This window comes from Streptomyces sp. NPDC005799 (genome assembly GCF_040630525.1).
Lineage (GTDB): Bacteria > Actinomycetota > Actinomycetes > Streptomycetales > Streptomycetaceae > Streptomyces > Streptomyces griseorubiginosus_B.
Map to the genome: position 1 here is coordinate 1 of NZ_JBEXXQ010000025.1, position 56,562 is coordinate 56,562.

Annotated in this window: 49 protein-coding genes (1 of these 49 only partly in view); 20 read left to right on the plus strand and 29 right to left on the minus strand. The window is 71.3% G+C overall.

The window, feature by feature from the left end:
* The first annotated feature begins 173 nt into the window (after positions 1-173).
* The gene (locus tag ABZ453_RS24225; RefSeq protein ID WP_359017578.1) at positions 174-1,376 is read left to right on the plus strand and encodes a histidine kinase; all 1,203 of its coding nucleotides are present in this window, start codon (positions 174-176) and stop codon (positions 1,374-1,376) included.
* Positions 1,373-2,044, plus strand: coding sequence for a response regulator transcription factor (locus tag ABZ453_RS24230; RefSeq protein WP_359017580.1), 672 nt, complete (start codon positions 1,373-1,375; stop codon positions 2,042-2,044). The genes ABZ453_RS24225 and ABZ453_RS24230 overlap by 4 nt, the downstream gene beginning before the upstream one ends.
* 28 nt (positions 2,045-2,072) lie before the next feature.
* On the opposite strand, the gene ABZ453_RS24235 is transcribed toward ABZ453_RS24230, so the two are convergent.
* From ABZ453_RS24235 to ABZ453_RS24245, 3 genes are all read right to left on the minus strand, one after another.
* A complete protein-coding gene (locus ABZ453_RS24235; protein WP_359017582.1) occupies positions 2,073-2,936 on the minus strand; it encodes a DNA-formamidopyrimidine glycosylase family protein in 864 nt (287 codons plus the stop codon).
* 41 nt (positions 2,937-2,977) lie between these two features.
* Positions 2,978-5,065, minus strand: a complete 2,088-nt coding sequence (locus ABZ453_RS24240; protein ID WP_359017584.1) for a SpoIIE family protein phosphatase — start codon at positions 5,063-5,065, stop codon at positions 2,978-2,980.
* Between the two features lie 91 nt (positions 5,066-5,156).
* Positions 5,157-6,110: a DUF6777 domain-containing protein gene (locus ABZ453_RS24245; RefSeq protein WP_359017586.1), complete on the minus strand. Its 954-nt coding sequence runs from the start codon at positions 6,108-6,110 to the stop codon at positions 5,157-5,159.
* Positions 6,111-6,217: 107 nt separating this feature from the next.
* On the opposite strand from ABZ453_RS24245, the gene ABZ453_RS24250 reads away from it, so the two are divergent.
* Positions 6,218-7,642 (plus strand): lipase maturation factor family protein, encoded by a 1,425-nt coding sequence (locus ABZ453_RS24250; RefSeq protein ID WP_359017588.1) that lies wholly within the window; start codon positions 6,218-6,220, stop codon positions 7,640-7,642.
* A 7-nt stretch (positions 7,643-7,649) separates the two neighbouring features.
* On the opposite strand, the gene ABZ453_RS24255 is transcribed toward ABZ453_RS24250, so the two are convergent.
* Genes ABZ453_RS24255 through ABZ453_RS24290 form a run of 8 tightly spaced genes read right to left on the minus strand, consistent with a single transcriptional unit; the run spans position 7,650 to position 15,460 of the window.
* A complete protein-coding gene (locus tag ABZ453_RS24255) occupies positions 7,650-8,474 on the minus strand; it encodes an amidohydrolase family protein (protein ID WP_359017590.1) in 825 nt (274 codons plus the stop codon).
* Positions 8,471-8,785: an L-rhamnose mutarotase gene (locus ABZ453_RS24260; protein WP_359017592.1), complete on the minus strand. Its 315-nt coding sequence runs from the start codon at positions 8,783-8,785 to the stop codon at positions 8,471-8,473. Before ABZ453_RS24260 ends, ABZ453_RS24255 begins: the two co-directional genes overlap by 4 nt.
* Entirely contained in the window at positions 8,782-9,723 is a 942-nt protein-coding gene (locus tag ABZ453_RS24265) for an aldo/keto reductase (protein WP_359017786.1), read from the minus strand. The genes ABZ453_RS24260 and ABZ453_RS24265 overlap by 4 nt, the downstream gene beginning before the upstream one ends.
* Before the next feature lie 2 nt (positions 9,724-9,725).
* Complete coding sequence (locus ABZ453_RS24270) at positions 9,726-10,481, minus strand: SDR family oxidoreductase (protein ID WP_359017594.1); 756 nt, start codon at positions 10,479-10,481, stop codon at positions 9,726-9,728.
* Entirely contained in the window at positions 10,478-11,818 is a 1,341-nt protein-coding gene (locus ABZ453_RS24275) for an L-fuconate dehydratase (RefSeq protein ID WP_359017596.1), read from the minus strand. The genes ABZ453_RS24270 and ABZ453_RS24275 overlap by 4 nt, the downstream gene beginning before the upstream one ends.
* Positions 11,819-11,854: 36 nt before the next feature.
* Positions 11,855-12,883, minus strand: coding sequence for an ABC transporter permease (locus ABZ453_RS24280; protein WP_133046562.1), 1,029 nt, complete (start codon positions 12,881-12,883; stop codon positions 11,855-11,857).
* Positions 12,876-14,393, minus strand: coding sequence for a sugar ABC transporter ATP-binding protein (locus ABZ453_RS24285; protein WP_359017599.1), 1,518 nt, complete (start codon positions 14,391-14,393; stop codon positions 12,876-12,878). Before ABZ453_RS24285 ends, ABZ453_RS24280 begins: the two co-directional genes overlap by 8 nt.
* A complete protein-coding gene (locus tag ABZ453_RS24290; RefSeq protein WP_359017601.1) occupies positions 14,390-15,460 on the minus strand; it encodes a sugar ABC transporter substrate-binding protein in 1,071 nt (356 codons plus the stop codon). Before ABZ453_RS24290 ends, ABZ453_RS24285 begins: the two co-directional genes overlap by 4 nt.
* Positions 15,461-15,624: 164 nt before the next feature.
* Between ABZ453_RS24290 and ABZ453_RS24295 the strand changes: the two genes are divergently transcribed.
* Positions 15,625-16,326, plus strand: a complete 702-nt coding sequence (locus ABZ453_RS24295; protein ID WP_359017603.1) for a FadR/GntR family transcriptional regulator — start codon at positions 15,625-15,627, stop codon at positions 16,324-16,326.
* A gap of 595 nt (positions 16,327-16,921) precedes the next feature.
* Here the strand turns inward: ABZ453_RS24295 and ABZ453_RS24300 are convergent.
* Positions 16,922-18,055, minus strand: a complete 1,134-nt coding sequence (locus tag ABZ453_RS24300) for an NAD(P)/FAD-dependent oxidoreductase (protein WP_359017605.1) — start codon at positions 18,053-18,055, stop codon at positions 16,922-16,924.
* Positions 18,056-18,193: 138 nt separating this feature from the next.
* Here ABZ453_RS24300 and ABZ453_RS24305 point away from each other — a divergent pair, with 138 nt between their 5' ends.
* Positions 18,194-18,877, plus strand: a complete 684-nt coding sequence (locus ABZ453_RS24305) for a TetR/AcrR family transcriptional regulator C-terminal domain-containing protein (RefSeq protein ID WP_359017607.1) — start codon at positions 18,194-18,196, stop codon at positions 18,875-18,877.
* Positions 18,878-18,893: 16 nt separating this feature from the next.
* Here ABZ453_RS24305 and ABZ453_RS24310 read toward each other — a convergent pair whose 3' ends face one another.
* The 6 genes from ABZ453_RS24310 to ABZ453_RS24335 are packed head-to-tail and all read right to left on the minus strand — an operon-like array spanning position 18,894 to position 28,382.
* Positions 18,894-21,914, minus strand: coding sequence for a glycoside hydrolase family 38 C-terminal domain-containing protein (locus tag ABZ453_RS24310; protein WP_359017609.1), 3,021 nt, complete (start codon positions 21,912-21,914; stop codon positions 18,894-18,896).
* Between the two features lie 30 nt (positions 21,915-21,944).
* Positions 21,945-24,005, minus strand: a complete 2,061-nt coding sequence (locus tag ABZ453_RS24315; protein WP_359017611.1) for an endo-beta-N-acetylglucosaminidase — start codon at positions 24,003-24,005, stop codon at positions 21,945-21,947.
* Positions 24,002-25,258 (minus strand): glycosyl hydrolase, encoded by a 1,257-nt coding sequence (locus ABZ453_RS24320; RefSeq protein ID WP_359017613.1) that lies wholly within the window; start codon positions 25,256-25,258, stop codon positions 24,002-24,004. Before ABZ453_RS24320 ends, ABZ453_RS24315 begins: the two co-directional genes overlap by 4 nt.
* Before the next feature lie 29 nt (positions 25,259-25,287).
* A complete protein-coding gene (locus tag ABZ453_RS24325; protein WP_359017616.1) occupies positions 25,288-26,193 on the minus strand; it encodes a carbohydrate ABC transporter permease in 906 nt (301 codons plus the stop codon).
* Positions 26,190-27,083 (minus strand): sugar ABC transporter permease, encoded by an 894-nt coding sequence (locus ABZ453_RS24330; protein WP_359017617.1) that lies wholly within the window; start codon positions 27,081-27,083, stop codon positions 26,190-26,192. Before ABZ453_RS24330 ends, ABZ453_RS24325 begins: the two co-directional genes overlap by 4 nt.
* A 6-nt stretch (positions 27,084-27,089) precedes the next feature.
* Positions 27,090-28,382, minus strand: a complete 1,293-nt coding sequence (locus ABZ453_RS24335) for a sugar ABC transporter substrate-binding protein (RefSeq protein WP_359017619.1) — start codon at positions 28,380-28,382, stop codon at positions 27,090-27,092.
* Positions 28,383-28,663: 281 nt separating this feature from the next.
* Here ABZ453_RS24335 and ABZ453_RS24340 point away from each other — a divergent pair, with 281 nt between their 5' ends.
* The 7 genes from ABZ453_RS24340 (at position 28,664) to ABZ453_RS24370 (ending at position 34,721) form a co-directional block, all read left to right on the plus strand.
* Positions 28,664-29,677: a LacI family DNA-binding transcriptional regulator gene (locus ABZ453_RS24340; RefSeq protein WP_359017788.1), complete on the plus strand. Its 1,014-nt coding sequence runs from the start codon at positions 28,664-28,666 to the stop codon at positions 29,675-29,677.
* Between the two features lie 83 nt (positions 29,678-29,760).
* A complete protein-coding gene (locus tag ABZ453_RS24345) occupies positions 29,761-30,303 on the plus strand; it encodes a GNAT family protein (RefSeq protein WP_359017621.1) in 543 nt (180 codons plus the stop codon).
* 244 nt (positions 30,304-30,547) lie between these two features.
* Positions 30,548-31,714, plus strand: a complete 1,167-nt coding sequence (locus ABZ453_RS24350; RefSeq protein WP_359017623.1) for a DNA gyrase subunit B — start codon at positions 30,548-30,550, stop codon at positions 31,712-31,714.
* Positions 31,715-31,773: 59 nt separating this feature from the next.
* Positions 31,774-32,577, plus strand: a complete 804-nt coding sequence (locus ABZ453_RS24355; protein WP_359017625.1) for an SAM-dependent methyltransferase — start codon at positions 31,774-31,776, stop codon at positions 32,575-32,577.
* 130 nt (positions 32,578-32,707) lie between these two features.
* Positions 32,708-32,950 carry a DUF397 domain-containing protein gene (locus ABZ453_RS24360; protein WP_359017627.1) on the plus strand — a complete coding sequence of 81 codons (243 nt, stop codon included), beginning with the start codon at positions 32,708-32,710 and terminating at the stop codon, positions 32,948-32,950.
* 234 nt (positions 32,951-33,184) lie between these two features.
* Entirely contained in the window at positions 33,185-34,006 is an 822-nt protein-coding gene (locus ABZ453_RS24365) for a helix-turn-helix transcriptional regulator (RefSeq protein ID WP_359017628.1), read from the plus strand.
* 103 nt (positions 34,007-34,109) lie between these two features.
* Entirely contained in the window at positions 34,110-34,721 is a 612-nt protein-coding gene (locus ABZ453_RS24370; protein WP_359017630.1) for a DedA family protein, read from the plus strand.
* 56 nt (positions 34,722-34,777) lie between these two features.
* Here ABZ453_RS24370 and ABZ453_RS24375 read toward each other — a convergent pair whose 3' ends face one another.
* Genes ABZ453_RS24375 through ABZ453_RS24385 form a run of 3 tightly spaced genes read right to left on the minus strand, consistent with a single transcriptional unit; the run spans position 34,778 to position 40,535 of the window.
* Complete coding sequence (locus ABZ453_RS24375) at positions 34,778-36,319, minus strand: alpha-L-fucosidase (protein ID WP_359017632.1); 1,542 nt, start codon at positions 36,317-36,319, stop codon at positions 34,778-34,780.
* Between the two features lie 21 nt (positions 36,320-36,340).
* Complete coding sequence (locus tag ABZ453_RS24380; protein ID WP_359017634.1) at positions 36,341-38,191, minus strand: beta-N-acetylhexosaminidase; 1,851 nt, start codon at positions 38,189-38,191, stop codon at positions 36,341-36,343.
* Positions 38,184-40,535 (minus strand): alpha-L-fucosidase, encoded by a 2,352-nt coding sequence (locus ABZ453_RS24385; protein ID WP_359017637.1) that lies wholly within the window; start codon positions 40,533-40,535, stop codon positions 38,184-38,186. Before ABZ453_RS24385 ends, ABZ453_RS24380 begins: the two co-directional genes overlap by 8 nt.
* A 248-nt stretch (positions 40,536-40,783) precedes the next feature.
* Here ABZ453_RS24385 and ABZ453_RS24390 point away from each other — a divergent pair, with 248 nt between their 5' ends.
* Positions 40,784-42,127, plus strand: coding sequence for an amidase (locus ABZ453_RS24390; protein WP_359017639.1), 1,344 nt, complete (start codon positions 40,784-40,786; stop codon positions 42,125-42,127).
* Between the two features lie 22 nt (positions 42,128-42,149).
* The gene (locus ABZ453_RS24395; protein WP_359017641.1) at positions 42,150-42,686 is read left to right on the plus strand and encodes a GNAT family N-acetyltransferase; all 537 of its coding nucleotides are present in this window, start codon (positions 42,150-42,152) and stop codon (positions 42,684-42,686) included.
* A gap of 29 nt (positions 42,687-42,715) precedes the next feature.
* Here the strand turns inward: ABZ453_RS24395 and ABZ453_RS24400 are convergent, their stop codons facing one another.
* Entirely contained in the window at positions 42,716-43,117 is a 402-nt protein-coding gene (locus ABZ453_RS24400) for a VOC family protein (protein ID WP_359017643.1), read from the minus strand.
* A gap of 98 nt (positions 43,118-43,215) precedes the next feature.
* Here ABZ453_RS24400 and ABZ453_RS24405 point away from each other — a divergent pair, with 98 nt between their 5' ends.
* Both ABZ453_RS24405 and ABZ453_RS24410 read left to right on the plus strand, forming a co-directional pair.
* Complete coding sequence (locus ABZ453_RS24405; protein ID WP_359017645.1) at positions 43,216-44,202, plus strand: WYL domain-containing protein; 987 nt, start codon at positions 43,216-43,218, stop codon at positions 44,200-44,202.
* Positions 44,203-44,333: 131 nt separating this feature from the next.
* Positions 44,334-44,975, plus strand: coding sequence for a LysE family translocator (locus ABZ453_RS24410; RefSeq protein WP_359017647.1), 642 nt, complete (start codon positions 44,334-44,336; stop codon positions 44,973-44,975).
* Positions 44,976-44,991: 16 nt separating this feature from the next.
* Here ABZ453_RS24410 and ABZ453_RS24415 read toward each other — a convergent pair whose 3' ends face one another.
* Together ABZ453_RS24415 and ABZ453_RS24420 are read right to left on the minus strand one after the other, a co-directional pair.
* A complete protein-coding gene (locus ABZ453_RS24415; RefSeq protein WP_359017649.1) occupies positions 44,992-45,474 on the minus strand; it encodes a GNAT family N-acetyltransferase in 483 nt (160 codons plus the stop codon).
* Positions 45,475-45,533: 59 nt separating this feature from the next.
* Positions 45,534-45,758 (minus strand): hypothetical protein, encoded by a 225-nt coding sequence (locus tag ABZ453_RS24420; RefSeq protein ID WP_165954984.1) that lies wholly within the window; start codon positions 45,756-45,758, stop codon positions 45,534-45,536.
* 325 nt (positions 45,759-46,083) lie between these two features.
* Here ABZ453_RS24420 and ABZ453_RS24425 point away from each other — a divergent pair, with 325 nt between their 5' ends.
* The 4 genes from ABZ453_RS24425 to ABZ453_RS24440 all read left to right on the plus strand — a co-directional run bounded on the left by ABZ453_RS24425 (position 46,084) and on the right by ABZ453_RS24440 (position 49,867).
* Entirely contained in the window at positions 46,084-47,178 is a 1,095-nt protein-coding gene (locus ABZ453_RS24425; protein WP_359017651.1) for an ATP-binding cassette domain-containing protein, read from the plus strand.
* 73 nt (positions 47,179-47,251) lie between these two features.
* Positions 47,252-48,535, plus strand: coding sequence for a permease (locus tag ABZ453_RS24430; protein ID WP_359017653.1), 1,284 nt, complete (start codon positions 47,252-47,254; stop codon positions 48,533-48,535).
* 95 nt (positions 48,536-48,630) lie between these two features.
* Complete coding sequence (locus ABZ453_RS24435) at positions 48,631-49,026, plus strand: HD domain-containing protein (RefSeq protein WP_359017655.1); 396 nt, start codon at positions 48,631-48,633, stop codon at positions 49,024-49,026.
* Between the two features lie 25 nt (positions 49,027-49,051).
* Positions 49,052-49,867 (plus strand): SDR family oxidoreductase, encoded by an 816-nt coding sequence (locus ABZ453_RS24440; RefSeq protein ID WP_359017657.1) that lies wholly within the window; start codon positions 49,052-49,054, stop codon positions 49,865-49,867.
* A 17-nt stretch (positions 49,868-49,884) separates the two neighbouring features.
* Here ABZ453_RS24440 and ABZ453_RS24445 read toward each other — a convergent pair whose 3' ends face one another.
* The 5 genes from ABZ453_RS24445 to ABZ453_RS24465 all read right to left on the minus strand — a co-directional run.
* Complete coding sequence (locus tag ABZ453_RS24445) at positions 49,885-50,124, minus strand: hypothetical protein (protein ID WP_133046531.1); 240 nt, start codon at positions 50,122-50,124, stop codon at positions 49,885-49,887.
* A gap of 73 nt (positions 50,125-50,197) precedes the next feature.
* On the minus strand, positions 50,198-51,691 hold the full coding sequence (locus ABZ453_RS24450; RefSeq protein ID WP_359017660.1) for an SDR family NAD(P)-dependent oxidoreductase: 1,494 nt from the start codon (positions 51,689-51,691) through the stop codon (positions 50,198-50,200).
* A gap of 102 nt (positions 51,692-51,793) precedes the next feature.
* Complete coding sequence (locus ABZ453_RS24455; protein WP_359017790.1) at positions 51,794-53,128, minus strand: wax ester/triacylglycerol synthase family O-acyltransferase; 1,335 nt, start codon at positions 53,126-53,128, stop codon at positions 51,794-51,796.
* 144 nt (positions 53,129-53,272) lie between these two features.
* The gene (locus tag ABZ453_RS24460; protein WP_359017661.1) at positions 53,273-55,594 is read right to left on the minus strand and encodes a GH92 family glycosyl hydrolase; all 2,322 of its coding nucleotides are present in this window, start codon (positions 55,592-55,594) and stop codon (positions 53,273-53,275) included.
* A 28-nt stretch (positions 55,595-55,622) separates the two neighbouring features.
* Positions 55,623-56,562: the 3' end of a PA14 domain-containing protein gene (locus ABZ453_RS24465; protein WP_359017664.1), read on the minus strand. The gene runs 1,673 nt beyond the window's last position; 940 of the gene's 2,613 nt are visible here — the last part of the coding sequence; its start codon lies beyond the right edge, outside the window — the gene reads right to left on this strand; it ends in the stop codon at positions 55,623-55,625.

A 56,562-nucleotide genomic window follows, 5' to 3' on the forward strand; every position in this document is an offset into this window, starting at 1 on the left:
GCTCCTCAACCGGCGGCTTCACCTGCCCAGCCCGTGGCACCAGCACCCTCCCAGCCACAAGCTACAAGCAACTCACCCCAAAGTCAGCGGCATTGCGCCTAGTCCTGCGGTACGACCCGGATGCAGCCTGCGGGACGACGCGCGCGGAGCCCGGCCCGGCCTAACGTGGGCCGGTGTTTCGACTGATCGACGGCCTGTCGCGCCGGCTGCGGCGCCATCCCCGGCTGACGGACGCGCTGGTGATGGCGCTGGTGGGGCTGCCTCCGCTGATCCGGGAGCAGGACGGCTGGCGGCCGGTGTGGGTGCAGATCGCGGTGAGCGCGGCGCTGGTGCTGCCGCTGTGGTGGCGCCGCCGCGCGCCCGTCGCGGTGGCCGCTGCCGTCACCGCCGCTTTCTGGACGCAATACGTGGCCTCGGTCTGGGGGCGGGAGCCGGGGCCCGGGGTGCTCGCCGTGGCCGCCGTTCTGTACGTGCTGGCGGTGCGGGGACTGCGCCGCGCCGCAGTGGCGACGGCGGTGTGCGTCGCCGCGTGCGTGCTGCTGTGGACGCCGCAGTGGCTCGCCTCCACCGGCCCGGCCGGGGCCGGCCCCAACCCGTGGGTGACGCCGGTGACGGTGTCGTTGTGGCCGGCGGGGGCGTGGATGTGCGGTGCGTACGTGCGGCAGCGGCGGGCGTTCCTCGCCGAGTCCGCGCGCCGCGTGGTGGCCGAGGAACGGGCTCGGATGGCCCGCGAGATCCACGACGTGCTGGCGCACAGCGTCAGCGTGATGGTGCTCAACGCCGAGGGCGGCAGACTGGCCCGGCACACCGACCCCGAGGCGGTGGACCGCACGCTGCACACCATCAGCACGACCGGCCGGGACGCCCTCACCGAACTGCGCCGGCTGCTGGGCATGCTGCGGGAGCCGGCGGAAGAGGACGGGACGGAATCGGATGCGCACACATCCTCATACCGGCAGATATCTTCCACCCCACGTGCGGACCTCGGTGGTCTGCGGACCTTGGTCGACCGCTTTCCCGGTGCGGCCGATCTCGACCTGTGCGGGGATCCGCGGGAGCTGCCGCCCGGGCTGACCGCGCAGGCGTACCGGATCGTGCAGGAGTCGCTGACCAACGTCGCCAAGCACGCCTCGCCGGACGCCACGGCCCGCGTCCGGGTCGACGTCGGCACCCCGGGCCCCGGCCGCCGCGTCCGCATCCGTGTCGACAACTCCGCGGGCAGCGTCCCCACCCGGGTGCCCGCCCTGCCGTCGGCCGGCCATGGCCTGGCCGGCATGCGGGAACGGGCCGCGCTGTACGGCGGCACGGTGGACGCCGGCCGGACGGACGACGGCGGCTACCGCGTGGACGCGACCCTGTGGCCGGTGTCCCCGTGAGCGACGCCCGTCCTCCGTACCGCGTCCTGCTCTGCGACGACCAGGAGCTGATCCGTATGGGGCTGCGGATGGTGATCGACAGCCAGCCCGACCTGAGCGTCGTCGGCGAGGCCGCGGACGGGGACACGGCGGTGGCCCGCAGCGCCGAGCTGGAGCCGGACCTGGTCCTGATGGACGTACGGATGCCGGGCGTCGACGGCCTGGCGGCGACCCGGCGCATCCTCGCGCAACCCGCCGCCCCGAAGATCCTCGTCGTGACGACCTTCGACGTCGACGAGTACGCCTACGGTGCCCTGCGGGCGGGCGCGAGCGGCTTCCTGGTCAAGGACGCGGTCGGCGAGGAGATCCTGGTGACCGTCCGGGCGGTGCTGCGGGGCGAGGTGATGATGGCGCCCTCGGTGGTGCGCCGGCTCGTGGAACGCTTCGTGCTGCCCGCGGCCCCGCCCGAGCAGAAGGGCCGGCTGGAGCGGCTGACCGAGCGCGAGCGGGACGTCCTGGCGCTGGTGGCGCGGGGGCTGAGCAACGGGGAGATAGCCGAGCGGCTCCACCTGGGCGAGACCACGGTCAAGACCCATCTGGGCCGTGTGCTGGGCAAGTTGGAGCTGCGCGACCGGGTGCAGGCCGTGGTGTTCGCCTATGAGAGCGGGCTGGTGCGGGTGGGGGCATGACGTCCGCTGCTTCGGCCGTGACGTTCCGCTACTTCAGCAGCCGTGACATCCTGCGGTCCGCGAGCGGTCTCCCCCCGGTCTGGCAGGTGGGGCAGTACTGGAGGGAGGAGTCGCTGAAGGAGACCTCGCGGATGGTGTCGCCGCACACCGGGCAGGGTTCGCCGGTGCGGCCGTGCACCCGCAGGCCGCTCTTCTTCTCGGCCTTCAGCCGGCCGGCCGCGACGCCGCGCGAGCGTTCCACCGCCTCCGTCAGAGTGGTGCGCAGGGCCTCGTAAAGGCGGGTGGTCTCCTCGGGCGTGAGGCTCGCGGCGACTTTGAACGGGGACATCTTGGCCGCGTGCAGGATCTCGTCGCTGTAGGCGTTGCCCACCCCGGCGATCAGGCTCTGGTCGCGCAGGGCGCCCTTGAGCCGGCGTCTCTCGTCCTTCAGCAGCCCGGCGAAGGTCCGCTCGTCGAAGTCGTCGGCGAGCGGGTCGGGGCCGAGGCGGGCGAGGCCCGGGACCTGCTGGGGATCCTGGACGACGTACACCGCGAGGCGTTTCTGTGTGCCGGCCTCCGTGAGGTCGAAACCCTCGCCGGTCTCCAGGGCGACGCGCAGGGCGAGGGGGCCCTTGCCGGGGCGGGGCGGGCCGTCGGGAAGCCTGTCCTTCCACTGCAGCCAGCCCGCGCGGGCCAGATGGGTGACGAGATGCGGGCCCGAGTCGGTGACGAGGTCGAGGAACTTGCCGTACCGGCGCACGGCGGTGACCTCGCGGCCCTCGACGGCGGCAGGCGGCGGGTCGTACGTCTTCAGGACACTGATCGCGACGGGCAGCACACGCACGATCTCGTGCCCGACCAGGTGCTCGGTCAGGAAGTCCTTGAGCGCTTCCACCTCGGGGAGTTCCGGCATACGTCCAGAGTGCCACCCGGCACCGACAACGCCACGCGGGTTCAGTCCCGTCCCGGCACGACGAACTCGCACCACACGCACTTGCCGCCGCCGCGCGCCTCCACCCCCCACGCGTCCGTGAGCAGGTCGACCAGCATCAGCCCGCGCCCGGAGACCCCCGACTCGCCCGCCTCGCGACGGCGCGGCAGGGCGCTGGAGGAGTCCTCCACCTCGACGCGAAGCCGCCGGTCGCCGCCGGTGAGGACCCTGAGGGTGACGATCGCCGCGCCCTCGGTGTGCATCAGCGCGTTGGTGACCAGTTCGTCGGCGACCAGTTCGACCTCGTCGGCGCGGTCCTCGGCGCCCCAGGCGCGGACCGCGGCCCTGATCATGTGCCTGGCCTGGGTGAGGGCCTCGGGGTCACCGGGTGCCACGTGCTGCTGGAGCCGGCCGCCCGACTGCTGGGTGTCCAGTCCGCGGCGGCGCAGCAGGAGCAGGGCCACGTCGTCGTCGCCCCCACGTGCCTCGGCGATGTCGATGAGGCGGTCGGCGAGATCGCGGACGTCGTCGGGGCCGGTGGCGATCAGGGCGGTCAGGGTCCGCATGCCGTCGTCGAGGTCGGCGCCGGGCTTTTCGACCAGGCCGTCGGTGCACAGCACGAGGGTGTTGCCGGGATCGAGTTCGAGGGTGCCGACGGGGTATTCGAGGCTGCGGAACTCGGCGGACAGGCCGAGCGGCAGCCCGCCCTCGACGGGGATGCGGCGGCAGACGCCGTCGGCCTCCCGGATCAGCGGGTCGATGTGCCCGGCCCGCACCACCTGTACCACCCCGGTCGACAGGTCGGCCTCGGCGTACAGACAGGTCGCGAAGCGGTCGGTGTCGAGTTCGTGCAGGAAGACCGAGGCGCGGGCCATGACGGTCGCCGGGGTGTGGCCCTCGGCGGCGTAGGCGCGCAGCACGATGCGCAGCTGGCCCATGACGGCCGCGGCGTGCGTGTCGTGGCCCTGGACGTCGCCGATGACCGCCCCGACCCGGCCGCCGGGCAGCGGGATCAGGTCGTACCAGTCGCCGCCGATGTCCCGGGCGAGGGAGCCCGCCGCGGTGCCGGCGCGGTAGCGGACGGCCACGTCGGCGCCGCGCACGCTGGGGATGGTGCGCGGCAGCATGGCCTGCTGGAGACCGGAGGCGAGGTCCTTCTCCTGCTCGTAGAACATGGCCCGCTGCAGGCTCTGCGCGATGCTGCTGCCGAGGGCGACCAGCACGTTGCGTTCGTCGGGCGAGAAGCCGCGCCGGTCGCTGTACAGCAGGCCCATGGCGCCGATCGGGCGGGCCTGGACGATCAGCGGCAGATAGGCCGCCGAAGTGATGTTCAGGTCGGTGATGTGCGGCCACAGGATGGGAAAGCCCTTGGCGAACTCCTCGGGCGACTCGATGAAGCGGGGGGTGAGGGTGCGCACGACCTCGCTCATCGGGTAGGGCTCGTCGATACCGGTGACGAGGGTGCCGGGTACGAAGCTGCCCTCGGGACCCTCGGCGATCAGCCGGATCCGGCCGGCCTCGACCAGGCCCATGACGAGGCTGGTCGCGCCGAGGTGGGTCAGTCCGTGGGTGTCCTTGAGGACGTCGATGACGTCCTGGACGGTGCGGGCGTGGGCGAGGGCGGCCGTGGTGAGCTGGACGACGTTGGTCTGCCGACGCCGGGCCTCGTCCAGGGCGGCCTGCTCCTGCCGGGACGCGCTCTCGATCAGCTCCTGGGTGGCGTCCCGGACGATGCCGATGATCCGGCGCGGGCGGCCGGTCTCGTCGCGCCGGATGTAGCCCTGGGTGTGGGTCCAGCGCAGGCTGCCGTCACGGCGGCGGACGCGGAAGTAGGCGCCGTAGTTCTCGCTGCCGTCCTTCATGGCCTGGGTGACGGCGGTGTCGAGGCGGTAGGCCTCGGACGGCGGGACCCGGAGGGCGAGGCTCGCGGGGTTGCCGTCGTACTCGTCGGGGCGCAGGTCGAAGACCTCGTGGGCCTGGGCGTCCATGTGGAACAGGCCGCTGTCCAGGTCCCAATCGAAACTGCCCATCTGGTTGAGCGCCAGAATCGGGTCCGGATGGGCGGGCCAGTCGTCCGGGAGTGACAGGGCGCTCGCTCCCCGATCAACCATGGGGCCACCTTGCCAGGGTTTGCCTGATTCTTCGACCGGGAGGCACCGGATTGTTGCGTCGATTGCCCGTCCCGCGGTCGCGGAGGACCGCTCAGCCGTCGAAGACGTCCGTGGGACTGTCGAAGACGGTGGTCGTCAGGCCGGGCGTCGGCGGCGGGGTGGCCGTCGCCGGCGGGACGTCGGCCGGCGCGGCCGCGGTGGCGTCGGGTTCGCCGGCGTCCGAGCCGGCGGGCGGTGTCGGCATCGTCGCCGGGGTCTGCCCGGCCGGTGGCGGTATGACGTGGTCGTGGCGCACGTCGTGGCTGATGGGGCGTTCGATCCAGGTGCCGTGGACGACGTCGATGATCGTGACGGTGGTGATCACCTGGGGTGCCGGGGTCACCACGATCACCTGGCCGGGCCGGAAGCCGGACCAGGAGCGGCCCTCGGTGCCGAAGCGGCCCCGTTCGGGGAGGGCCGGAGCGAGGGGGTTGCCGCCGGCGCACCGTACGCGCGGTACGCCCCGGTCGTCGACGAGGACGGCGGTGCCGGCCTGGAGCACGGACTGGTAGTCCGTCGTCCGGCCGTGGCGGAAGCCGTGGTCGGTGACCCGGGTGTCGGCGCGCAGCACGACCGGCGCGAGGCCGCGCAGGAAGTCCGGGACGGACGCCTCGGTGACGCCCTCGGCCCGGGCGAAGGCGCGGGTTTTGGCCGGGTCGGAGGTCAGGTAGGCGATCTGCCGGTTCACATCGCAGCTGCCGACGCGCGCGGTCCCGGCGTACAGCCCGGGGGTGCTGCCCGAAGGGGCCCGCGCGCTCGGGGCGCCCACCGCCCGCACCGCACGGGCGGTGGCGGACGGGGTGGGCGTCGTGGTGGCCGTGGACGGGGTGAACGGGTCCGGTCCCTGGCCAGCGGCCGGCAGCAGAAAGACCTCACCGCTCGACCTGGTTTCCGTCCCGCCGCTGCCGGCGCAGCCGACGGCGATGAGCGCCGCGGAGAGCGCGCAGGCGGTGGCGAGGGTTCCGGTGACTGTCCGCACCTCGTCCTCCAGCCTCAAAGCAGGCAATTCGTCACTATTGTCTGCTTGACTCCCTTGGGTTACGCAAGCGGAGGAGGGTTACACGGAGAGTGACATAGGGTTCGGCGCGACAATGAGGTGAGGAGCGCACGGCCGTGGACTGGTTCACCGCACCCGAGTACTGGATGAGCCGGCTGGTCTTCCAGCGGGCCCTGGCCGGCGTGTACCTGGTGGCGTTCCTGACGGCGGCCCTGCAGTTCCGCGCGCTGATGGGCGAGCGCGGCATGCTGCCGGTCCCCCGGTTCGTGCAGCGGGTGCGTTTCCGGCAGGCCCCCAGCATCTTCCACCTCCACTACTCGGACCGCTTCTTCGCGGTCTGCGCGTGGACGGGCTGCGCGGTCTCGGTGGCGCTGCTCGCCGGGCTGGACTCCTACGTCCCGCTCTGGGCCGGGATGCTTCTGTGGCTGATCCCCTGGGCCCTGTATCTGTCGATCGTCAACGTCGGTCAGACCTGGTACGCGTTCGGCTGGGAGTCCTTGCTGCTGGAGGTGGGGTTCCTGGCGGTCTTCCTCGGCAACGACGAGGTGGCCCCGCCGGTCGTCGTCCTGTTCCTCCTGCGCTGGATCCTCTTCCGTGTCGAGTTCGGCGCGGGGCTGATCAAGATGCGCGGTGACGCGTGCTGGCGGAAGCTGACATGCCTGGACCACCACCACGAGACCCAGCCGATGCCGGGCCCGCTGAGCTGGTTCTTCCACCATCTGCCCAAGCCCGCGCACCGGGTTGAGGTGGCCGCGAACCATGTCACCCAACTCGCGGTGCCCATCCTGCTGTTCACACCCCAGCCGATCGCCACGGCCGCCGCGTCCCTGATGATCGTCACCCAGCTGTGGCTGGTCCTGTCGGGCAATTTCTCCTGGCTGAACTGGATCACCATCGTCCTGGCCGGCTCCGCGTTGCGGCTCCCCGAGGACGCGCCGTCCACGCTCCCGGCCACCCCACTCTGGTACGAGGTCCTGGTGCTGGCCGTCGCCGTCCTCCTCGCGGGGCTGAGCTACCACCCCGTCCGCAACATGATCTCCCGCCGCCAGATCATGAACCGCTCCTTCGACCCGCTCCATCTGGTCAACACCTACGGGGCGTTCGGGAGTGTCAGCCGGATCCGGTACGAGGTGGTGATCGAGGGAACCGACGACGACGTGCCGCGGGAGGACTCGGACTGGCGGGAGTACGAGTTCAAGGGCAAGCCGGGCGATCCACAGCGCTGGCCCCGCCAGTTCGCGCCCTATCATCTGCGCCTGGACTGGCTGATGTGGTTCGCCGCGCTGTCGCCCGGGTACGCCGGCTCCTGGTTCGGCGCCCTGGTGGAACGGCTCCTGGAGAACGACCGCGACACCCTGCGTCTCCTGCGCCGCTCCCCGTTCCCGGCCGACGCCCCGCCCCGCTACATCCGCGCCCGCCTTTTCCGCTACCGGTACACGAGCTGGCGGGAGCTACGGGCGACGGGGGCGTGCTGGGAGCGGAGCTACGTACGGGAGTATCTGCCGCCCACCCGGTTGACGGGGGCGGCGCAGCGGACGTAGCGATGGTCTAGAGGCCGTAGACGCGGGCGGCCGTGGTCTCGAAGAGCTGGGTGTGTTCAGTGGGGGACGTCAACTGGCGGGCTGCGTCGATGACCTGTCCGTAGGTCGCTCGCTCCGTGCACACCGGCCAGTCCGAGCCGAACATCAGGCGGTCCGGGCCGAAGGCCTCCAGGGCCGTCTCGGCGTACGGGCGGAGGTCGTCGGTGGTCCAGCCGGCGGGGTTCGCCTCCGTGACCAGGCCGGAGAGTTTGGCGACGGTGTTGGGTCGGGCGGCGAGGGCGTGCAGGTCGGTGGACCAGGGAGTGAGGGTGCCCGGGGCGATCGGGGGCTTGCCCAAGTGGTCGAGGACGAAGGTGAGGTCGGGGAGGTCCGCGGCCGCCTTGGCGCAGGACGGGAGTTGGTGGGGCAGGACGACCAGGTCGTAGACCAGGCCCGCGGCGGCCACGGCCGCGAGACCCCGTCGTACGTCCGGGCGCAGCAGCCATTCGGGGTCCGGCTCGCCCTGGACCTGGTGGCGGATGCCCCTGAGGTACGAGCCGCCGGGAAGTTCTCGCAGCCGGGCCAGTTCGTCGGCGATGTCGGGACGGGTGAGGTCGGTCCAGCCGACCACACCGGCGATGAGGTCGTGCGCGGCGGCCAGCTCCAGGAACTCAGGTGTCTCCTCCGGCACGGTGACCGTCTGGACCAGGACCGTGCGCTCGACCCCGGCGGCCCGCGCCTCGGGTTCGAGGTCGGCGACCGTGAACGTCCGCCGCAGCGGGCTGCCCTCGGGGATCCAGTCCTGATCGCGGACCGCCAGGTCCCAGACGTGGTGGTGGGCGTCCACCGTCATGGCAGCTCCCAGACGACGGGCAGCCCCGCCTCCGCGCCCTCGGCGGAGTAGTCGTGCACCACGTCCAGCAGCTCCGCCATCCGGGCCTGCCAGGTGATGTTGACCGGGAGCTTCTCCAGCTCGGCGAGGAGGCGGCCGTAGTCCTCGCACTCCAGGACGTGGAAGAGATCGGTGCCGCTGCGCCAGATCGTCCAGGAGGTGGCGCCGGCCGCGCGGATGGCGTCCGTGAGCTCCCTGGGGACCTCGCGGTGGGCGGCCTCGTACTCGGCGACGCGGTCCGCGCGGACCTTGGTGTGCAGGGCGACTCTCATGACGGTTCCTCGGTCCTCAGGAGACCGGTCTCCCGCAGCTCCTGCCAGAAGGCGGGGGGCACCGGTGTCGCGAACTGGTCGGCGCAGTCGTGGACCTCCGCCGCCGAACGGGCTCCGACCAGCACGCTCGTGACGGCCGGGTGCGCCATGCAGAAGGCCAGGGCGGCGGCCCGCAGGGTGATGCCGTGCCGCTGGGCGACCTCCTGCATGCGCAGGGCCCGCTCCAGCAACTCGGGCGGCACCGCGGCGTAGTTGTAGGTCGCGCCCGGCTTCGGATCGGCCAGCAGGCCCGAGTTGAAGGCTCCGCCGATCACCACCGAGACGCCTCGGGCGACGGCCGCGGGGAGGAACTCCGTGAGCGCGCTCTGGTCGAGCAGGGTGTAGCGGCCGGCGCACAGCACCACGTCGACGTCGGTCTCGCGGACGAAACGGGTGAGCATCTCGGCCTGGTTCATCCCCGCGCCGATCGCGCCGACCACGCCTTCCGAGCGGAGCTTCTCCAGCGCGGGATACGCCTCGCGGAAGGCCTGTTCGGCGTGGTCGTCCGGGTCGTGGAGGTAGACGATGTCGACGCGGTCGACGCCGAGCCGTTCCAGGCTGGCGTCGAGGGTGCGGCGGATGCCGTCCGCGGTGAAGTCCCACACCCGGCGGTGGGTGGCGGGGACGGCGAAGCCCTGCGCGAGGTCGTCCCCGCCGTCGGACGAGGGCTCAAGGCGGCGGCCGACCTTGGTGGAGAGCGTGTACTGCTCACGGGGGTGCTCGCACAGGACCGCGCCGAGGCGGCGTTCGGACACGCCGAGCCCGTAGTGGGGTGCGGTGTCGTAGTAGCGGATGCCGCGCTGCCAGGCGGCGGAGACGGCCTCGTGCGCCTGTTCGTCGGTGACCTCGGTGTAGAGGCCGGCGATGCCGGCCGCTCCGAAACCGAGTCCATGGGGCATGCTCACTGGCCCACCGGCCTCAGGCGCAGTCCCTGCATGCCGCCGTCGACGGCCAGGGAGGTGCCGGTGGTGGCTCCGGAGAGGGGGCCGGCCAAGTAGGCGATGGCGCCCGCGACCTCTGCGGCGGAGACCAGGCGGCCGGTGGGCTGGCGGGCCTCCAGGGCGGCGCGTTCGGCGGCCGGGTCGGAGGCCTTGTCCAGCAGGCGGCCGACCCAGGGGGTGTCGGCCGTACCGGGGTTGACGCAGTTGACGCGGATGCCCTCGCGGACGTGGTCGGCGGCCATGGCGAGGGTCAGCGAGTACACGGCGCCCTTGGTCGCGCTGTAGAGCGCGCGCTGCGGCAGGCCGGCCGTGGCGGCGATGGAGCAGGTGTTGACGATCGCCGCGTGCCGCGATTGGCGCAGATGCGGCAGCGCGGCACGGGTCACGCGCACCATGCCGACCACGTTGACGTCCAGGACCCGGTGCCACTCGGCGTCGTCGTTGTCCTCGACGGTGCCCTGGGCGCCGATTCCCGCGTTGTTGACCACCACATCGAGACCGCCGAGCTCGGCGACCGCGGCGGCCACCGCCTCTCGTACGGAGGTGTCGTCGGTGACGTCCGCCCGGAAGCCGAGCAGCGGTTTCTCCACCGGGGACGGGTCGAGGTCGAGGACGGCGACCTGCGCGCCGCGGGCGGCGAGGAGTTCGGCCGTGGCCCGTCCGATGCCGGAGGCTCCACCGGTGACCAGGGCCTTCAGCCCCTCGAAGTCGGTCATGCCGCATGTCCCTTCTTCTCGTCGAGGTCGGCGACCCAGAAGTCGCCGTCGGGGAAGGTGTACCGCGCGATCGACTCGGGACGCATGGCGGCCGAGAAGCCGGGCGCGGCGGGGGCCTGGTAGTGGCCCTCGCGGATCACCACCGGGTCGAGGAAGTGGTCGTGCAGATGGTCGACGTACTCGATGACCCGGTTCTCGGTGGTGCCGGTGACCGCCACGTAGTCGAACATCGACAGGTGCTGGACGAGTTCGCACAGGCCGACGCCGCCGGCGTGCGGGCAGACCGGGACGCCGAACTTGGCGGCGAGCAGCAGGATGGCGAGGTTCTCGTTGACGCCGCCGACGCGGGCCGCGTCGATCTGGACGACGTCGAGGGCACCGGCCTGCAGCAGCTGCTTGAAGACGATCCGGTTCTGCACGTGCTCGCCGGTGGCCACCTTGACCGGGGCGACGGCCTCGCGGATCGCGGCGTGGCCGAGGACGTCGTCGGGGCTGGTGGGCTCCTCGATCCAGTACGGGTCGAACTCGGCCAGCGCCTTGGTCCAGCGGATCGCCTCCGCCACGTCCCAACGCTGGTTGGCGTCGATGGCCATGCGGATGTCCGGTCCGACGACCGAGCGGGCGACCCGGCAGCGGCGGATGTCGTCCTCGAGGTCGGCGCCGACCTTCAGCTTGATCTGGGTGAAGCCGTCGGCGACGGCCTGGGCGGCGAGCCGGGTGAGCTTCTCGTCGCTGTAGCCGAGCCAGCCGGCGGAGGTGGTGTAGCCGGGGTAGCCGCGCTCCAGCAGCCGGGCGGTGCGCTCCTCGGCGCCCGGCCTGCCCCGGCGAAGGATCTCCAGCGCCTCCGCGGGGGTGAGGGCGTCGGTGAGGTACCGGAAGTCGATCTGCCCGACCAGCCACTCGGGGTCGGCCTCGGCGAGCAGCCGCCACAGGGGCTTGTCGGCGCGCTTGGCGGCGAGGTCCCACACGGCGTTGGTGACCGCGCCGATCGCCATGTGCATCACGCCCTTCTCGGGCCCGAGCCAGCGCAGTTGGCTGTCCCCGATCAGGTCGCGGTGGACCGAGCCCGGGTCGGCGCACAGTTCGTCGACGGACCGTCCGACCACGTGGTGGCGCAGCGCGTGGATCGCGGCGACCTGGACATCGTTGCCCCGCCCGATGGTGAAGGTGAAGCCGTGCCCCTCGGGACCGTCCTCGTCGTCGGTGCGCAGCACGACGTAGGCGGCCGAGTAGTCGGGGTCCGGGTTCATCGCGTCGGAGCCGTCCAGCTCGCGCGAGGTCGGGAACCGGATGTCGTAGGTGTCGACCGCGGTGATGCGGACGGGCGTCGGGGACACGGAGTGCCTTTCGGTCGGTGGCGGGGTCAGGGTGGGTCAGTCCTGGGCGCGGCCCGTCGTCACACGGGCGATCATGAGGGCGACCAGGATGATTCCGCCGTAGATGGCCTGGATCCAGAAGGACGGCACCTGGGCGAGGGTGAGCAGGTTCTGCACCACGCCCAGCAGGAGTACGCCGGTCAGCGCGCCGAACATGGTGCCCTTGCCGCCGTCGAGGCTGATGCCGCCGATGACCGCCGCCGCGAACACGGTGAAGATCATGTTCTGGCCCTGGTTGGCGCTGATCGCGCCCACGTAACCCGTCTGCATGATCCCGCCGACCGAGGCGAGGACACCCGCGACCACGTACACGCCGAGCATCACCCGATCGACGCGGATACCGGCCGCACGGGCCGCGTCCGCGTTGCCGCCGATGGCGTACAGGGCGCGTCCGACGCGGTGGTACTTCAGCACGAGCCCGGCGACGGCGAAGGCGACGGCCGCGAGCCACACCGACAGCGGCACGTTCAGGAAGGTGCTGGTGGCCAGGGTGTAGAAGCTGTCGGGCATGCCGAAGAGGGTCTTGCCCTTGGTGGCGCCGACCAGCAGTCCACGCAGCACGATCAGCATCGCGAGCGTCACGATGAACGCGTTCAGCTTGAACTTGACGACCAGGACGCCGTTGAAGGCGCCGACGGCCGCGCCCACCACGAGGATCGCCAGCAGGGCGAGCCCGGCGGGGAGTTCGGTGCCCCAGCCGGAGGCCGCGGACGGCAGCACGAGCAGGGCGCCGACGGCGGGCGCGATGCCGACCACCGATTCCAGGGAGAGGTCGAACTTGCCGGTGATCAGGACGAGCGACTCGGCGAGCACGACCATCGCGAGGGCGGCCGAGGCGCCCAGGATGGAGATCAGGTTCCGCTCGGTGAGGAACGCGTCGTTGACGACCGCGCCCAGCACCATCAGCAGCAACAGGGCGGGGACGAGGGCGAGTTCGCGGGCCCGGCGCAGCAGTACCGTCTTGGCCGACCGCGCGACGGGGGCGCTCAGCGGTGCGAGCGGCTCGGCCGCCTTGGTGTCAGCCATGGTCAACTCCTTCGATGGAGGCGATCAGCTCGTGGTCGCGCCAGCCCGCCGGGTGCTCGGCGACGACACGGCCGTGGAAGAGGACGAGGACGCGGTCGCAGCGCCGGAGGTCGTCGAGTTCGTCGGAGACGACGAGGACGGCGGTGCCGTCCTCGCGGGCGCCGTCCACGCGGGCGAGCAGTGACTCCTTCGACTTCACGTCGACGCCCGCGGTGGGGTTGATGAGGACCAGCAGCCTGGGGTCGGAGGCGAGGGCGCGGGCCATGACGACCTTCTGCGCGTTGCCGCCGGACAGGGCGGAGACCGGCTGCTCGGGGCCCTCGGCGTGGATGTCGAGGCGGTCGATCAGCTCGGCGGCGAAGCCGCGTTTGCGGTCGGTGCCGATGAAGCCGAAGCGGCCGAGCCGGTCCAGGACGGTCATGGTGGAGTTGTCGCCGATGCTCATGCCGGCGACCAGGCCCTGTTCGTGCCGGTCGCGCGGCACGCAGCCGACGCCGGCCTCCAGAGCCGCCTGCACCGAGCCGAACTTCAGCCGTTCACCGTCGAGTTCGGCCGTACCACCGGTCGGGGTGCGCAGGCCCGCGAAGGCCTCCGCCAGCTCGATCTTGCCGCTGGCACTGGAGCCGGCGAGGCCGACGACCTCGCCGCGCCGGACGGTCAGGTCGACGTTCTGGTACGCCTCCGAGGTGAGCCCTCGTGCGTCGAGGAGGACGGGGGCCGCATCGTCGACGGCCCTTTCCCGCAGGCCCTGTTCGGCGATCACCTCGATGGACTCGCCCGCCATCGCCTCGACCAGGGCCGCCCTGGGCAGGTCGGCGACGGGGGCCGTGGTGATCCAGCGCGCGTCGCGCAGGACGGTGACGGTCTGGCAGACCTCGTACACCTCCTGCAGATGGTGGGAGATGAACAGGAAGGTGACGCCCGAGTCCTGCAGGCCGCGCATGCGGGCGAAGAGGCGCTCGATCTCACGGTTGTCCAGCTGGGCGGTCGGCTCGTCGAGGATGATGAAGCGGGCGCCGAAGCTCAACGCCCGGGCGATCTCCACCATTTGACGGTCCTCGACCTTGAGGTCGGCGGTGCGGGCCTCGGGGTCGACGCGGACGTCCCAAGTGTCGAGGAGCCGGGCGGCCTCGCCGCGGAGCCTGCGCCAGCTGATGAAGCCGCGCTGGAGTGGCTGGCGGTTGATGAAGAGGTTCTCGGCGACCGTCAACTCAGGTACGACGGTGGGGTGTTGGTAGACACAGGCGACCTTGCGGCGCCAGGCGTCGCGGTCGGTGAGCGCGGGCGCGGGCTCACCGTCGAAGCGGACCGCGCCCTCGTCGGGCGCCTCCAGTCCGGTGAGGACACGGACCAGGGTCGACTTGCCGGCGCCGTTGCGGCCGACGAGGGCGTGGGACTCGCCGGGCAGCACGGTGAGCCGGCCGTCGGCGAGGGCGGTGGTGGGGCCGTACCGCTTGACGATGTCGCGTGCCTCGACAAGCGGTACGGCCGGGCTGTCGGAAGCGCTCATTTGACCGTGTTGCCCCAGAGCTTGGGGTCGTCGACGTTGTCCTTGGTGACCAGTGGCGCGGGCAGCTGGTCCTCGAGGATGCCGCTCGGCAGCTTGACGATGGTCGAGTCGTGGTCCGTCGGGCCCGGCTTGAAGGACTTCCCCTCCATCGCCGCCTTGATGTAGTACATGCCGTACTTGGCGTAGGCGTCGGCGGGCTGGGAGACGGTCGCGTCGATCTCGCCCTTGCGGATGGCGTCGAACTCCTGCGGGATGCCGTCGTTGGAGACGATGACGATGTGGCCCTTCTGGCCCGCCGCCTTCAGCAGGTTCTTCGACTTCAGGGTCTGCAGGGTGGGCGCGAGGTAGACGCCGCCGGCCTGCATGTAGATGCCCTTGATGTCGGGGTTGGCGTTGAGCAGGGTGCCCAGCTGGGAGGCGGCCGTGTCGGACTCCCACTTGGCGGGGATCTCCAGGACCTTGAGCTTGGGGTACTTCGTCTTCACGCAGGTGCGGAAGGCCTGGGAGCGGTCGCGGCCGTTGACCGAGGCCAGGTCGCCCATGATCTGCACGACCTTGCCGCTGGTGACGTGCTGGCCGAGGTAGTCGCAGGCCTTGGTGCCGTAGGCGACGTTGTCGGCGCGCACCACCATGGCGACCTTGCCCTTGTCGGGCGCCACGTCGACGGCGACGACCGGCACGCCCTTGCGCTCCGCCTGGTCGAGGCCGGCCTCGATGGCGGCGCTGTCGAGCGGGGCCACGACGAGGCCCTTGACGCCCTGGTTGAGCTGGTTGTTGATGTCGGTGATCTGCTGCGAGGGGTCGCTGTTGGAGTTGACCGTCTTCAGCGCGTCGACGCCTTCGGACTTGGCCATCTTCGGCACGTAGTCGTTGTACGACTGCCAGAACGGCGAGGTCAGCAGGGGCAGGATCACCCCGACCTTGCCGGTCCCGCCGCCTCCGGCGCTGCCGGAGCCGGTGTCCTTGGTGCTGCCGCAGGCGGCGAGTAGGAGAGAGGCGCCGACGACCGCAGCCATCGCGCCGACGATCCGTGGCCTGTACTGCTTGCGCGCTGTCGTGCCGGGCATGTGGGCGGCTCCTCGTTGAGCGGGTTCGAGCAGATGCCCGCATATTTATCAGACCACTTCCGGGAAACAACACCCTCCGACGGGATTTTTTCGCCTCTCCTGACGGTATTGGTCCGACCACCCCCGGGGTTAGACTGCGGCGCACCGGCGACAGGAGGAACGGCGTGGACGAGACCGCCCCACAGAAGGGCACGGTGACGCAGCGCGCCATCGAGCGGATCAAGGCGATGATCGCCGAGGGCCGCCTGGAACCCGGCCAGCGCCTGCCGACCGAACGCGACCTCGCCTCCCAACTGGGCATGTCCCGCAGCTCGATGCGGGAGGCAATCCGCGCGCTGACGGTCCTGGGCGTCCTGGAGGCCCGGCACGGTTCGGGCATCTACGTGACGCAGCTGGAGGCCGGGGATCTGCTGGAGACGTTCGGTGTCGTGGCCGATCTCTCGCGCGGGCCGCGGCTGGTGGAGCTGCTGGAGGTGCGGCGCATCCTGGAGTCGACGGCTACCTCGCTGGCGGCGGCCCGGATCACGCCGGACCAGCTGGCCGAGGTCGAGAAGCATCTCACCGCGATGAACGCCACCGACGACCCCGAGGAGATCCTCGCCCACGACCTCGCCTTCCACCGCGAGATCGCCATGGCCGCCGGCAACGACACCATGGCCGCGATCCTGGAGGGCCTGTCGTCGCGGACCTTCCGCGCCCGCGTGTGGCGCGGCTACCAGGAGGAGGGCGCCTTCGCCCGCACCCGCCGCGAACACTCGGCGATCCACCGCGCCCTGGTCGCCCACGACCCCGAGGCGGCCCGCGCTGCGGCGGCCGCCCACGTGGGCGAGGTGGAACAGTGGCTACGGAGCCAACTCGGGGAGTAGCGGAACGGCGGCCGGCCGGGGCGGGGGAAGGGATCGGCGGCTGGCGGCAGCCCCGGGAGTGACGAGGTGGAGGGAAGCTCCGGGAGAAGCGGAGCCGCGGTTGACAGCAGCCGCGCGAGAAGCGGCAACCACGGCTGACGGCAGCCCCGGAGAGAGGCGAAGCCGAGGGAAGCTCCGGGAGAAGCGGAGCCGCGGTCGACAGCAGCCGCGCCAGGAGCGGCAACCACGGCTGACAGCAGCCCCGGAGAGAGGCGAGGCCGAGGGAAGCTCCGGGAGAAGCGGAGCCGCGGTTGACAGCAGCCGCGCGAGAAGCGGCAACCACGGCTGACGGCAGCCCCGGAGAGAGGCGAAGCCGAGGGAAGCTCCGGGAGAAGCGGAGCCGCGGTTGACGGCACCCCCCGGGGGGGAAGCGGCAACCACGGCTGGCGGCAGCCGCGGGAAAGCAGCTCCCGCCGTTGGCGGCAGCCTCGGCATGCTGGAGCCGCGGGCGGCAGCCCCGGGAAGATGCGGCACTCGCGGGTGACGGCAGCCCCTGGGAGTGCCGGGGCAGAATTCATCCGCCCCGACCATCAGCGCCACAGCCCGCTCCCCCAGTTCATCCCGCCTGGCCCTTGCCCGTGAAGAAGTCGACCAGGCTGTGGGGGGCGTTCTCGCCGAGGATCAGCTCGTGGATCCGGGCGGACGCGGTGGCCTCGGCGGCGCTGCGCGGGAACATGGCCTCCTCGTACGCGGTGAGCGCGGACTCGGGGTCGTCCGGGTGCGCGGCGAGGACGTTGCCGAGTTCGGCGGCGTCGTACATGGCGAGGTTGGCGCCCTCGCCGGACGGGGGCATGAGGTGGGCGGCGTCGCCGAGCAGGGTCACGCCGGGTACCCGGTCCCAACGGTGGTCGCTGGGCAGGGTGTTGATGGGCCGCGGGACCAGCGTGGTCTCACCGTCCGTGATCAGCGCGGTGAGTTCCGGCGCCCAGTCCTCGAACTCCGCGGCGATCAGCGCCCGGGCCGCCCCGGCGTCGGCGAAGTCGACGGCCTCCAGCCACTCCCGCGGCTTCACGAGCTGTACATAGGTGTGCAGGACACCGTCGGGCTCGCGGTGGGCGCTGATGCCCTTGCCCGGGGCGAGCGCGAAGAGGGAACCGTCGCCCACGGCACGGGCGGTGGCCGGGTGGCGGGTGTCACTGTCGAAGAGGTACGTCTCGATGATGGACACGCCCACGTACTCGGGCTTCGCGTCGGACAGCAGCGGACGAACCCGGGACCATGCCCCGTCCGCGCCGACCAACAGGCCGGTCGTCACGGTCGTACCGCCCGCGAACGTCACCTCGTGCCGGCCCTCGTCGAGAGCCCGCACCCTCATCGCCTTGTGTCCCCACCGGATCGCGTCGGCCGGCAGCGAGTCGATCAGGATCCGCCTGAGGGCGCCGCGGGGCACCTCCGGGCGCCGGCCCGCTCCGTCGTCGGGCTCGTCCAGCAGGACCTTTCCGTCCTTGCCCATCACCCGTGACGCCTCGGCACCCGGGTGGACGATCCCGAGGAACTCGTCGAAGAGCCCGGCCGCCTTGAGGGCGAGCTGTCCGTTGTGGTCGTGGATGTCGAGCATCCCGCCCTGGGCGCGGGACGCGGGCGAGGCCTCCGCCTCGTAGACCGTCGCCGGGATCCCATGGACGTGCAGGACACGCGCGAGCGTCAGCCCGCCGAGCCCCGCGCCGATGATCGTGACGTGCGTGGTCATGGTGCTTCCTCCTCATCGCGAACCACCGGCCGGACGCCTGGCGGTCCCTCTGGAACGCCGTTCCAGAAGCCCACACTGGAACATCGTTCCAGCCGCTGTCAAGCTGGAACGGTGTTCCAGGACGGTTAGGATGACCTCATGGCAACCAAGGCGCGTCGTCCGGAGCGACGGCAGGAACCGCTCTCCCGTGAGCGCATCGTCGGCGCCGCCGTCGAGCTCCTCGACTCGGTCGGCGAGGGCGGGCTCACCTTCCGCGCCCTGGCCGAGCGCCTCGCGACCGGGCCGGGGGCGATCTACTGGCACGTGGCGGGCAAGACCGAACTCCTCGCCGCCGCCACCGACGCCGTCGTCGCCACGGCCCTCGCCGGCGACCACACCGACGCCACGCCGAACGAGGCGATCCGGGCCCTCGCGCTCGGCCTGTTCGACGCGATCGACGACCATCCCTGGGTCGGCACGCAGCTGGCCCGCACCCCTGCGCAGCCGCCGATGCTCCAGGTCTTCGAACGCATCGGACGTCAGGTGCGGGCCCTTGGCGTGCCCGAGGCCGCCCAGTTCACGGCGGCGTCCGCGCTGCTGAACTACGTCCTCGGAGTGGCGGGCCAGAACGCGGCCAACGCCCGGACGCACCAACCGGGCACGAACCGCGCCGAGTTCCTCGACGCGGTGGCGACCGAATGGGAGGAACTCGACCCCGATCAGTACGCGTTCACCCGCGGGGTCGCCGGTCAGCTCCGCGAGCACGACGACCGGGCCGAGTTCGCCGCCGGTATCGACCTCATCCTCACCGGGATCACCGCCCACGAGTGGCGTGGGCGGTGAGGGCAACTCCCCCGGCTCAGGCCCGCCGCAACCGCAGTGTCATCAGCTCGAAGGGGCGCAGGCGTACGGCGACGCGCTCGCCGTCGACCCGTGGTGCGGGCGTCTGAGGCAGCGGACGTTCCAGCAGGTCCGTGACCGTGACGTCGGCGACCGCGAAGCCCGCGGTCAGGGTGGCCCGCGCCCGGCCGCCGTGGGCCTCGTGGAAGCGGACGACCACATCGCCGCTGCCGTCGTCGGCGAGCTTCACCGCCGTGACCACGACCGCCTCCTGATCGACCGTCACCAGCGGCGCGACCTCGCCCGCGCCGTCGACCCGACGCTCGGGAAGGTTGATCCGCCAGCCCTCACGCACGGCGTCACCGATCCCGGCACCCGGCACCAGCGCGTGCCGGAAGCGGTGCACCCCCTGGTCGGTCTCGGGGTCCGGGAAGCGCGGGGCGCGCAGCAGGGAGACCCGCAGCGTGGTGGTCGTACCGCGGTCGCCGTCCGTGCGCACGGTGCGGGTCACGTCATGGCCGTATGTGGAGTCGTTGACGAGTGCGACCCCCCAGCCGGGTTCCTCCAGATGGACGAAGCGGTGGTTGCAGGCCTCGAACTTGGCCGCCTCCCAGGAGGTGTTGGTGTGGGTCGGGCGGTGGAAGTGCCCGAACTGCGTCTCGGACGCGTACCGTTCGGCGTGCACGTCGAGCGGGAAGGCGAGCTTGAGGAACTTCTCCGTCTCGTGCCAGTCGACCTCCGTCTCCAGCAGCAACCGCCGCTCCCCCGGTGGCAGCGACAGCACCTGTGTGACGCGTGAGGCGCCGAAGGTCCGGACGATCCGCACGGAACCGGCGTCCTCACCGGCGACCACCTCGTCGGTGTCCGTGAGGTCGGTGACGGTGTTGCGGTAGAACTCGTCGACGTCCCAGGCGTCCCACATGTTCGGGAAGTCGGGGTGCAGCTGGAGCAGGTTGCCGGCCCGGCCCGGGGCGATGGTCTCGCGGTCGGCCTCGATGTCGTGGGCCGACACGACCAGGCCCCGGGCGTCGATCTCGACGCGCATCAAGCCGTTGTCGAGGATGTGGCCGCCGTCGGGGCGAACCGTCCGGACCGTCCCACCCTCGGTGGTGGGTGCGCCGGCGCCGCCGGCCAGGACGCCGTGGCGGGTGTGCGGGGCGGAGTTGAAGAGGAGGGGGGTCGATCCTTCCCCCGCCAGGGCGTGTTGGGCCGCTGTGATGACGGTGTTCAGCTCGGCGGCCAGGCGTTCGTATGTCGCCCGTGCCTCGCGGTGGACCCAGGCGATCGACGATCCCGGCAGGATGTCGTGGAACTGGTGCAGCAGCACCGTCTTCCAGATGCGGTCCAACTCCTCGTAGGGGTAGGGGAATCCGGTCCGTACGGCCGCCGTCGCCGCCCACAGTTCCGCCTCGCGCAGGAGGTGCTCGCTGCGACGGTTGCCCTGCTTGGTCTTCGCCTGGCTGGTGAGGGTGGCGCGGTGGAGTTCGAGGTAGAGCTCGCCGACCCAGACGGGCGGTTGGGGGTACTCGGCCTCGGCCTTCTCGAAGAACTCGCGCGGGGTCTCCCAGGCGACGGTCGCCGAACCCTCCAGGTCCCTCAGGCGGGCCGCCTTCGCGACCATCTCCCGGGTCGTACCGCCTCCGCCGTCACCCCAGCCGGTCGGGGCGAGGGAGTGCCGGGCGACTCCCTTGTCCTTGAAGTTGCGGGCCGCGTGGGCGATCTCGCTGCCCTTCATCGAGCAGTTGTAGGTGTCGACCGGCGGGAAGTGCGTGAAGATCCGGGTGCCGTCGATGCCCTCCCAACGGAACGTGTGGTGGGGGAACTTGTTCGTCTGCGACCAGGAGATCTTCTGCGTCAGCAGCCACTTGGAGCCGGCCGCCTTGATGATCTGCGGCAGTCCGGCGGCGAAGCCGAAGGTGTCGGGCAGCCAGGCCTCCTCGTTCTCGACGCCGAACTCGTCCAGGAAGAATCGCTTGCCGTGCACGAACTGACGGGCCATCGCCTCCGAGCCCGGCATGTTGGTGTCCGACTCCACCCACATCCCGCCCGCCGGCACGAACCGCCCGTCGGCCACCGCCTTCTTCACCCGCGCCCACACCTCGGGCCGGTGTTCCTTCACCCAGGCCCACTGCTGGGCCTGCGACATGGCGAAGACGAACTCGGGTTCGTCGTCCAGCAGCGCCGTCATGTTGGAGGTCGTACGGGCCACCTTGCGCACCGTCTCCCGCAGCGGCCACAGCCACGCCGAGTCGATGTGCGCGTGGCCCACGGCGCTGATGCGGTGGGCGGAGGGAGCGGCCGGATCGGACAGGACCCCGGTCAGGCGTGAACGGGCCTCGCCCGCCGTGCCGTTGACGTCCTGCAGGTCGACCGCGTCCAGGGCCCGCTCCACCGCCCGCAGGATCTCCCAGCGCCGGGCCGACTCCACGGGCAGCTCGGCCATCAGCTCGCCGAGCACCTCCAGGTCGATCACCAGCTGCCACACCGTCTCGTCGAAGACGGCCAGGTCCATACGGGTGAGGGTGTACTGCGGCTCGCTGCCGGCGGTGTCCTTCTCGCCCATCCTGGTGGGCAGGAAGGGGTGGTAGTCGAGGATGACGGGGTTGGAGGCGGCCTCGACGTGCAGGCGCACCTCCTCGCCGCCCTCGACTGGCGCGCCGATACGCACCCACTGGTTGCGTGGGTTGAGGCCCTTCACCGGAGTGCCGTCCGGCCGGTGGACCAGGCCCTCGCACTGGAAGCCCGGCATGTTCTCGTCGAAGCCGAGGTCGAGGAGGGCCTCGACGGTCCGGCCCGCCCACGCCTCGGGGACGGTTCCGGTGACGCGGAACCAGCTCGTCCCCCAGGGAGCACCCCACCGAGCGCCCACCGTGATCGGCTCGGGCTCGGCCGCGATCCCTTCCTCGACCGGTACCGGCTCACCGGGCGCGTGCCACACCGCCACCTCCAGCGGTACCGACTCCGGGTACACGGCGGGCCGGACGCGCTCCTCGAGGACGCGCTTGAGACGGGCTTCGACCAGGCTGCGGTCGTCATGCATACGGGGTGCTCCAAGGGCCGGGACGGACGGTTACCAGGGGTGGGTCACGGTGACGGGGGCCGACGAGGTGTACAGCTCCCCCACGGCACGCAGCTCGAACCGCGCGGCCGGCTCGCCCTGTTCGGGCTGGAGGCCGGAGACGAAGTACGCCCTCTGGCAGGTGCCGCCGAGGAAACGCCGGGTGCCGTCCGCGAGGAGGCGGTGCAGGGTGTACTGGCGTACGTCACCGGGTGCGGCGGTCCAGGCGAACCGCAGGTCGCCGCCGGAGGCCGCGGTGACGCGCAGGCCGGAGGGGGCGGCCGGGGTGCTGACCGCGTCCCGCACGGCGAGGGCGCCGAGCCGCCACGTGACCGGGCCGTCGGTGGCCGTGAGCCGTACCCCGATGGCGTGGACCGTGCCGGTCAGGCCTGTGAGCGGCACGGTCACCGTCTCCCAGCCGTTGACCGACTTCACACGCACGCCCCGCCGCCGTCCCCGGTGGTGGTGCTGTCCCTTGTTGACCGCGTTCACAGGCAGGTACGAGTACGGCGGTGTCGCCCCCGGCGCGCTCGGCTCGCCCAGGGCGACGGCGAGCTCGACGTTCACAGCACCCGCGTCCGTGCGATGGGTCAGCTCGACAACCGTGTCGACACCGGCAGGCAGCCGCGCCGCGTACACGTCCAGCACCACCGGCTCGTCGAGTTCACCGTCCACCAGCACACTGCTGCCGCCTCGCCAGGCGTCCGCGAAGTCGAAGGAGACGGCCGGCCGCTGCCCCTCCGTCCGCACCACCCATCGCCGGGACGGCAGCCGGTCCTGGAGCCCGAGGTGGTTCCACGGCACGTCCGAGGTGACTGCCCCGTCCTCGTACCACCGCAGCCCGTGCCCCGTGTTGAAGGTGCTGGCGAACGGCGTGCCGCTCACTGTCGACCGGTCCGCGACCGACACCGCGGGGGCCCGCCAGGGGTCACCGGCGTCGGGCTTGGACGGATCCTGGGACCGCCCGGTCCAGAACCGGTCGTCCGCCGCGTGGAAGTCACCGGGCGTCCGCGAGGCGGGCAGGTGGTTGCGGGTCCACTCGGGCCGGTACAGCCCGATCGACGTCACATGGGTCTTGGTGGTCGGCACGATCGCGTCCCAGTTGACGGAGGTGTTCGACCCGTTGGACTCGACGTCGACGCCCGCCCACAACTCGTATCGGCTGCGGCCGAGTTGGCCGGCCTTGGTCCCGGAGGAGGCGAGGGTGCCCGCCGTCCAGCGGAAGTCGACGAACAGGTCGTCGGCTGCCTGGAAGAAGGCCTGGTTCTGGCCGTTCAGCGCCCCCTGCCAGCTCACCGTCCCGTTCACGGTCATCGCGTCGTACCAGGTCACGCGCTGTCCGCGGGCCGCCGCCAGCGCCTTCAGCTCCTTGACGAAGCCCAGCATGTCCGCGCCCAGGGCACTGTCGCCGCCTGCGGTCTCGGCGTTGACGAACCACCCGTCGAAGCCGTACGCCGCCGCCACGGCCACGAGTTGGGCCGCGAGGGGGTAGTGCCCGGAGGCGTCCTTCTGCACCAGGTCCCGGGTCCACCGCAGCTGGCCGCCGTATGCGGTGGGCGGCAGGAAGATGTTGCCGAGGACCGGCACGCCGTGGCGGTGGGCGGCGTCGACGACGGGGGCGTTCGGGGCGAGGATCAGCCCCTCGCCGGACGAGCCGCCCCAGAAGACGAGTTCGTCGAGGTAGGCCCAGTGGGTGAGGGCGTAGTAGTCGGCGGTGGCCGAGCCCTGGGAGGGGTTGCTCGAGGTCGGGCCGAAGGACACCAGCGACTGGATACGGGCCTGCCCGGAGCGGGCCGTCGTGTTCGCCGGGGTCGGGGTGAAGCGGGGCGCGAGCGGCACGGAGGCGGCGTTGAAGGCGAGGTCGGCGTCACCGGCGGCCGTCCAGGACTTCAGGCTCCGCCAGGTGGTGCCGGTGCCGGGCGTGCCCGAGGGCAGCGAGTCCGGGTACCAGTAGGAGGCGTACGGCGGGGTCGTGGTGGCGTCGGCCCGGCGGGTCGCCGCGACGGCGGGCAGGGACGGCAGCAGGGCGGCCGCGGTGCCGGCGAGCAGGACGGTGCGTCTGGTGGGGTTCACGAGCTGGTGTCTCCTTGTGGGGTGGGGAGTACCTGTTCGGGAGTGACGACTTCGGTGATGCCGCGTACGGCGAGGTGGTTTTTGTCGTCCGCGCGGGTGTCCAGGACGGTCGTGGGCCGTGCACCGTCGGCGGTCAGCCGGAAGTAGGCGTCGAAGACCGGACCGCCGGGCGCGCAGCGGGACCGTACCGCCGGGTCGGCGGGGACGACGAGGGCGGTGGTGCGCGGCGCGGGCGCCCTGTGTTCGCGCGCCGCCGCGCCGGCCAGTACGCGTGCCGTGTCCTTCGGGTGCCGGTCGTTCGTCAACACCCCGAGCCCGTATTCGAGTTCGGGGAAGTCGGCGAGGTCGCGGGAGACGTCGTGGGAGCACCACCAGGTGATGCCCCACAGGTCGGGGCAGTCCAGGGCGCTCGCGACGGTGGCCTCGGTGAAGGTGGCCGCGTGCTCGGGCGGGATGAGGGGTGCGGGGGCGCCGACCTCCTGGAGCCAGACGGGGCGGTTGGGGTCATCGGCCCAGGCCCTGCTCAGTTCGATGAGGTACGCGGCGTGGTGTTCGGTCGGTACGGAGGTACGGCCGTGGCGCTGGGCGGTGCCGTTGAAGACCCAGGAGTGCACGGCCGTGAGGGCGCCGTGCCGGGCGGCCTGGGCCGGGGTGAACGGCATGTCGTCCTGGTACCAGGTGGCGTCGTACTCGGCGTGCAGATGCAGCTTGCCGGGGGCGCCCTTCTCGCAGGCGGTCAGCATGCGCTCCAGCCACGCGTCGATCTGCGCCGCGGAGGCCCGGTCGGGGTCGGGGTGCGGGCCGGCCGAGAACTGGTTGACCTCGTTGCCGAGCGTCATGCCGAGGAAGTTGGGGCGGTCGGCGAGGGCGGCGGCCAGGGTGCGCAGATAGGCGGCCTGGCCGTCGAGGACGTCCGGGTCGGTGAAGAGGTTGCGCCGGTGCCAGGTGCGGGTCCAGGCGGGCAGGAAGTCGAAACTGCTCAAGTGCCCCTGCAGTCCGTCCACGTTGACGTCGAGGTCGCGTTCGGCGGCGGCGTCCACCAGGGCCACGAGCTGTTCGACGGCCCGTGGGCGGATCAGGGTGCGGTTGGGCTGGAAGTACGGCCACAGCGGGAAGACCCGGACGTGGTCCAGGCCGAGCTCGGCGATCGAGTCGAGGTCGGCGCGTACGGAGTCGAGGTCGAAGTCGAGCCAGTGGTGGAACCACCCTTCGCTGGGGGTGTAGTTGACGCCGAAGCGCACGGCAGGAGGCATGCGGTGTCCTTGGAACTCGTAGACGGCGATCAGCCCTTGACGGCCCCCTCGCCCACCCCGCGGAAGAAGTACCGCTGCAGACAGGCGAAGAGGGCGATCAGCGGGGCGACGGCGATGACCGTGCCCGCGGCGACGAGGCGTTCGTCGTTGGCGAAGGTGCCGTGCAGGTAGTTGAGGCCGACGGTCAGCGTGAACTTGGACGGGTCGCTGAGCACGATCAGCGGCCACAGGAAGTCGTCCCAGGCGCCCATGAAGGCGAAGATCGCCACGACGGCGACGGTGCCGCGCACCGAGGGCAGCGCGATGCGCAGGAACCGCTGCCAGACGTTGGCGCCGTCGACGTAGGCGGCCTCCTCGATCTCGTACGGCAGGTTGAGGAAGGCGTTGCGCATCAGCAGCACGTTCATGGCGGCGATGCAGCCGGGCAGGACGACCCCGACGAGGGTGTTGTTGAGCCCGAGTTCCCGCATGGTGGTGAACTGGGCGATGATGATGCCCTCCACCGGTACGAGCATCGCCAGGATGAACACGAGGGTGGCGACGCGTCGGCCGCGGTAGCGCAGCCGGGCCAGGGCGTAGCCGGCGAGGGCCGAACCGACGCAGTTGGTCGCGACGTTGACGGCGGCGACCTTGAGGGAGTTCAGCGCGTAGTCCCACACCGGGATGGTGTCGGCGACCCGCTCGTAGTTGTGCAGGGTCGGGTGACCGGGCAGGAACTTCGGCGGTGAGCCGAAGATGTCCTCCGTGGGCCCCTTGAGCGAGGTGGACAGCTGCCACAGGAACGGCCCGACGGTCAGCGCGAGGACGGCGAGCAACAGCACGTAGCGCACGACGAGTTCCCCCACCCGGATGCGGCGGCCGTGCTCGTCGGTGACGCGGGGCTCACGGGGGGCCTCGGGCCGGGAGACGGGCCGTGCCTTCTCCAGGACGCTCATGACGCCTCCCTCCGGTCGGCGCGCAGCACCAGCAGCATCAGCGCGACGGTGACGACGAAGACGACGAGCGAGATGGCGGAGGCATAGCCGACACGGCCGGTGAGGCCGGTGCCGGTGCGCTGGACCAGCATCACCAGGGTGGTGTCCTCACCGGCCGGTCCTCCGCTGGGGCCTGCCATCAGATACACCTCGGAGAAGACCTTGAAGGCGGCGACCGAGGACAGCGCGCCGACCAGGACCATCGTCGAGCGGACGGCGGGCACGGTGACCGTGAGGAAGCGGCGGACCGCGCCGGCGCCGTCGACGGCGGCGGCCTCGTGGAGTTCCCGCGGGACGTTGGCCAGCGCGGCCAGATAGATGATCATGTAGTAGCCGAGGCCCTTCCAGACGGTCACGGCCATGGCGCTGAACAGCAGCAGCCACTGGTCGCTGAGGAAGCCGACGCGGCCGACCCCGATGGTCTCCAACAGGGAGTTGATCAGGCCGCGTTCGTCCAGAAGCCACACCCAGATCAGGCCGACCACGACGATCGAGGCGACGACCGGCGTGTAGAACGCCGACCGGAAGAAGGTGATGCCGGGGATGTTCTTCTGCACCAGCAGCGCGAGCAGCAACGGCAGGACGACGAGGGCGGGGACGACGCAGACGACGTACAGCGTGCTGTTGCGCAGGCCGATCCAGAACATGTCGTCGTGCAGCAGCTCACGGAAGTTGGCGAGGCCGACGAACTTCCCCGGGATGAGGGTGCGGCGGTCGGTGAAGGCGCCCACGACCGTGGAGACGAACGGGTACAGGATGAACACGCCGGTGATCAGCAGCCCGGGCGCGGCGAACAGCCAGGGGCTGCTCGGCAGTTGGCGCCGTACCCGGGTGACGGTCGAGGTGGCCATCGCGCGTCAGCCCTGCTGCTGGAGGAGTGTGTTGCAGGCCTTGACAGCGTTGTCGAGAGCCGCCTTGGGGCTTTCCTTGCCCTGCAGCGCCTTGGCCACCTCGTTGCGCAGGGCCGTCTTCATCTGGTCGCTGAACAGCACGGGCGTGTAATTGACCGCGTTCTTCAGGGACTTGGCGGCAGCGATCCGCACCCGGGTCTCGTCGGTGCCGTCCTCCTTGGTGAAGTAGGGGTCCTCCAGGGAGCCGGCGGTGCTGGGGAAGATGGCGACCTTCTTGGCGAAGGACATCTGGTGCTCGGCGTCGGTGACGTAGTGCGCGAAGGCGACGGCGGCCGGGGTGCGCTTGGTCCTGGAGTTGACCATCACGCCCATGACGTACATGTTGACGTGGCCGGTGCTGGTGATCTGGTCCGTGATGCCGATGTTCTTGTACAGGTTCGGCGCCTGCTTCTTGAAGTTGTCGAGGTCGAGGGCGCTGCCCGGGTTCATGGCGACGGCCTCGGTGAGGAACTTCCTGCCCGACGACTCCGGGGTGGCGGTCAGCGCCTGCGGGTCCAGCGCCTTGGCGTCGTACAACTCCTTGTACTTGCTGAGCAGTTGGATGCCCTTGGCGTCGTTGAAGGTGAATGCGGTGCCCTGCTTGTTCATCAGCTCCACGCCGTAGCGGCCGAAGTCCTCGATGGTGGGGACGTTGGCGAGGGTGGCGACCTTGCCGTCGCTCTTGTGCGCCATGGTCAGGGCGTCGGCGAAGAGGTCGTCGTACGTCTTCGGCGGGCTGTCGGGGTCGAGTCCGGCCTTCTTGAACAGCGACTTGTTGTAGAAGAGCGGGCCCGTGTTGAGGTACCAGGGATAAGCATAGGTGCCGGTCATGCCCGGTATCCGATGGCTGGCCCAGGCGCCCGGCAGGTACTCCTTCTTGTACTTGGCCGCCGCCTTGTCGAGGTCGAGTGCGAGGCCGGCCTTGGCGAGCGGGGCGACCAGGTCCGGGGAGACGTTGACGACGTCGGGCAGGGTGCCGCCCGCCGCGTCGGCGCTGATCTTGTCGGCGTAGCCCTCGGCGGGCTGGTCGATCCACTTCACGTGGGTGCCCGGGTACTGCTTCTCGAAGTCGGCGATCACGCCGTCGAAGTACGACTTGAAGTTGGCGCGCAGATTCCAGGTCTGGAAGGTGATGTCGCCCTCGACCTTGCCGGATGCGTCGCCCGATCCGCCGTCGTCGCCTCCCGAACCGCACGCGCTGAGCGGCAGGACAAGGGCGACGAAGGCGGCTGCGGCAAGGGTTCTGCGGGAAACGGACACGACGGAACGGCCTCCTTGGGCAACGGGGTCGGTGCTGCTGGGTTGGCCAACCACGCAGACCCTGCACGCCGGTTCATCGGCCCGTCAATGGAACCGGAGGAGCTAATCGCATTAGTTGCTAATGCGCATTAGGTTCTTGCGGCTGAACCGCATTAGTGCCTACCCTCCTATCCTTCTGCCATCCGTCCGCCAATCCGTCCGAACAACCCGTCCGCCGGATATTGAAAGTTGAATGGGGAATCACCGTGTCAGGCAAGCGGTCGCCCGCGCGTCGGCCGACGATGAAGGACATCGCGCGCCACGCCGGGGTCTCCCAGAGCGCCGTCTCCTTCGCGCTCAACGGCCGGCCGGGCGTCTCCGAGGGGACCCGTGACCGGGTGCGCCAGGTCGCCGAGGAGCTCGGCTGGCGGCCCAGCACCGCGGCCCGCCAGCTGTCCGGTGAGGGCGCGGCGACGGTCGGCTTCGTGCTGGCCCGCCCCGCGGACACCCTCGGGGTCGACTCCTTCTTCCTCCAACTCGTCTCGGGCATACAGGAGGTGCTGGCGGAACGGCATCTGGGCCTGCTGTTCCAGGTGGTCGAGGACGTCGACGACGAGTGCGCGGTCTACCGGCGCTGGTGGGCCGAGCACCGCGTGGACGGCGTCCTCGTCGTCGACCCGCGCACCGCCGACCCGCGCCCCGACCTGCTGGACGAACTCGGCCTGCCCGCCGTGGTGATCGGTGGCGCCCCCGGCGAACGTCACCCCGGTCTGTCGACGGTCTGGGCGGACGACGCGGGTGCGATGGCCTCGGTCGTGGACGAGTTGTACGCGCTCGGCCACCGCCGGATCGTGCACATCGCGGGCCTGCCCGGTCTGGCGCACACCGAGCGCCGCGTCCGCACCCTGCGCGCCGAGGCGGAGCGCCGGGGGCTGGCCGAGGTGGAGTCGGTGACCACCGACTACTCCGACGCGGAGGGCGCCGCCGTCACCCACCGGGTCCTGGGACGCCCCGCTCCCCCGACCGCGCTGATCTACGACAACGACGTGATGGCCGTAGCCGGCGTGGCCACCGCCGCCGAACTGGGCTTCTCCGTACCGGCCGACGTGTCGGTGCTGTCCTGGGAGGACTCGGCCCTGTGCCGGATGGTCAAGCCGTGGCTGTCGGCGCTCTCCCGCGACAGCGTGGAGTTCGGCCGTACGGCGGCACGGGAGCTGACCGCCCTGGTGGACGGCGGCCCGGCACGAACGGTACGGGTGCCGGTGCCCCAGGTCATCGTGCGGGACAGCACGGGGGCGGCACGGGCACCCGCATAGACCGCCGGCCACGACTGGCTCGCCCGGCTCAGGTGCTCACATATTGGATTGCCGCAGCCGACGGCGTCCGATAGGAAGCCTGCATGCTGAAGGGCGAGAAGGTGGGACTCAGGGCCCGCCACGAGGACGACATGCCGGTGCTGCGGACCGAGCTCTACGACGACGTGGTCAACTCCTCGCGGGCGGAAGGCGGGCCATGGCGGCCGGTCTCGCCCGGCTCGAAGGATCCGCGGCTCGTGGTGGACGACATGAAGGAAGGCCATGTCCCCTTCTCCGTCGTTGAGTTGGACGGCGGCACACTGGTCGGCACCGCGACCCTCTGGGGCATCGACAACCACAACCGCTTCGCGCACATCGGGCTCGGCCTCCTGCCGTCCTCGCGTGGCAAGGGCTACGGCACCGACGTGGTCGCGGTGCTGTGCCACTACGGCTTCGTCGTCCGCGGTCTGCAACGCCTCCAGATCGAGACACTGGCCGACAACCACGCGATGCTGGGCGCCGCCGAACACAACGGCTTCGTCCGCGAGGGCGTACTGCGGTCCTCGGCCTGGGTGATGGGCGAGTTCCTGGACGAGGTCCTGCTCGGCCTCCTGGTGCAGGAGTGGAAGCAGAACGCGAAGAGCTAGCGCGCGGGCAGCAGCGCCAGGACCGTGGAAACAGGGGCCTGGGAAGCGTCCAGGACGGGGGCGTGAGCGGCCTCGGTGGGGTCGCCGGCCCCTTTTCGGCCGCCTGCGCACCCCCTGCGCCGCCCCTCGTCCCGCAGGCCCTCTCCCTCTCCTCCGCAGCTTTGACACAACCACCCTGAACTGGCCTTTTCCTGGATTTCTCCTAGGGTGGAGACATCCGCCGGACGCCAGGGGAGGGGTCTTCGTGAGTGGGGAAGGCAAGCGGTACGACGCTTCTGATATCGAGGTGCTGGAGGGGCTCACAGCCGTTCGCAAGCGGGCCGGGATGTATGTCGGCTCCACCGGTGAACGCGGTCTGCACGAGCTGGTGTTCGCGGTCGTGAGCGAGGCGGTGAACGACGTCCTCACCCAGGGGGCCGGCCGCGTCGACGTCACGCTCATGGCCGACGGCGGTGTGCGGGTGACCGACGACGCACCGGCGCCCCCCTTCGAGGCACCGGCCGCCGGGGACATCGGCGGCCCGGGGCTCGAACCCCGGTTGGCCACCCTGTACGCCGGGGCCGGACCCGGTGACCGGAACTCCGTGTACGTGGGCGCCTTCAGCCTCGGGCTCGTCGTCGCCACCGCCCTGTCGAGCCGGCTGACCGCCGAGGTGCGGCGCGAGGGGGTGCGCCGGGCGCAGGAATACGCGCGCGGTGTCGCCCTCGCCCCGCCCGCCGCCGTGGGATCCGCGACCGGCACGGGCAAGACCATCACCTTCTGGCCCGACACGGAGATCTTCGAGACGGCGCGGTGCTCGTTCGCCGTACTGGCGGAGCGCTTCCGGCAGGTGGCCTTCCTCAACCGGGGGCTGGAGATCTCGCTGACGGACGAACGCCCCAACGGACAGGCGCGGTTGGAGCGGTTCCGCTACTCGGACGGCGTACGCGACTTCGTGGCCGCCCTCGACGCGGAGGCCGGCGGGTCCCTCCATCCGGACGTCATCGGTTTCCAGCGGGAGGACCCGCGGATGGCGGGAACGATGGAGATCGCCCTCCACTGGGGCGGGAGGGACGCGGAAGGCGTCCGCGGCTTCGCCAACGGCCGGCTCACCCGGGAGGGCGGCACGCACGTGGACGGGTTCCGCGACGGGGTGACGGCCGCCGTCACCGCGTACGCGCGGGAGCGGGGACTGCCGGCGGCCACGGACACCGGTTCGATCGCCGACCGGATCGGCCGGGGCCTGACGGCGGTCGTGTCGGTGAAGCTGGACCGCCCCGAGTACCTCGGGCCCATCCGTGGACTGCTCGGCAACACCGAGGTGCGGGTCTGTGTCGCCGAGGCAGTGCACCACCATCTCGGCGCCTGGTTCGAGGAGCACCCGGAGCGCGCGGAGGCGGTCGTCGGGGAGATCGTCCGAACACCGGTGTGACGGGGCCGTAGCCGGTCAACCGCCGGACAGCGCCGCCCACTTCGTGTGACGCTTTGCCCATGACTTCCGAAGAACCGGAGGCCGACCGGCTGCATCCCGACCAGCCCCACTCGGCCCGTGTGTGGAACTTCCTGCTGGGCGGCAAGGACAACTACGCCGCCGACCGGCAGGCCGGCGAGATGATCCTGCAGATGTTCCCGGACATCGCGCTGCTCGCCCGTCTCCAACGGCGCTTCCTGGTCCGCGCGGTGCGCCATCTGGCCGCCGACGCGGGCATCCGCCAGTTCCTGGACATCGGCACCGGACTACCCACGGTCGACAACACCCACGAGGTCGCCCAGCGGTTCGCGCCCGACAGCCGCATCGTCTACGTCGACAACGACCCGCTGGTGCTGGTGCACGCCCAGGCACTGCTCACCAGCACCCCGGAGGGTGCCTGCGCCTACCTCGAGGCCGATGTCCGCGACCCCGACCGCATCCTCGAAGGGGCCGCGCGGACCCTGGACTTCGACCGGCCCGTCGCCCTGACCATGCTCGGCATCCTGGGGCAGATCCCGGACTCCGACGAGCCCGAGGCGCTCGTGGCGCGCTACCTGGACGCCCTTCCTCCGGGCAGCCACCTCGCCCTGGCCGACGGCACCGACACCAACGACACGCTCAACCAGGCGATCTCGGTGTACAACGCCAACTCCGCCAGCTCCTACCACCTGCGCAGCCCGGAAAGGATCGCGGCCTTCTTCGACGGACTCGACCTCGTCGAGCCCGGCATCGTCCCGACCTCCCAGTGGCACCCCGAGCCGGTCGACGTGGGCCGCTCCCCCTCCGAGGTGGACGCGATCTGCGGCATCGGCCGTAAGGCCTGACGGCCACAAGCCCTCAAATCCGCGAGAACGGAAAAACGCAATTACCGCTGCAATTGCAGACGATCTTGGTACTGTCGTAGCCACGCAACCGCAGTGACTGCCGGGCGAGTTGATCTCGAAGAGGCCTCAGATGCAGCACGTGAGCAACGGCACGCCGGCCGACCGGCTGACCGGGGTGGTCTGGCGAAAGAGCCGGCACAGCAACCCCGAGGGCAACTGCGTCGAGCTCGCCGTGCTCCCGGACGGCAGCGTCGCGGTACGCGACTCCCGTCACCCCGAAGGTCCGGCACTCGTGTATCCCCGCGCCGAGATCTCCGCCTTCGTCCGCGGTGTGAAGGACGGCGACTTCGACGGCCTACTCCCCGGTCGTTGACGTCGGGCACACCCGCGGACGGCCGGAGGGCCCGGTCGACGACCGACGCCCTCCGGCCCTCTCACGCCCCGCGGCGGCGCGGCGACGCGGTGCTACGCTCCTTGGCGAGTCACGACGCAACGCACGGCGGCGGCCGAGGGGATGACCATGGCGGCAGCAGCTCGACCAGAACCCGTTCGCCCTGATTCCCAGCTACTCAGCCTCAGGCACGGCGGCCCCACCGTGCAGCGCATCATGCTGGGCACCCGTCTGCGCCGGCTGCGCGAGTCCCTCGGCATCTCCCGGGAGCGGGCCGCCTCGGAGATCCGCGCCTCGGACGCCAAACTGTGCCGCATGGAACTGGGCCGCGTCGGCTTCAAGGTGCGTGACGTCGCCGACCTGCTCACCCTGTACGGCGTCCACGACACCGCCGTACGCGAGGAGTTGCTGGACTCGGTGCGGCAGGCGAACCAGCCCGGCTGGTGGCGGGCGTACGGCGACGCCTTCCCGAGCTGGTTCGAGCAGCACCTGGGGCTGGAGGAGGCGGCCTGTCTCATCCGCACCTACGAAGTCCAGTTCGTGCCGGGCCTGTTGCAGACCCCCGCCTATGCCGAAGCAGTCGTCCGGCTCGGCCACTCCGTCACCTCCGAGGACGCTGTCGAGCGCCGTGTCACCCTGCGGATGACCAGGCAGTCGCTGCTGTCCCGCCCGGACGCGCCCAGGCTGTGGGTCGTGGTGGACGAGGCGGCGCTGCGCCGCCCGCTCGGCGGGACCGAGGTGATGCGTGACCAGCTCCGGCACCTGATCGAGGCGGCCGGCCGGCCCAACGTGACCGTCCAGGTGCTCCCCTTCCATGTGGGCGGTCACGCGGCGGCGGGCGGCCCGGTCACCGTGCTGCGCTTCCCGGTCCCGGACCTGCCCGACATCGTCTACCTGGAACAGCTCTCCAGCGCCCTCTACCTGGACAAGCCGGAGGACGTCGACCACTACCTCGCGGTCATGGACCGGCTCACCCTGGTGGCGCTGTCGGCGGCGGACTCGGTGGGCTTCCTCGAGAAGGTCCTGGCCGAGACCTGAGGAACGCGACGCCCGGACATCCTCCCGGGCCGCCCGACAGGGGACGAGGAGACCTCCGCGCCGTAACGGGGTACTCGACGGCCGCTGGGAAGGGAGTCGGCGGATGGGCGCTGTCACCCACTGGCTCGCACATCTGTCCGGGCCGGTGGTGTACGTCGTGGTCGTGGGCCTCGTCTTCGCCGAGGACGCGTTCTTCTTCGGGTTCGTCCTGCCCGGGGAAACCGCGGTGATCGTCGGCGGAGTGCTGGCCCGGCAGGGCGTGGTCGACCTGGTCTGGCTGGCCGTCGCCGTGGTCCTGGCCGCGATCGCCGGGGACGGCGTCGGCTACGAGCTCGGCCGCCGCCTCGGCCCCCCGGTCCTGCACAGCCGCCCACTGCGCCGGCACGCCCACGGCGCGGACAGGACGCGCGACCTGATCCGCCGGCGCGGTCCGGCGGCCGTCTTCATCGGCCGGTTCGTCGCCCTCTTCCGCTCCCTGGTCCCGGCGATGGCGGGCGCCTCGGGCATGCCCTACCGCCGCTTCTTCCTCTACAACGCGCTCGGCGGACTGGTCTGGGGTGTCGGGAACGCCGTCCTCGGCTACGCGGCGGGCGCCGCCTACCAGCGGGCCGAGGGCCTGATCGGCAAGACCATGGCACTGGTGGTGGCCGTGCTCGTGGTCGTGGCCCTGGTCGTCTGGCGGGTCCGCCGCCACCGCCGCGGCCGCGAGACCTGAGGCGGGCGGTCACCAGGTCGCCGACGCCCTGGTGACCGCCCTGATCGAGTACCCCGTCAGACCTCGGACCGGTACAGCCCGAACTCCGCGATCCGTACGGGACCCCGTGCCCCCGTCACCCGTACCCGCCACCGCCGGGCCGTGACGGGCTGCGACAGCAGCAGGATGCGGCTCGCGCCGATCGTTCCGGCCGTGGCCGCCCGGACCCAGGCGCCGTCGCGCCAGGACTCCACGACGAAGCCCTCGACCTGCTGGCCGTGCCGGATGTCCTCGGCGAGACGGACGCGGTCCACCTCGCGCGCGGCGGCGAGATCCACCTGGACTCCGGCCGCGGTACGGGCGGTGCGGGCGCCCCGGGCCAGGTCGCGCGGAAGCTCTCGTTCGACGCGGGCGCGGAACTCCCGCAGCCGGACGACGTCGGTGTCGTGCAGCCGGCCGTCCGTGTCCGGCGGGACGTTGAGCAGCAGGACCGAGTTGCGGCCCACCGATCCGAACCAGATCTTCGTCAAGTCGTCCACGGACTTCGGGAGTTGGTCGGGGTGGTAGAACCAGCCGTCCCGGATGGACACATCGCACTCGGCGGGCCACCACTGCAGGTAGTCCGTTTTCGGCTGGGCGGTCACGAGCGCGTCGCGGCTGCCCTCGTCGGCGGTGTCGTACGACAACGCCCAGTCGGTGCGCCCGTACTGGTTCTCCTTGACCGGGATGACGCTCCACTCGTTCTCGCGGGCCAGCCCGTCCTCATTGCCGACCCAGCGCAGGTCGGGCCCGGTCACGGCGATCGCGGCGTCCGGTGCGAGGGCACGGACCAGGGCGTACCAGCTGTCCCAGTCGTAGTTCTCCACCTTGTCGGGCGGGATGTGGCCCTGGGCGCCGTCGAACCACACCTCGTCGACCGGACCGTACTCGGTGAGCACCTCGTAGAGCGTGTTGAGCATGTGGGCGCCGTAGTCGGTCGCCGGAAGGATGTGGAAGCCGTCCGGGGTGCGGTCGTCGCCCTCGGCCAGGGTGGGGATGGTGCGGGTGGTGCGGACGCTGCCGTTGGCGTAGACGCCGTGCAGGTACTGGTTCTCGTCGGCGGGTGAGATGTAGACGCCGACCTTGAGGCCGTACCGGCGCATGGAGTCGGCGAAGGAGCGCAGCACGTCGCCGTGGCCGCCCTGCCAACTGCTCGACGCCACCGAGTGGTCGGTGTAGCGGGAAGGGTAGAGGACGAAGCCGTCGTGGTGCTTGACGGTGAGGATCGCCAGCCTGAACCCGCCGTCGCGCAGGGCGCGGGCCCACTGGTCGGTGTCCAGGCCGGTGGGCTGGAAGACGTTCGGGTCCTCGTCTCCGGTGCCCCACTCCAACCCGGTGAAGGTGTTCACGCCGAAGTGCAGGAAGGCGGTCTGTTCCAGGGCCTGCCAGGCGATCTGCCGTGCGGTGGGCCGGACTTGGGAGGCCTTGCGGATGAGCTCGTCGGGTGTGTCGTCGGGGCTGACGGGGAGGCGGGAGCGGTCACCGGGCGCGCTCGCCGCGAACGCGGGGAGGCCGGGCGCGGCGAGCGTGGAGACCGATGCGACGGCGGTGGTGACGAAGAGGCGTCTGGAGAGAGCCATGGGGGGATCGGACTCCTCGGTTCAGTGGGCGGTGAGGTGCCAGACGGCGGGCGGGCGCTGGTCCGGCGGGTACTGGACGACCCGGCCGTCGTCGCTCACGGTCAGCGCCATCTGCGTGATCGCGTTGACGAGCTCGTAGCCCCCGGCGGCGCGGTTCACCTGCCAGCGCTGCAGGGTGCCGGCGGCGTCACAGCTCTTCCAGGCCGCCTCGACGCCGGGCTGCAGCGGCGCGTTGAGCGTGAGCTTGCCGCCGCTGATCTCCAGGCAGCCGTCAGGGGACCGCAGGCTCGCGTATCCGTCGGCGGTCCGGGCGAGTTGCGCCGTGAAGGTGTGTCCGGCGGTACGGAAGGTGTACGTGCCCTCCGCCACCGGCAGCAGCGTCAGATCACGCCGGCCGGGCGCGTGCCCGACCGCCGTCCCCCGTGCGGTGAACTCGGCGTAGGTGGCATCCGGGTGCGGATCGCCCCAGGTGGCCTCAGCGATGTGCCGTAGCGCGGGCCAGAGTTCGACGGCGACCTCGTTCTCCGTCTCGCCGCTGCCGTTGTCCGGCCACAGGCTGATCTTCGCCCCGGTGATGCCCTCACCGGTCGCCACCTTCTCCCCCTCGAAGCTGCGCGGATCCCACCCCTGGTCGTACAGGGACCCGGTGTCGCTGTGGAACCCGCCGCGGACCAGGTACAGCGAGTAGGCGGCGTTCTCGACCTGGTAGCCCTGGGCGATGAGCGCGCTGGGCTTCACGGCGACGTTCAGCCAGTGCTCGACGGTCGTTCCGGCCGCCACCGGCACGGTGTTGGCGCCGGTCAGCCCGTCGTTCCAGATGCGCAGCCGCTTGCCCCTGCTCGCCGCGTACGCCTGGACGCGGTTGATGAAGTCCACGTACGCGTCCTGCGGGGTGGCGTTCGGCCCGTACTTCTCCCGCGCGTACTTCAGCATCTGCGGGTACTTGGCGTAGTCGGAGCCGAGCATGTACTCGTCGGCGCCCATGTGCCAGGACTTCGCGGTGAAGACCTGCGCGTACTCGTCCATCAGGCTGGTGTAGTAGTCGAAGGCGGCCTGCTGGGTGACGTCGAGGCGGGCGGGCTGCTTGTTGCCGTCGGAGTCGGTGAGTTGCAGGTCCGGGCGGTTCTCGATCCACGGGTCCATGTGGCCCGGGGAGTTGATCTCCGGGATGATCTCCACGTGGTACTTGTCGCCGAGGGCCACGAGCCGGCGCATCTCGTCCTTGGTGTAGTAGCCCCAGGTGTTCGCCTCGGGATGCGCGTCGCTCTTCACCTTCAGCTCCAGGAGCAGCTGGTTGAGCTTGTGGTACGCCATCTCGCGCACCAGGTTCTCCAGCCAGGGCAGCGTGATGTGGATGTAGCAGGCGCACACGCCAACGCCCCGCTCCTGGTAGCGCGGTACGTCGACGGTCCGTCCCGCCGGTATCCGGTCGCCCTGCGCGAGGAGTTGGAGGAGGGTGCGGGTGCCGTAGAAGGCGCCGGTCTCGGTGGCGGCGGTCACCGACAGCCGCTTGCCGGCGGTGAGTTCGTAGCCTTCGGCGCCGAGTGCCCCGCGGGACGGCTGGACGTCGACCACGATGTCCCCGGTGCGGGCGCCGCCCGGGACGACGGGGACGCTGCCGTGCCCCGCCGCGCGCAGATCGTCGGCGAGTGTGTCGGCGACCCGCCGCTCGGCCGGGCTGTCGGCGACCAGCCGGACGCCCTTGCCGTACACGTAACTTCCCTGTCCGGCCGTCCAGTTGTTCAGTGCCGGCACGGTGAGCGGAACCGTCGGCTGTGCCTCCCGGGCGACCGCCCGTACCGGCGTGACGAGCAGCGTCAGGGCCGCCGTGACGCCGAGCAGCCGTAGCAGTCCCTTCCTGATCTCACCCATGCCACTCCACCTTGAACACCCACACGTGCTGTCCCGCCTTACGGGCTGTCTCCGGTACGTCGATCACCAGCGCCCCCTTGCTGACGGTCCAGGTGAGCGGACGGTCGTGGCCGAGCAGGGTCACCTTGTCGCCGGGGCGGATCGGCACGGGCGCCTCGACGGTGAGCTTCGCTCCCGGCCGGGTCAGGGAGTGGATGTAGAAGGCCTCGTTCGGGCGGACGGTGAAGCGCAGATCCTCGCCGAGCTGCGCCATCCGCGACCAGTACGTCGTGTCGTAGATCGCCTCGCCGTTGACCTTCAGCCAGGCGCCCGTCTCACGCAGCCGGGTCTGCAGGATCGGCGCGATGGTGCCGTCCGCGCGCGGGCCGATGTCGAGCAGGAAGTTGCCGTTCTTGGAGACGATGTCGACGAGGCTGTGCACGACCTCCTCGGCCGTCATGTAGGCGGCATCCGGGGTGGCCTGGTTGTAGCCGTAGCTGAAGGGATCGAGGCCGCGGCTGGACTCCCACTTGGCGACGACCGTGTTGTCGTAGGTCGTGTACTCGGGCGTCGTGAAGTCGTGGAAGGCGATGCCGGAGCGGTTGTTGACCGTCACGTCGATCGGACGGGCCCGGTTCTTGGCGTGGTCGAAGTACTCGGCGAGGACGTGGAGACTGTCGTTGACGCCGCCGATGTCGCACCAGATGATCTCCGGGTCGTAGCCGCGGATCAGTTCGAGCATCTGGGGGGCCTGGTAGTCCCGCACGTAGTCCTTGCCCGCGCTGTATCCGGTGTACGGGACCGGCTCCAGGGTGTACGGGTTGCGCGGGGCGTGGCCCATCCACGGGTTGTCGGGGTTGAACCACTCCGGCATGGAGAAGTAGAGGCCGCGGTGGAGTTCGGGGGCGTACCGCCGCGAGGCCTCGAACAGCTCCTTGACCAGGTCCCGCTTCGGGCCCGTCTTCACCGCGTTGCGGTCGGACACCTTGGTGTCCCACAGCGCGAAGCCCTCGTGGTGCTTGGAGGTCAGCACGTGGTACTGGGCGCCGGCGTCCCGGAACAGCTCGACCCAGGCACGCGGGTCGAACCTTCGCGCGGTGAACCGCGGGATGAAGTCGTCGTAGGCGAAGTCCTCACCGTAGGTGTCCCGATGGTAGGCGTAGGTGGGGTTGGCCGGGTCCTGCATCTGGTCCCAGTACCACTCGGCGTACTGCTTGCCGACGGGCGCCCAGGCGGGCACCGAGTAGACGCCCCAGTGGATGAAGATGCCGAACTTCGCGCCCTGGAACCAGTAGGGCGCCTGATGGCCGTCCAACGAGGCCTCGGTGGGCTGGTAGTCGGCGACACCCAGCGTCAACCCGCTCTGCCGGCTGGTCACCTGACGGCCCCTGCCGTGCACGCTCACCGAACCGTCCCGCCGCGTTCCCGGCGCGGTGCCCGCCCGGTTGCGGATGCCGACGCGGACGCGGGCCTGCTCACCGGGGTCGAGGCGGCGGACCCTGGCGGGCTCGACGGTTCGGGCGCCGGGGACGTCGACACGGACGGACACCTCGTCGTCGGTGAGGATCGCGACGGTGCCCGCGTTGACGACGGTCGCCTCGACGCTCTGGGCGCCGGTGGACTCCAGCAGGGAGTTGGTGGAGTGGGCGTCGCGCAGCATCAACGCCCTTCCTTGGGCGGCGGGTTGGAGGGTGAGGGCGAAGACGTGCAGAGATGCCTTGCCGGCCTCGGCGGGGTTGGTGACCGGCAAGGTGATGGCGACGGCCTCGCGCTGCGGGTCGGTCCACACCTCCGAGGTGCCGATGCCGACGCTGTGCTGGTCCTGGGTGCCGTCCGGCGTGTAGCGGTACGGCACCGACAGCGAGCCGCCCGCCGCGTACCAGTCGGCGCCGCCCAGTCCCGCGGTGGAGGTCGTGCCGTCGGCGTAGTGGACCGTGGCCTTCCCGGAGGCGTCGCCGTAGCTGCCGGACGTGAGGAAGACGGCGGAGAGATAGCGGCCGCGGGGCAGGTCGACGCGCTGGCCGAGCGCGACCACGTTGTTCCTGGCACCCGCCGTCGAGGCGGGGAAGTCGAAGGGGACGCCGTCGACCTCGACGCGGCCCGCGGGGAGTTCCTCGCCGGGGAAGGTGTAGCCGGAGCCGTCGAAGTCGCCGCCGCGGGCGGTGGCGGTGTCGATGCCGTCGTTGTCGTAGAGGGAGTCGAGCGGCACGGGGACCGGGTCGGGGACGGGGACCCAGCCCGCCGCGCCCTTCCCGCCGGCCGGCTCGGCCGCGAGGGCCTCGCTCGCCGCGGTGAGGGGAAGGGCGCCGGCGGCGGTGACGGCCACCGCGGCGCCCAGGACCTGACGTCTTGGATACGGACTCATGAGCGGCTCCAATTCATCGGATGTCTGATCATTGGGCGGGCTCAGGAGCCTGTCAATGACACATCGGAACACGGCAGTTGCGCCATTGATCCGATGACCTGCGGGTCAGTGACCGGCGGCCGGTGAAAAGTCCAACAACAGCGGTCCGAATATCCAAGCGCGGGTGCTCTCGACGCCGGGCGCGCGGCGGGGCAGAGTGCACTCCATACTCACGAGTAGCCCACGCACCGCACTCCCGAGGAGCCCCCGTGACCAGCTGGGTCGGCCGCACCGCCACCGAGATCGCCGCCGCCGTACGCGAGAAGCGGGCCACGCCGCGCGAGGTGGTGGCCGAGCACCTCGAACGGATCGAGCGGCTCGACGGACGCGTCGGCGCTTTCCGGGTCGTACGGGCCGAGGCGGCGCTCGCCGAGGCCGACGAGGTGGGAGCGCGCGGCGATCTGGCCGAACTGCCGCTGGCCGGTGTGCCGGTGGCGGTCAAGGACAACCTCGCCGTGCGCGGCGAGTCCAACCGCGTGGGCTCCGCCGCCACCCCGGACACCCCGACCACCGAGGACCATGTGACGGTGGCCCGGCTGCGCGCGGCGGGCGCGGTGGTGGTGGGACTGACCAACGTGCCCGAGCTGTGCGTCTTCGGCACCACCGAGGGCGTGCACGGCACCGCCCGCAACCCCTGGGACCTGACCCGCACGGCGGGCGGCTCCTCCGGCGGCAGCGGCGCGGCGGTGGCCGCCGGCTTCACGCCGATCGCCCTCGGCAACGACGGCATGGGCTCGCTGCGCATCCCCGCCGCCAACTGCGGCCTGGTCACGATCAAGCCGGGCTACGGCGTGGTACCCGCGGGCATCGGTGACGGCGACTGGTTCGGCATGTCGGAGAACGGCCCGCTCGCCACGACGGTCGAGGACGCGCGCCTGATGCTCTCGGTCCTGGCGGACCCGGACGCGCTGCGGCCGTCCGAGCCGGGTATGCGCAGGGTCGCCGTGTCCCTGCGCAGTCCCCTGGTCGGCGTCACCGTCAGCCGGCCGTACGCCACCGCCGCCCGGGACGCCGCCGGGATCCTGATCAAGGCCGGTCACCAGGTGCGCCGCGCCGACCCGCCCTACCCCGCCTCCCTGAGCACGACCTCCCTCGCGCACTGGACGGCGGGTACGGCGGTGGACGCCCAGGGCCTCGACCGGCGTCTGCTGACCCGGCGCACCCGGGTGCACGCGGCCGTCGGGCGTCGCTTCCTGGGCTCCGTCCGGGGCGGTGACAGCCGGGATCGCCTGCGCCGCCGTATGGAGCCGTTCTTCGAGGAGCACGACGTCCTGCTGACCCCCGCGCTCGCCCGCCGCTCCCCCAAGGCGGTGGCCTGGCACGAGCGGGGCTGGCTGGCCAACATCCTCGCCAACACCAACTACTCGCCCCTGACGCCCCCGTGGAACCTCACCGGCTGGCCGGCGATGTCCGTCCCCTTCGGCACCCTCCCCTCCGGCGCCCCCACCGCCGTCCAGCTCGTGGGCCGCCCCGGCTCGGAGGCGACCCTGCTGGAACTGGCGGAACAGCTGGAGAAGTCGCATCCGTGGCAGCGCACGGCACCGCTGGACTGAGGGTGGTGTTACGGTCCCTCGCATGGCCGAACTGATCGCTCCCACCGCCCGGTTGCACTCCTCGTGGCTCGCGGCGCGTGACGAGTGGCCCGGCGCTCACCAGGACGGAGCCGGCCTCCGTCTGGTGGGCGACGACGACCTCGACAGCCCGGCGGGGTTCGCCTCCTGGGTCGAGCGGCTGCGGCAGCAGTCGGACCGCTCGCTGCCGGTCGGGGAAGGGCGCGTGCACGCCAGCCACTGGTGGATCGTCGACGGCGGTACCTACCTCGGCGCCATCGACCTCCGGCACTATCTCAACGCCTTCCTGCTGGAGGGCGGCGGACACATCGGCTACAGCGTCCGGCCCTCCGCCAGAAGACGCGGACTGGCCACACGGGCGCTGGGAACCGTTCTCCTCAAGGCACCGGCGCTCGGTCTCGACCGGGTCCTGCTCACCTGCGACGACGGCAACGTCGGTTCGGCGCGCACCATCGAGAGCAACGGTGGCGTCCTGGAGGACGTACGCAGCACCGAGGCCGGGCTCAAGCGCCGCTACTGGATCACCCTCGGCTCCCGTTGAGGCGCACCCGCGGCCACGGCTGGTCCTGCTCAGGACCGCTCCTGCCGCCGTACCGCCTCGGGCGTCACCGGGGTGAAGAAGTTGATCAGGTTGCCGTCGGGGTCGCGGAAGAGGAGGGAGCGGTTGCCCCAGGGCATCGTCGTGGGCTTCTGGACGAACTCGACGCCCAGTGACTCCAGTCGGCGGTGTTCCGCGTCGACGTCGGCGACCCGGAACTCGGTGATCACCGTGTGGTTGGCGGCCGGGCGGGCGGAGCCGGCGCCGAAGAGGGCCACGGTGCGCTCGCTCGCGACGGCCAAGGTGCAGCAGGGCGTGACGAGTTCGGCGAAGTCCGGGGTCGACCAGGTCGCCGGGACGGTGACGACCTGCTCGTAGAAGGCGACGAGGCGGGCGACGTCGTGGGTGATCACTCGGATCGAGACGAAGTTCATGAGGGCTCCTGTCAGAAGGGTGCCGGATGAAGGGACGTCCCGAACGCTAGGACCGATACCGGACAGGTTCCGCCCGGTATACGAGGCAGACTTGCCGAGTGACCACATCGACCGCCCGGGTGCTCGCCCTGCTGGAGATCCTCCAGGGAGGCGGCACCCGCACCGTCCCCGACCTGGCCGCCCGCCTCGACGTCGATGAACGCACCGTCCGCCGCTACGCCGGCCACCTGCTGGAACTCGGCGTACCGGTCGAGTCGGTGCGCGGCCGCCACGGCGGCTACCGGCTCGCCCCCGGCTACCGCATGCCGCCGCTGATGCTCACCGACGAGGAGGCGCTGGCCGTGCTGCTCGGTCTACTGGCCGCCCGGCGCACCGGGCTGGTCCCCGCGTCCGCCGCGGCCGGTGAGAGCGCGGCGGCGAAACTCCGGCGCGTCCTGCCGAAACCCCTCGGCCGACGCCTGTCGGCGCTGCTGGACACGGCCGACTTCACCGCGCCGGCCCGCTCCGGCACCGGCCCCGGGACGGACGTCCTGCTCGGGCTCGCCGAGGCGGCGCTGCACCGGCATCCGGTGGAGATCACCTACACCGACCGACAGGGCCGCGAGAGCGAGCGGACCGTGCTGCCGTACGGCCTCGTGGCCCACCTTGGACACTGGTACCTGACCGCCGCCGACCCGGGCGCCGGCGACGGGGAGACCCGTACCTTCCGGCTGGACCGCATCACCGCCATGACCGTCCGGCCCGGTTCCTTCGACGTCCCGCAGGCCTTCGATCCGGTGGCCGCCGTGCAGGACGGCCTCGCGCGGACGCCGTGGACGCACGACGTGTCCCTGCGCGTCCACGCCGACGTCGGGCACATCCGCGCCCACCTCCCCGCCCACCTCGCCACGGTGTCCCCCCTCCCGGACGCCGACGTCGAGCACGCAGGCTGGGTCCACGTCCGGATCCGGGCGGAACGCCTGGAGTGGATTCCTCCGGTCCTGGCCGCCCTGGACCGCCCGTTCGTCATCGAGCGCCCCACGGAGCTGCGCGTGCTCGTGCAGGCGCTGGCCGACCGCCTGCACCAGCACGCGAGCGCCGGCTAGGAGTGGCCGGTCATACGGCGCCGGCCTGCGGGTCCAGGGACGCGGGGTGGAACGGCGCGCGGGTCGTCCCGGCACGGCCCAACGCGGAAACCCACTGGAAGACAGGTCGCCCGCCCTGCTTCCATGGCCGCATGATGTCCACCGACCGCCTGCTCGCCTTCGCGGCGCTGTCCTTCCTGCTGATCGTGATCCCCGGTCCGAGCGTGCTGTTCGTGATCGGGCGGGCGCTCGCGCAGGGGCGCAGGGCGGCGCTGACCACCGTCGCGGGCAACACGCTCGGCGCGTATCTGCTGGTCGTGGCCGTGGCGGTCGGGATCGGGTCCGTGGTGGAGCGCTCGGTGCTCGTCTTCACGGTGCTCAAGCTGGCCGGTGCGGCTTATCTGGTGTACCTCGGCGTCAAGGCGTGGCGTGCCCGCGGTTCGCTGCGGGCCGCGTTCACGGGCGCGGAGGCGGTGCCCCACAGCGGACTGCGCACCTTCTGGGAGGGGTTCGCGGTCGGCGTGACCAACCCCAAGACCATCGTGTTCTTCGCCGCCGTACTGCCCCAGTTCGTCGAGCGCGACCGCGGGCACGTCACCCCGCAGATGCTGCTGCTCGGCCTGGTCTTCAACGCCATCGCGCTCGCGTCCGACAGCGTCTGGGGGCTGGTGGCCGCCACCGCTCGCGACTGGTTCGCCCGCTCCCCACGCCGCCTCTCCCTGGTCGGCGGGGTGGGGGGCCTGACGATGATCGGCCTGGGCGTGACCGTGGCGGTGACGGGCCGCAAGGACTAGCCGCGCGGACGGAGTTCTACAGCGCCCGGTACATGATGTGCAGGCCCACCCGGCCGTGCCTCGGGTGGTCGAAGGCCTCCGGTACGGTGCCCAGGATCGTGAAGCCGAGGGACAGCCACAGCTTGACCGCCGGGTTGGTCTCCACGACCGCGTTGAAGACCATGCCGCGATAGCCGTCCGCCCGGGCCTCGGTCAAGACGTGCTCGGCGAGGGCGCGGCCGATGCCGCGGCCCGCCTGGGCGGGGTCGACCATGAAACCGGCGTTGGCGATCCGGGCCGCCGGGCCGCCGTAGTTGGGGGTGACGAAGGCCGAGGCGACGATCGCGCCTGTCTCGTCCTCGACGACGAACACACGCTTGGCGGGCCCCATCCACAAGGACCGGGCCACCTCCTCGGAGGTGACCCGGTCCCAGGTGTAGGTCTCGCCGGCGGCGACGATACGGTGCCAGAAAGGCCAGATGCGCGGCCAGTCCGCGGCCGCGGCTTCCCTGATCTGCATGGGCGTGAGTCTGTCACGCCCATGCGGTCGGCGATCGCGAGGTTCCTGCTCGCGCGACGTCAGTCGATGCTGGGCAGGATGTGCGGCTCGGCGAGGTCGTCCTCGTAGCCCGCCAGGCGGATGGGGGCGGACCGGGCCCACACGTCCAGGCTGCCGAGTTCGCCGGGCCGGCGGCCTGCGCGCTCCGTGCGTTCCTTGGGGCGCTGTTCGCGATTCGTCTTCTCCGGTGTCACCGCGCACTCCTTATGTGTCGGGTCACCCTCGGGGCGTGCCGGCCACTTCACGGTCCGGCTCCTGACGCCCGCTCGGGTGTGAGTCGAAAGCAGTTCGGACGCGGTGGCGCCGGTAACTCGTGTGAGAACAGGCCGTTGTCTGCCGGCCCGCCCCGGGACGGACGTGGGTGTGGGTGGGACCCGGTGGTGCTGTCCGTCGGCTCCAGATTAACCAAATGAGCGGCCCCCCGCTCTATGGGGCCTGAAAACTTGGCGTTACCGTTGCAAGTCGCCCTGTTGGCTCCGTTCTTTTCCGTCACTCGTTCGGCCCAAGGGCGTGCCGAAGGCCAACGCCCGTTCCACTCTTGGTCCCAGGACCTTCCGGGAGGGGGCCGTCATGGCGTCCGTCACCTTCGACAAGGTCACCCGGCGCTTTCCGTCGGGCGCCCGTCCGGCCGTCGACTCGCTCGACCTCGAGATCGAGGACGGTGAGTTCATGGTGCTGCTCGGACCCTCCGGGTGCGGAAAGTCGACCTGTCTGCGTCTGCTCGCCGGGCTCGAGGACGTCGACTCGGGATCCATCCACATCGGCGTCCGGGACGTCACCCATCTTCCGCCCCGGGACCGCGACGTCGCGATGGTGTTCCAGAACTACGCGCTGTACCCGCATTTGTCGGCTGCCGACAACATCGGCTTCGCCCTGCGCATCGCCCGCATGCCGAGACGGCACGCGCGGCAGCGGGTGCGGTTCGCCGCCTCCGTACTCGACATCGAGGACTATCTCGGGCGCCGGCCGAGGACCCTGTCGGGTGGCGAGCGGCAGCGAGTGGCGACGGGGCGGGCGCTGGTACGGGACCCGCGGGCGTATCTGATGGACGAGCCGCTGTCCAACCTCGACGCCCGGCTGCGGGTGGAGACCCGCACACAGATCGTCCGGATGCAGCACCACCTCGGCATCACCACGCTCTACGTCACCCACGACCAGATCGAGGCGATGGCCATGGGAGACCGGCTGGCGGTGCTCAGGGACGGAGTGCTGCAGCAGGTGGGCAGGCCGCGGGACGTCTTCGCGCGCCCGGCCAACACCTTCGTGGGCGGTTTCGTCGGCTCGCCCGCGATGAACCTGTTCCGGCTGCCGCCGTCCGGGCACGGAGTGCGGCTCGACGGCCTGGAGGTGCCGCTGCCCCGGGCGACCGTGCGGGCGGCCGCGGCCGAGGGGGCGGACGCGATCGTGCTCGGCATCCGGCCCGAGGGGTTCCGGGTGCTCTCGGCCGAGGACGACTCCGGCCCCGCCCTGAACCTGGTGGTCGAGTCCGTCGAGGACACCGGCGCCGTCGTGTTTCTCCACACGTCCGCCGGGAACCTCGGGTACGTCGTCGTCCGTCTCCCCGGCCGCCCCACGCACGGCAGGGGCGCGCGGCTGCGGGTGGGCGTCCACGGCGACGCCGTGCACGCCTTCTCCGCGGTGACGGGAGAACGTCTTCCCCCTTGATTCCCCTCTGACATTGATACCCCTAGGGGGTACAGTCGCGTGGACTGGTGTCACACCGAAGGGCTGGGACCTCATGGACGCGATCCTCCACGCGCTGTCCATCACCGGATCGATGACCTGGGAGATCACCTGGGCCCTGGTGCTGGGCTTCGCGCTGTCCGCCGTCGTCCAGGCGGTGGTGCGCCGCTCCACGATCGTCCGGCTGCTCGGCGACGACCGGCCCCGCACCCTGGCCCTCGCCGCGGGCCTGGGCGCCGCCTCCTCGTCCTGTTCCTACGCCGCGGTCGCGCTCGCCCGCTCCCTGTTCCGCAAGGGCGCGAACTTCACCGCGGCGATGGCCTTCGAGATCGCCTCGACCAACCTGGTGGTCGAACTGGGCGTGATCCTGGCCCTGTTGATGGGCTGGCAGTTCACCCTGGCGGAATTCACCGGCGGCCCGGTGATGATCGTCCTGCTCGCCGTGCTGTTCCGGTTGTTCCTGCGCGAGCGCCTGCTGCGCCAGGCCCGCGAGCAGGCCGAGCGCGGGATCGCCGGATCCATGGAGGGCCATGCCGGGATGGACATGTCGGTGGGCGGCGAGGGGTCCTTCGTACGGCGGCTGCTGTCCCGGAACGGGTTCACCTCCGTCTCCCACGTGTTCGTCATGGAGTGGGCGGCGATCCTGCGGGACCTGGTGGTGGGGCTGCTCATCGCGGGGGCGATCGCGGCCTGGGTGCCCGACTCCTTCTGGCAGTCCTTCTTCCTGGAGGGGCATCCGCTCGCCGCGAAGATCGTCGGTCCGCTGCTCGGCCCGCTGGTGGCGATCGCCTCGTTCGTCTGCTCCATCGGGAACGTGCCGCTGGCGGTGGTGCTGTGGAAGGGCGGCATCAGCTTCGGCGGGGTGGTCGCGTTCATCTTCGCCGACCTGCTGATCCTGCCGATCCTGAACATCTACCGGAAGTACTACGGGCCGCGCATGACGGCCTTCCTGCTGGCGACCTTCTACGCGGCGATGGTCCTCGCCGGTTACGTGGTGGAGCTGGTCTTCGGCGGCCTCGGTCTCGTGCCGGACCAGAGCAGTGCGAAGATCCCCGACGAGGGTGTCTCCTGGAACTACACGACCTGGCTCAACATCGTCTTCCTGCTGCTCGCGGCGGTCCTGGTGTGGCGCTTCGCACGCACGGGCGGGGCGGCGATGCTGCGGATGATGGGCGGGGCACCCGGCGACGCCGACGCGGGGCACGAGCACGGGCACGGCGAGCACTCCGCACCAGCGCACCACGACGATGAGACGCACAGCGACGATCACACGCACAGCGACCACCACATGCACCAGGATCATCACTCGCACCAGGACGGTCATCACGGACCGCACTGAAGTGGCCACGCAGTTCAAGTCCCGTTGGCCGAATCGAAACACGGCCATGATCTGCTGACGGACGGCAACGGCTTGTCCGGCGGGAGGACTGACGCATGGAGCTGCGCAGTGTCGAAGAGCTGATGGATCTGCTGCACGCCTGCCGGCACCAGCACGCGCTGCGCACCGCCGCGCTGCTGCGCCGCAGCCGACCCGCCGACAAGGAACTCCAGGTGGCGGGCCTGGTGCACGACATCGGGCAGCTGATCTGCCCCGGCGACGAACGCCTCGGCGCCGAGCGCGCCGCCGAGGCCGTACGGCCCCTGCTCGGCGAGCGCGTCTACCGTCTCGTACGCCGGCACGGCCCCGACCCCGACGACGATCTCCTGCGGCTGCGGCTGGCGGACGAGGAGAGCCGGACCGCGGGGCTGGACGCCGGGGTTCTGGAAGATTGGCGCACGGTCCTGGAACTCGTCGCCGCGCGGAACTCCCGTCTCGGGGCTGTCGACTGACGGACCGTCATGAGACGGTACGGCGATGACGTCGTCGTACGCGCAGGACGGACTGAAGGACAGGGCCGCCGTCGTCACCGGCGGGACGCGCGGCATCGGGCGGGCGGTGGCGGAGCGGCTGGCCGCCGCCGGGGCGCGGGTGTGCGTGACCGCGCGGGACGCGCAGGACGTGCGGCGCACGGCCGCCGAGCTGGACGGCATCGGCGTGAGCGGCAGCGTCGCCGATCCGGGGCATCCGCGGGAGGTCGTCGAGGCCGTCATGAGCGCGTTCGGCCGGATCGACGTCGTGGTGAACAACGCGGCGACGAACCAGCCCTACGGGCCGCTCATGGAGGCCGACCCGGATGCGTGGGCAGCGGCCTTCGCGGTGAACGTCGAGGCTCCGCTGCGGCTGGTGCAGGGGGCCTGGCGGGCGTGGATGCGGGAGCACGGCGGCGCGGTGGTCAACGTCTGCACGGAGGGCGCCGGGCATGTCGGCCCGAACGTCGGGGCCTACGGCACCAGCAAGGCGGCGCTGCTGCACCTCACCCGGCAGCTCGCGGGCGAACTGGCGCCGAAGGTGCGGGTCAACGCGGTCTCCCCCGGTCTGGTGCGCACCGAGATGGCCCGGTTCGTGTGGGAGCCGGGCGAGGAGCGGCTGGCCGCCGGGCTGCCGCTCGGGCGGATCGGCGAGCCGGACGACATCGCGCGGGCGGTGGTGTGGCTTGCCTCGGACGCGGCCGACTGGATCACCGGCGCGGATCTGCTGGTGGACGGGGGTACACGCGTCAGGACGGCGTACTCCGGGCCGGAGTACGCCGTCCACGACCGGCTTCGCTCATACGCACCACCTCGCTCATGACGGTGGCTGTGGCTCCCTCACGGGAACAGCGCGATACCCAGGATGATCACCAGGACGATGCAGGCGACGAGTGCGACCGTGGCCCACGTGCCGCGGTGCTTCACCGGGCTCGTTTCGCCGCTGCCGGCGCCGCGCGGCCGGTCCTCGGGCAGTTCGGCGTTGTCGGGGCGGTCGTTGCCGTAGAACTGTTCGTCGGTCGGATACCGGTTGCGCGGGTCGTCGTGCGCTCGCGGATCAACACCGTGTGGACTGCTCATGGTCACTCCCTGACGCGGTTATCACCAGGGGGCGGGTTCCCGGCCGGCGCCGGGCCACACGCACGATCGCGGATCACCACTTCCCGGGCGCGTAGTCCTTCAGGAAGACGCCGTACAGGTCCTCGCCCTGTTCGCCGCGCACAATCGGATCGTAGACCCGCGCGGCCCCGTCGACCAGGTCGAGCGGTGCGTGGAAGCCCTCCTCGGCCAGGCGCAGCTTGTCGTAGTGGGGCCGCTCGTCGGTGATCCAGCCGGTGTCGACCGAGGTCATCAGGATGCCGTCGGTCTGGAACATCTCCTGGCCGCTGGTCCGGGTCACCATGTTCATGGCCGCCTTGGCGGCGTTGGTGTTCGGATGGCCGGCGCCCTTGTAGCCGCGGCCGAAGACGCCCTCCATGGCGGACACGTTCACGATGTAGGCCCGCTTGCCCGGCGCCCGGCGCGCGGCCTCGGCCATCGCCGGGCGCAGCTTGCTGATCAGGATGAACGGCGCCGTGTAGTTGCACAGCTGGGTCTCGAGCAGCTCCACCGGGGAGATCTGCTCGATGGTCTGCACCCAGGTGTTGGTCTCGACGACATCCGGGACCAGGCCGCCCGCGTCGATGGCGGTGCCGTCGAGGTGCCGGGCGACGCTGGCGTTGCCGGCGACCAGGGCGAGGTCGGCGACCTTCTGGGCGTCGAGGCCGCTGGTGCCGAGGGGCAGTGCGGCGAGGCCGTCGACCGCGCCGGAGTTGAAGGCGCCGATGACGTGGTGGGCGGGCAGCTCCCCGGCGGGCAGCGGGGCGCTCTCGCCGTCGACCAGGGCCGCGTAGGCGGTGGGCAGACGGCGCACGGTCTGGGTCGCGTTGTTGATCAGGATGTCCAGCGGGCCGCTCTCGGCGACCTGGTCGGCCAGCGCCACGGCCTGTGCCGGGTCGCGCAGGTCGATGCCGACGACCTCCAGCCGGTGCATCCACTGCGCCGAGTCGTCCATGGCCTTGAAGCGGCGGATGGCGTCCTTGGGGAAACGGGTGGTGATCGTGGTGTGCGCGCCGTCGCGCAGCAGGCGCAGCGCGATGTACATGCCGATCTTGGCGCGGCCGCCGGTGAGCAGGGCCCGCTTGCCGGTGAGGTCGGCGCGGGCGTCGCGCTTGCCGCGGTTGAGGCGGGCGCAGTCGGGACAGAGCTGGTGGTAGAAGTAGTCGACCTCGACGAACCGGGTCTTGCAGGTGTAGCAGGAGCGCGGGCGCTGGAGTATCCCCGCGACCCTGCCCTCCTCGGTGACCGAGGACGGCAGGATGCCCTCGGTCTCGTCGTCGATGCGCTGGGCGGAGCCGGTCGCCGTGGCCTCGGTGACCGCCTTGTCGTGCGCGGTCTTGGCGGCCCGGCGCTCCTGGCGGCGGCGCTGCTTCACGGTGCGGTAGATGCCGGCGGTGGCCCGGCGCACGGCGATCGCGTCGGGGTGGTCGACCTCCAGCTTGTCGAGTTCCTCCAGTACGCCGAGGCAGACGGCGAGCCGCTCCGGGTCGATGCCGGGCCCGTACACGACCTCGTCCGTGGCCGCCGGGCCGTCCTCTGTCACCGTCATCGCGCTGCCGTTTCCCTGATCACCGAGCGGCGCTCCGATCGCACCCGCTGTCGAAGGGTGGATTTTACGGAGCGCCGCCCCGGTCCTCCAAACTCGTCCTGATCAGGAACCGCACGCCGTGATGAGGGTCTCCACCTCCGCGGTGAGGGCCGCGGCCAGGCGGTCCAGGTCCGGTACGGCCTCGGCGTCGGCGACGAGGCCGTAGTGGACGTGGCCGCGGTAGGTGGAGACGGCGACCGCGAGGGCCTGGCCGCGGGCCAGCGGGGCGAGCGGATAGACCTCGGTGACCGGGTTGCCGCCGAGCTTCAGTCCGATGCTGGGCAGCGGGACGCTGGTGACCAGGATGTCGAACCAGAGCCGGGCGGCCTGGCCGGCCAGCGGACCGCCGAGCCTGAGGCCCAGCGGCGGCACATGGTCGGCGAGCAGCGCGACGGCGCCCGCGCCCCGGTTGGGCCCGGCGTCCTTGTTGCGGTCCATGGCCGCGCGCACCGTGCCGAGCCGGCCGAGCGGGTCGGGGTCGTCGACCGGGAGCCGTATCAGGTACCCGGAGAGCCGGTTGCCCTGCGGGGTGGCGGTGCGCGGACGGCGCTTGGAGACCGGGATCAGGGCGCGCGGCCGGACGCCCTCGCTGCCGTCGCCGCGCTCGTCCAGCCAGCGGCGCAGGGCGCCCGCGACGACCGCGATGAGCACGTCGTTGACGGTGCCGCCCTCGGACTTGCGGACGCGGTGCACATCGTCGAGGTCGATCACGACACCGGCGGTGCGGCGCCTGCCGGTGGGCTCGGCGGCCAGTGCCGACGAGGAGCGCACGCCCAGTCCGGACACGGCGAGGGACGCGCCGATGTCGAGGGCGCGCCCCGCGTCCGACACGGCGCCCCTGACCAGCCCCGGCAGTCTGCGCACATCGGGCAGGACACCGCGCCGGGGCTCCTGGGGGCGCGGCCGGCGCTCGGGCAGGTCCATCGGGTCCAGGACGGCGGCGGCGAGCGTCAGCGCCCGCAGCCCGTCGGCCAGGGCGTGGTGGAACTTGAACAGCACGGCGAAGGAGACCCCGTCCTCCCCGGGCAGCACATGTGCCTCCCACGGCGGCCGGCCGCGCTGGAGCGGACGCTCCATCAGCCGGCCCGCCGCCGCGTGGAAGTCGGCGGTGGGGGCGTGCAGCCGGACGTGGTGCAGGGGGTCGAAGCCGGGGTCGGGCTCCCGGGTGGCCCCGCCGAAGGCCAGCGGCCGGAAGGAGAAGGGCTGCCATACGTCCCTGATCCGCATCCGCAGCCCGGGCACCGCCGCGGCCCGCGCGGCGAGCAGGTCGGCGGCATGGGCGCCCGCGGTCGGAGAGTGGGCCGAGAAGACCCCGAGGGCGCCGAGATGCATGGGGTGCTCGGCGGACTCGATGTTCCAGAACGCCAGGTCGAGAGGAGCGAGCAGGTCAGAAGTCAATGGCTTGCCTCGCATCGACGAAGGGTGAGCCAGCAGTCAACCCCCGACAAGCGATTACGGTCAAGTACGATCAAGCTACGCTCAGTTAACAACTGATTAAGTCCCGCCCCTCTGGAAGGGGCGGGACTCAGGAAACACCTGTGGTTACTTCAGCGCGGGGGGCGCCGCCAGGGCCGAGGTACCCCACTCAGACGGGTGCGGGCCGACCGTGAACGACAGCGAGCGCAGGGCGCGCAGCCCGCCGGTCGTCAGGTAGGTCCGGTCGTACGCCTTTCCGTCCGTGCGGGCCGACTGGATGTACCGGTCGGTGCCGGACGTGCCGGGTGCGGAGATGCTCAGGGCGCCGTGCGGGTAGTAGCGCCGGTCCAGGGTCAGGTCGACCCGGTCGAAGACCGGCGTGGACAGGCCCCAGGTGTCGTAGCCGGGCTGCACCGGGAAGATCCCGATCGACGACAGCACGTTCCAGGCGGACATGGTGCCGAGGTCGTCGTTTCCGGTCATGCCGGTCGGGGTGTCGGTGAAGAGGGTCAGCGCCGCGTGCACGACGTCGGTGGTCTTCCAGGGCTGACCGGTCGACAGATAGGTGTACGGGGCGATGAGGTCGGGCTCGTTCTGCGGGTTGTACTTGTCGGCGTTGTAGTAGTCGTAGGGCCCGTTGACCCACACCTCGCGGGCCGTCCTCGCCGGGTCGGCGAGCAGTTGGTCGTAGGCGAAGAAGGAGTCGAGCCGGGCGTTGGCCGCCTGTTCGCCCCCGATCAGGGAGACCATCCCGGGCAGGTCCTGCGGCACCAGCCACTGGTACTGCCAGGACGTGCCCTCGTGGAAGCCCTCGCTCTGCGCCGGGTCGGCCGGGCCGGTGAAGGCGCCGGAGGCGTCACGGGCGCGGAAGAAGCCGGTCGAGGGGTCGAAGATGTTCCGGTAGCTCTGGGCGCGGGCGGCATAGCGCGCCGCGTCGCCCGAGTGGCCGAGGTCGCGGGCCATCTGGGCGAGCATCGCGTCCGACAGGGCGTACTCCAGGGTGGCCGAGGCCCCGTGGTCGTAGTCCGAGTCGCCGGGCTTCACGTGCGGGCGGCCCTTGATGTACGGGGCGAAGCCCTCGGCGACGTACTCCTTGTCGGCCTCCCGGCCGACCGCCGGGGAGTCCGCGGGCGGCACCCCGTCGGCGTTGCGCTTCAGCGCCCGGTAGGCCCGCTCCTCGTACCCCTTGAGCAGTCCCTGCTGGTAGGCGTTGGTCAGGAACGGGGTGACCGGGTCGCCGGTCATGATGTTCGTCTCGACCGTGCCGTAGCCCCACTTGGGCAGCCAGCCGCTCTCCTCGGAGATCTTGATGACCGAGATCGCCATGTCCCGGGCCTCGTGCGGCGCGAGCAGGGACAGCAGCTGGGACTGGGTGCGGTAGGTGTCCCACAGGGACCAGTTCTGGTAGTAGGTGAAGCCGTCGGTGCGGTGGATCCGCTGGTCCCAGCCGGTGTAGCGGCCGTCGGCGTCGCTGCCGATGTTGGGCGCGAGGAAGGACCGGTACAGGGACGAGTAGAAGGTCCGCCGCAGGCTGTCGTCGCCGCCCTTGACGCGCACGTCGTCGAGCCGGTCCTCCCAGGCCCGTTGCGCTCCGTGGCGTACGGCGTCGAAGGAACGCCCGCCCTCGGCGCGGAGGTTGACGGCCGCGCCGTGCGCGTCGACGTAGGACAGGGCGGTCGTCGCCTCGACGGTGCGGTCCTTGGTCGTGTCGAAGCGGACGTAGGCGCCGTCCCGGCCGGCCTTCGAGCCCGAGGTCGCGGTCGGGCCGTCCCAGGTGCCGTACGCGGTGAAGGGCCGGTCGAAGCGGGTGATCGTGTAGACGGTGTAGGGCTTGGTGTCCTGGCAGAAGCCGCGGCCCGTGATGGCGGTGCGCACGGTGCGGTTGTCGAGGATCTCGACCGCGGAGGAGACGCCGGTGTGCAGCGACTGGGCCGCGTTGAGCAGGATGTTGGCCTTGCCGGTGGCCGGGAAGGTGTAGCGCTGCACGCCGGTGCGCCGTGTCGCCGTCAGCTCGGCCTTGATGCCGGTCTTCAGGCCGACCTCGTAGTAGCCGGGGCTCGCCGTCTCGTCGTCGTGGCTGAACTCGGCGGCGTACCGCGCGTAGTCGGTCTGGGTGACGTCACCGGTGGTGGGCAGCACCGGCAGGTCGCCGCCGAGGCCGCAGCCGACGCCCGACAGGTGCACCAGGGAGAAGCCGCGGATGTGGTTCTGGGAGTAGTCGTAGCCGGTGTTGTGGCCGGTGTCGGGGGAGAACTGCACCATGCCGAAGGGCACGGCGGCACCGGGATAGGTGTTGCCCTCGTTCTCGGTGCCGATGAACGGGTTGACCAGGCTGGTCAGTTGAGCGTCGCTCGGCTCGGCGGCCCGGGCGGTGACGGGAGCGGCGAGCAGCGCGGACGCCGCCACCGCCCCCGCCGTGCACAGGCGCAGGCGCCGGGTCCATCTCATGTCGGGAGTCCTCCGGAAGGGGTGGGGGTCAGGTGGTCGAGGGGCACCCTGCGGGAACCGCCATGGAAGCGTCCTGGATCAGGGCCCGCTGGGCGGCGCGCACACGCCGGGCGTCCGGCTTGAGCACCTCGCGGTCGTAGGTGAGCAGGCCGTTGAGCTCGCCCTCGACGTCCGAGATCTGCGTGTAGACCGCGCCGTTGCCGCCCTCGCAGGCGAGAGCGCGCACCTCGGCGAGCTTGGCGAGGTAGTCGTCGGTGTAGGTCGCCGGGTCGACGTCGACGTACGACTGCTGCACGGACCAGGCGTGACCGGGCACCGCCAGCCCCAGGCCGCCGTACTCGCCGCTGACCAGGGCGCGTCGACCGTCCGGGTGGGGTGGCAGGGCGGGGCTGGGATAGCCGTGCTCGTCCATGATGTCGCCGGTGCCGCCGTCGTCCCCGAGGTTCAGCCCCGACATGGAGTCGACCAGCCGGGACGGGTCCCACGCTTTGGCCTGGTCGGCGATGCGGGCCATGTCGTACTGGCCCCAGCCCTCGTTGAAGGTGACCCACATGACCACCGAGGGGCTGCTGATGTGCTCGTCGATGATCTGCTTCATCTCGCGCTCGAACTCGGCACGGGCGGCGGGAGACGGGTTCACCCCGGCCGTCATCGCGGGCATGTCCTGCCACACCATCAGGCCCAGCCGGTCGGCCCAGTAGAACCAGCGGTCCGGCTCGACCTTGATGTGCTTGCGCACGGCGTTGAAACCGAGCTGCTTGTGCACCTTGAGGTCGTACGCCAGAGCCTCGTCGGTCGGGGCGGTGTAGAGGCCGTCGGGCCAGAAGCCCTGGTCGAGGGTGGCCATCATGAAGACCGGCTTGCCGTTGAGGAGGGTGCGGGGGACGCCGTTCACCTTCTCGACGGAGATCGAGCGCATGCCGAAGTAGCTGCCGACGCGGTCGGCGCCGACGGTGACCTTCAGGCCG

Excerpts from the sequence above, each read along its gene's own strand:
- ABZ453_RS24445 (WP_133046531.1), bottom strand. The coding sequence starts at position 50,124 with ATGAGCAGTCCACACGGTGTTGATCCGCGAGCGCACGACGACCCGCGC.
- ABZ453_RS24340 (WP_359017788.1), top strand. The coding sequence starts at position 28,664 with ATGAAGGACATCGCGCGCCACGCCGGGGTCTCCCAGAGCGCCGTCTCC.
- ABZ453_RS24375 (WP_359017632.1), bottom strand. The coding sequence starts at position 36,319 with ATGGCTCTCTCCAGACGCCTCTTCGTCACCACCGCCGTCGCATCGGTC.
- ABZ453_RS24235 (WP_359017582.1), bottom strand. The coding sequence starts at position 2,936 with ATGCCGGAACTCCCCGAGGTGGAAGCGCTCAAGGACTTCCTGACCGAG.
- ABZ453_RS24265 (WP_359017786.1), bottom strand. The coding sequence starts at position 9,723 with ATGCCCCATGGACTCGGTTTCGGAGCGGCCGGCATCGCCGGCCTCTAC.
- ABZ453_RS24370 (WP_359017630.1), top strand. The coding sequence starts at position 34,110 with ATGGGCGCTGTCACCCACTGGCTCGCACATCTGTCCGGGCCGGTGGTG.
- ABZ453_RS24285 (WP_359017599.1), bottom strand. The coding sequence starts at position 14,393 with ATGAGCGCTTCCGACAGCCCGGCCGTACCGCTTGTCGAGGCACGCGAC.
- ABZ453_RS24305 (WP_359017607.1), top strand. The coding sequence starts at position 18,194 with ATGGCAACCAAGGCGCGTCGTCCGGAGCGACGGCAGGAACCGCTCTCC.
- ABZ453_RS24415 (WP_359017649.1), bottom strand. The coding sequence starts at position 45,474 with ATGCAGATCAGGGAAGCCGCGGCCGCGGACTGGCCGCGCATCTGGCCT.
- ABZ453_RS24380 (WP_359017634.1), bottom strand. The coding sequence starts at position 38,191 with ATGGGTGAGATCAGGAAGGGACTGCTACGGCTGCTCGGCGTCACGGCG.
- ABZ453_RS24360 (WP_359017627.1), top strand. The coding sequence starts at position 32,708 with ATGCAGCACGTGAGCAACGGCACGCCGGCCGACCGGCTGACCGGGGTG.
- ABZ453_RS24320 (WP_359017613.1), bottom strand. The coding sequence starts at position 25,258 with ATGCCTCCTGCCGTGCGCTTCGGCGTCAACTACACCCCCAGCGAAGGG.
- ABZ453_RS24300 (WP_359017605.1), bottom strand. The coding sequence starts at position 18,055 with ATGACCACGCACGTCACGATCATCGGCGCGGGGCTCGGCGGGCTGACG.
- ABZ453_RS24325 (WP_359017616.1), bottom strand. The coding sequence starts at position 26,193 with ATGAGCGTCCTGGAGAAGGCACGGCCCGTCTCCCGGCCCGAGGCCCCC.
- ABZ453_RS24330 (WP_359017617.1), bottom strand. The coding sequence starts at position 27,083 with ATGGCCACCTCGACCGTCACCCGGGTACGGCGCCAACTGCCGAGCAGC.
- ABZ453_RS24440 (WP_359017657.1), top strand. The coding sequence starts at position 49,052 with ATGACGTCGTCGTACGCGCAGGACGGACTGAAGGACAGGGCCGCCGTC.
- ABZ453_RS24240 (WP_359017584.1), bottom strand. The coding sequence starts at position 5,065 with ATGGTTGATCGGGGAGCGAGCGCCCTGTCACTCCCGGACGACTGGCCC.
- ABZ453_RS24255 (WP_359017590.1), bottom strand. The coding sequence starts at position 8,474 with ATGACGGTGGACGCCCACCACCACGTCTGGGACCTGGCGGTCCGCGAT.
- ABZ453_RS24460 (WP_359017661.1), bottom strand. The coding sequence starts at position 55,594 with ATGAGATGGACCCGGCGCCTGCGCCTGTGCACGGCGGGGGCGGTGGCG.
- ABZ453_RS24395 (WP_359017641.1), top strand. The coding sequence starts at position 42,150 with ATGGCCGAACTGATCGCTCCCACCGCCCGGTTGCACTCCTCGTGGCTC.
- ABZ453_RS24435 (WP_359017655.1), top strand. The coding sequence starts at position 48,631 with ATGGAGCTGCGCAGTGTCGAAGAGCTGATGGATCTGCTGCACGCCTGC.
- ABZ453_RS24345 (WP_359017621.1), top strand. The coding sequence starts at position 29,761 with ATGCTGAAGGGCGAGAAGGTGGGACTCAGGGCCCGCCACGAGGACGAC.
- ABZ453_RS24450 (WP_359017660.1), bottom strand. The coding sequence starts at position 51,691 with ATGACGGTGACAGAGGACGGCCCGGCGGCCACGGACGAGGTCGTGTAC.
- ABZ453_RS24270 (WP_359017594.1), bottom strand. The coding sequence starts at position 10,481 with ATGACCGACTTCGAGGGGCTGAAGGCCCTGGTCACCGGTGGAGCCTCC.
- ABZ453_RS24430 (WP_359017653.1), top strand. The coding sequence starts at position 47,252 with ATGGACGCGATCCTCCACGCGCTGTCCATCACCGGATCGATGACCTGG.
- ABZ453_RS24365 (WP_359017628.1), top strand. The coding sequence starts at position 33,185 with ATGCTGGGCACCCGTCTGCGCCGGCTGCGCGAGTCCCTCGGCATCTCC.
- ABZ453_RS24280 (WP_133046562.1), bottom strand. The coding sequence starts at position 12,883 with ATGGCTGACACCAAGGCGGCCGAGCCGCTCGCACCGCTGAGCGCCCCC.
- ABZ453_RS24385 (WP_359017637.1), bottom strand. The coding sequence starts at position 40,535 with ATGAGTCCGTATCCAAGACGTCAGGTCCTGGGCGCCGCGGTGGCCGTC.
- ABZ453_RS24310 (WP_359017609.1), bottom strand. The coding sequence starts at position 21,914 with ATGCATGACGACCGCAGCCTGGTCGAAGCCCGTCTCAAGCGCGTCCTC.
- ABZ453_RS24400 (WP_359017643.1), bottom strand. The coding sequence starts at position 43,117 with ATGAACTTCGTCTCGATCCGAGTGATCACCCACGACGTCGCCCGCCTC.
- ABZ453_RS24260 (WP_359017592.1), bottom strand. The coding sequence starts at position 8,785 with ATGAGAGTCGCCCTGCACACCAAGGTCCGCGCGGACCGCGTCGCCGAG.
- ABZ453_RS24290 (WP_359017601.1), bottom strand. The coding sequence starts at position 15,460 with ATGCCCGGCACGACAGCGCGCAAGCAGTACAGGCCACGGATCGTCGGC.
- ABZ453_RS24410 (WP_359017647.1), top strand. The coding sequence starts at position 44,334 with ATGATGTCCACCGACCGCCTGCTCGCCTTCGCGGCGCTGTCCTTCCTG.
- ABZ453_RS24425 (WP_359017651.1), top strand. The coding sequence starts at position 46,084 with ATGGCGTCCGTCACCTTCGACAAGGTCACCCGGCGCTTTCCGTCGGGC.
- ABZ453_RS24355 (WP_359017625.1), top strand. The coding sequence starts at position 31,774 with ATGACTTCCGAAGAACCGGAGGCCGACCGGCTGCATCCCGACCAGCCC.